Raw genomic sequence first — 56,877 nt, forward strand, 5'->3', positions numbered from 1 at the left:
CCGAGGCGGGCATCGGGCTCACCTCGCCCGAGCTGTGCACGCTGATGGCGCACGTCAAGCTCGGTCTCAAGGAGGACATGCTGGGCACCGAACTGCCCGAGCAGGACGTGTTCAGCTCCCGGTTGCCGCTCTACTTCCCGACGCCGCTGCGGGAACGGTTCACCCCGGAGATCCGTGCCCACCAGCTGCGCCGCGAGCTCGTCACCACCATGTTGATCAACGACCTGGTGGACACCGGGGGCATCAGCTACGCCTTCCGGATCGCCGAGGACGTCGGCGTCCAGCCCGTCGACGCGGTGCGCACCTACGTGGCCACCGACGCCATCTTCGGGGTGGGCGACCTCTGGCGGCAGATCCGCGCGTCGGACATACCGGTGGCCCTGTCGGACCGGCTCACGCTGGACACCAGGCGCCTGATCGACCGATCCGGGCGCTGGCTGCTCAACTACCGCCCGCAGCCGCTTGCCGTCGGCGCCGAGATCAACCGCTTCGCCGCGAAGGTCAAGGAGCTGACCCCGCGCATGTCGGAGTGGCTGCGCGGTGACGACAAGGCGATCGTGGAAAAGGAAGCCGCCGAATACTCCTCGCAGGGCACGCCCGAGGATCTGGCCTACCTGGTCGCCGCCGGCCTGTACCGGTTCAGCCTGCTCGACATCATCGACATCGCCGACATCAACGAAATCGACGCCGCCGAGGTCGCCGACACCTACTTCGCCCTGATGGACCGGCTCGGCACCGACGGGCTGCTCACGGCGGTATCCGAGCTGCCCCGCAACGATCGCTGGCATTCGTTGGCGCGCTTGGCCATTCGCGACGACATCTACGCATCGCTGCGCTCGCTGTGCTTCGATGTGCTCGCCGTCGGGGAGCCCGACGAGACCGGCGAGGAGAAGATCGCGGAGTGGGAGCACCTCAGCGCCTCGCGGGTGGAGCGGGCCCGCCGGACGCTGGCCGAGATCCAGGAGAGCGGGGCAAAGGATCTGGCGACGCTGTCGGTGGCCGCGCGGCAGATCCGGCGCATGACCCGCACCAGCGGCAGGGGCTCGTCGAGTTGAGCGTTGGTTACGTCGCACCCGTGCCGGTGCGCTGGTCGGACATCGACATGTACCAGCACATCAACCACGCCACCATGGTCACGATCCTGGAAGAAGCGCGGGTGCCGTTCCTCGCCGAGCCGTTCGCCCTCGACATCGCCACGGTCGGGTTGCTGATCGCCGACGTCCGGGTCACCTACAAGGCGCAGCTGCGCCTCGCCGATTCGCCTCTGCAGGTGACCATCTGGACCAAGCAGTTGCGGACGGTCGACTTCACGCTGGGCTACGAGGTGCGTTCGGTCGGGGCCGCCCCCGGGTCCAAGCCGGCTGTCATCGCCGAGTCGCAGCTGGCCGCGGTCCACATCGAGGAGCAGCGACTGGTGCGGCTCTCACCACACCAACGGGAGTACTTGCAACGGTGGCTGCGGTGACAGGAGGCGGAGCCGAGCGAGGACTGTGGCTGGGGCCGCAAGGCGGTACCGCCCAGCGAGCGGACCTCGCCACGTTCGTCGATCGCGCGTTGCGACTCGACGACACGGCGGTGATCCGGTTGCGTGCTCGGGCCGGTGGGCTGGTGACCGCATGGGTGGCAACGGGTTTCGACGTACTGGTCTGTCGCGTGGTGGGGGGCACCGTGCGGCCCGGCGACCTGTCGGTGGCCGCGGACGGATTGGCGCGCGGCCTGGCCGCGATGGACGCCTCGGGCTACGTGGATCCGGGCTTTTCGATGGACTCGGCCTGGCGGGGTGCACTGCCCCCGGAATCCGGCTTCATCCACGTCGACGACGTACCGGCCCGGGTGATGCTGGACCTAGCCGAGCGCGGCGCGCGACTTGCCAAGGAACACAGCAGTTCCCACGGCCCGCCCGTCTCACTGCTCGACCAGGAGGTCATCCGGGCCAGTTCGGCCGAGGTCGAGATAGGTGTGCCCATGCGTTGTGTGTTCGCTTTGACCGCAATGGGATTCCTGCCACAGCAGGCGGATGCCATTCCCGCCGAAGAGATCATCCGGGTCCGCGCCATGCCGAACTGGCTGCGCATCGACGCCAGGTTCGGCTCGGTGTACCGGCGTCGCGGCGACCCGGCGCTGGTGCTGCGCTGAGGATCAGGTTCCCTGGGCCGTCCACAAGGGCGGAACGCAGTCGCGGCGATTCCGGTTGGCTCACCGTCCACGCCTGAGGTCCGATGCACGCAGCGGGACTAGACGAGCCACGCCGCGGCGTCGGGCGGCAAGGCGCCGCCGGCCGGCGGCACGCTGGCCAGGATGACCTCCCCCTGCGGCAGCGGGATCGGCCGGCTGCCCGCGTTGAGGACGCAACGCAACCCGCCCGCGCGGCGGCGGAAAATCAGCGCGTCGGCCGGCGCCGTCAGCCAGTCGATCGCGGTGCCTTCGAATTCCGCACGGGCCCTGCGCAACTCGATCGCCTGCCGGAAGAACGACAACGTCGACCCGGCGTCGGCGCGCTGCTTCTCGACCGTCAGCGCCGCCCAGTCCTCCGGCATCGGCAGCCAGGTGTCGGCGGAGCCGGAGAAACCGAACGGGGGAGTGTCACCCGACCACGGCATCGGGACCCGGCAGCCGTCGCGGCCCCGCTCGGTGTGTCCGGAGCGTTCCCACGTGGGATCCTGCAGCACCTCGTCGGGCAGGTCGACGTCGGGCAGGCCCAGTTCCTCGCCGTTGTAGACGAACACCGCACCGGGCAGGGCCAGCGTCACCATGGCCATGGCGCGCGCCCGGCGCAGCCCGGCCTCCCCGCCGCCGTAGCGGGTGACCTCCCGGCCGACGTCGTGGTTGGACAGCGTCCAGGTCGGGGTGGCGTCGACGAGCGCCGCGGCCGCCAGCGAGTTCTGGATCGCGTCGTGGATCTCGGTAACGTCGAACTCGGTTCGGGTGAGCCGGAAGTTGAAGCCGAGGTGCAGCTCGTCGGGCCGCAGATATTCCGCCCAGCGGCGATTGTCGGTGACCCACACCTCGCCGACGGTCATCGCCCCGGGGTAGTCGTCGACCACCGTGCGGATGTCGCGGTGGATGGCGTGCACGTTCGGGTTGTTGAAGCGCGGGTCGTCGTCGGTGTGGCGCAACACCGTGCTGTTGTCCTTGGCGTCCGGCAGGCCCTCGGGCTTGGCCATGCCGTGCGCCACGTCGATGCGGAAGCCGTCCACGCCGCGCTCCAGCCAGAACCGCAGCGTCTTCTCGAAGTCGTCGAAGACCTCGGGATTGTCCCAGTTGAGGTCCGGCTGCTCGGCGTCGAAAAGGTGCAGGTACCACTGGCCGGGCTCGCCGTCGGGCTCGACCACCCGCGTCCAGGCCGGGCCGCCGAACACCGACTCCCAATTGTTCGGCGGCACCGCCCCGTCGGGGCCTTGCCCGTCGCGGAAGAAATACCGATCCCGCGCCTCGGTGCGCGGACCCGCGGCCAGCGCGGCCCGAAACCACGGGTGCTGGGAGCTGGTGTGGTTGGGGACGACGTCCATGGTGACCTTGATGCCCCGCTGGTGTGCGGCCGTGACCAGCCGCTCGAACGCCGCCAGCCCGCCGAACAACGGATCGATGTCGCGCGGGTCCGCCACGTCGTAGCCGTGATCGGCCATCGGGGACACGGTGACGGGGTTGAGCCAGATCGCGTCGACACCGAGCTCTTGCAGGTGGCCCAGCCGGGCCGTCAGCCCGTCCAGGTCGCCGACCCCGTCGTCATTGCTGTCGGCGAACGACCGCGGATAAACCTGGTAGAAGACCGCGTTCGACCACCACGGCGTGTCCGTCGCGCCCGCCATCAGATGGTCGAGTTCACGAGCGAGTGGGCGGCCATCTCGAGGTAGTCCAGCAACTCTTTGCGGTGCTCGTCGTCAAGCGTCTGCGAGTCGATGGACGCGACGGCGGTGTGCATGCAGCGCAACCACGCATCCCGCTCGATGGGCGTGATCCGGAATCGGGCGTGGCGCATCCGCAGCCGCGGGTGGCCGCGCTGGTCGGAGTACGTGCGCGGGCCGCCCCAGTACTGCTCGAGAAACATCCGCAACCTTTCCTCGGCGCCCGCCAGGTCGTCGGCGGGGTACAGCTCGCGCAGGACCTCGTCCTCGGGAACCTGCTCGTAGAACCGCGAGACGATCGCGTTGAAGGTTTCGGCACCGCCGACGGCGTCGTAAAAGCTGACCTGATCCATCTCCTCCATTGTGGTGCATGGGGCGGCGGGCGAGGCGCGCCGGGCGCAAACCTGCGCCAAGACTTGCCTGCTGTTCACCGGATGGACACGGCTCACCCCGGGAATAGGGGTGCGATCCGCGGCGAATCATGGTGGACTATCCGCGGAGGATCTATGGCGCAGGGCAAGAGACGCCGCAGCCACCGCAGTTCCGGTGCCGCGGCAGGGTCGACCGAGCCAGCGACCGCGTCATGCCTGCACAGTGTTGAGAGTTACCCTCCCCCTCGCCCGGACGGCTCGTCGATCTGGAGCCGGCGGCGGGTGCTGCTGCTCAACTCCACCTACGAGCCGCTCACGGCGCTGCCGATGCGGCGCGCCATCGTGATGGTCATCTGCGGCAAGGCCGACGTGGTGCACCACGACCCGGCCGGACCGGTCATCCACTCGGCGACCAGTTCGATCGTGGTGCCCTCGGTGATCCAGCTGCGGGCATTCGTGCGGGTGCCCTACCGCGCCCGCGTGCCGATGACCCGCGCCGCGCTGATGCACCGCGACCGCTTCTGCTGCGCCTACTGCGGCGCGAAAGCCGACACCGTGGACCACGTGGTGCCGCGCAGCCGCGGCGGCGACCACTCCTGGGAGAACTGCGTCGCGTGCTGCTCGACGTGCAACCACCGCAAGGGCGACAAGCTGCTCGCCGAACTCGGCTGGACGCTGCGCCGGGCGCCGATGCCGCCGACGGGCCAACACTGGCGGCTGCTGTCCACGGTCAAGGAGCTGGACCCGGCGTGGACCCGCTATCTCGGTGAAGGCGCGGCTTAGCCGGTCCGGGGTCGTCCGGGGCTCATGCCAGGCCCATCCGGGTGCCCCGCAAGGCGCCCCGGTGGGATACGGTTTGCGTCGTGAGCCTTATGCAGATCCACCTGTTCTTTATCGGAATCCCGCTGCTGCTGGTGATCCTGCTGGCGGTGCCGATCTTCTCGCGCAAGGGGCCGCACCCCGCGACCTACAAGCTCTCCGAGCCCTGGACACATCCGCCGATCCTGTGGGCGGCCACGGACGAAGCCGTCGGCCACGCGCACGGTGGGCACGACGCAGCGAAGTTCTCAGTGGGAGGTGGCGCCAGTGGCACATGGTGAGCTAGCGACGATCGATCAGGGCGACCTGCCCGAGGGCGCCGTCATCACCAGCAGCGGACGGATCTCGGCGGTCACCGAGCCCGGCGAACTGTCGGTGAAGTATCCGTTCCCGATCAAGGACCTCGTCGCCATCGACGACGCGCTCAAATACGGCTCGCGGGCGTCGAGGGCGCGGTTCGCCATCTACCTGGGCGACCTGGGCAGCGACACCGCCGCCCGGGCGCGCGAGATCCTGGCCAAGGTGCCGACGCCGGACAACGCGGTGCTGCTCGCCGTCTCGCCCGACCAGTGCGCCATCGAGGTCGTCTACGGCTCTCAGGTCCGGGGCCGCGGCGCGGAGTCGGCCGCACCCCTGGGGGTTGCCGCGGCCGCATCGGCGTTCGAGCAGGGCGACCTGGTCGACGGGCTGGTCAGCGCGATCCGCGTGCTCAGCGCCGGGATCTCCCCGGCCTGATCGCCCCCTCGGCGTCCGGGGGTGTCGCGAGCGTGCGCACTTGTGCGCGGCACGCCGGTCACCGGCGTACAAACATGCACGCTCGCGACTCGCCGCGCCCTCAGCCGGCCGCGTCGAGTTTGCGGGCCTTCAGGGCCCGCTTGACCCCGGCCTGGCCTTCCAGCACCAGCCTGCGCAGGGCTGGCGGCACCTCCGACTCCGGGGCGCGCAGGAACTCGTCGGCGGCGGCGATACCGGCGTCGCTGATGTCCCAGTGCGGGTACAGGCCGATCACCACGGTCTGGGCGACCTCGCTGGAGCGGCGCGCCCACACCCCGGGGATCGCCTCGAAGTAGCGCGCCGCGAACGGTTCGAGCAGCTCGCCCTGTCCGGGCGCCGCGATGCCGGCGATCATCGACCGGGCCGTGATGTTGGCCAGGGTGTCGTCCTCGACCACCTTGGTCCAGGCCTCCTCCTTGACCCGCGGCTGCGGCCGAGCCGCCGCGGCCTGGGCGGCGTTCCGCCGGCCGGCGGCCGTCGCGTCGCGCCGGGCCTCGGCATCGATGAACGGGGTCGCGGGCCCGTCGGCGTCGATCGCGCCGGCGGTGGCCAGCGCGGTGACGATGCGCCAGCGCAGGTCGGTGTCGATCTCCAGGCCGGCCAGACCCTGCTCGGCCGGATCCCCGTCGAGCAGGGCGGTCAGCGTCTCGACGTGGCGGGTCGACAGCACCGAGGAGCACAGCGTGTTGACGAACGCGAGCTGGTGGTCGGAGCCGGACGCTGCGCCGCGCGCCAGCTCCAGCAGCCGGTCGGCGAACGCCGGCCAGCCCCGTTCGCGCGCCCAGCCCGGCTCGGCATAGGAGGCCAGCGCCGTCTGCGCCTGCATCAGCAGCCGCTGCGCGACGCCGACCTCGGTCTCGGCCTGCACCCCGCCGGACACCAGCGCCACGAAGTCCCGCGCCCGCATCTCGGCCTCGCGCGTCATCTCCCACGCCGCCGACCACACCAGCGAGCGGGGCAGCGGTTCGGCGATGTCGGCGATCCGCTCCAGCGCGGTGCGAAGTGACTCGGCATCGAGGCGCAGCGAGCAGTACGTCAGGTCGTCGTCGTTGACCAGGACGAGCTTGCCGCGCGAAACACCCACCAGCGCGGGCACCTCCGTCTGCGGACCCTCGACGTCGAGTTCCTCCCGGTGCACCCGGACCAGCTTGCCGGACCGGTCTTCGTCGTAGATGCCGATCGCCAGCCGGTGCACCCGGGTCTCCCCGGCGCCCGGCGCGGCGCCGCTCTGCGTGACCGCGAACCGGGTGAACCTGCCCTCAGCGCCCGGGCCGTCGACGTCGAACTCCGGCCGCAGCGTGTTCAGGCCGGTGGTTTTCAGCCACTGCCGTCCCCAGTCCGACAAGTCCCGGCCGGAAGCCTGCTCCAGCGCGGAGATCAGGTCGCCGAACGTGGCGTTGCCGAACGCGTGGGCGCGGAAGTAGTCGCGCAGTCCGGCCAGGAAGTGCTCCAGCCCCACGTAGGCCACCAGCTGCTTGAGCACCGACGCGCCCTTGGCGTAGGTGATGCCGTCGAAGTTGACCTCCACGGCGGCCAGGTCGGGGATCTCGGCGGCGATCGGGTGCGTCGAGGGCAACTGGTCCTGGCGGTAGGCCCACGACTTCTCGACGGTGGCGAACGTCGTCCAGGCCTCGGTGAACTCGGTGGCCTCGGCCTGGCACAGCACCGAGGCGAACGTCGCGAACGACTCGTTGAGCCACAGGTCGTCCCACCACGTCATGGTCACCAGGTCGCCGAACCACATGTGCGCCATCTCGTGCAACACCGTCTCGGCGCGCCGCTCGTAGGAGGCGCGGGTGACCTTGCTGCGGAACACGTAGTCCTCGAGGAACGTCACCGCGCCGGCGTTTTCCATTGCGCCGGCATTGAATTCGGGCACGAACAGCTGGTCGTACTTGCCGAAGGCGTAGGGCATGCCGAAGTTCTTGTGGTAGAAGCCGAATCCCTGCTTGGTCTGGGTGAACAACCGCTCGGCGTCCATGTACTGCGCCAGCGAGGCGCGGCAGTAGATGCCCAGCGGGATCTCGCCGTGTTCGTCGGTGTAGCGGTCCGTCCATTCGGCGTAGGGGCCGGCGATCAGGGCCACCAGGTAGGTGCTCATCCGGGGGGTGGTGGCGAAGGTGTGCACGCCGGCCCCGTCCGTCTCGTCAACCGATACGGTCGCGCCGTTGGAGACGACCTTCCAGTGCTTGGGCGCGGTCACTTTAAGGTCGAACGTCGCCTTGAGGTCCGGCTGGTCGAAGCAGGCGAACATGCGTTTGGCGTCGGCGGTTTCGAATTGCGAATACAGGTAGGTCTCGTCGTCCACCGGGTCGACGAACCGGTGCAGTCCCTCGCCGGTGTTGGAGTAGCGGCAGTCGGCGTCGACGACGACCACGTTGCGGTCGGCCAGCCCGCGCAGCGGGATGCCGGTCGACTCGTCATAGCCGGACACGTCGAGGTCGCGACCGTTGAGGGTGGCGCTGCGGATCGTGTCGGCGGCGATGTCGAGGACGGTGTCGGCGCCGGTGAGCGCGTCGAACACCACGGTGGTGGTGGACCGGAAAGCGCGGTCGCCGGGCGCGCCGGAGCCGTCGGTGAGGTCGAGGCTGATCTGGTAGCTGTCGACGGTGATCAACGCGGCACGTTCGACCGCCTGGTCCCGGGTGAGATTGGGAAGGGCCACGCGTCCAACTTACGTGCAGGAGGGGACGGGAACACACCCGCGGCGACTACGGTTGTGCTGGACGGTGTTCGCCAGCGTCATCCGCTTTCGAGGAGAGGACTGCGCCATGCCCGCAGAGGCCCCCGTCAAATCCCAGGCCGACTTCTGGTTCGACCCGTTGTGCCCGTGGGCGTGGATCACCTCCCGCTGGATCCTCGAGGTCGAGAAGGTTCGCGACATCACCGTGAACTTCCGTGTGATGAGCCTGGCGATCCTCAACGAGAACCGCGAAGGGCTCTCCGACAACTACCGCGAGATGATGAAGCACGCGTGGGGCCCGGTGCGGGTGGCGATCGCCGCCGAGCAGGCCCATGGTACCGGCGTGCTGGGTCCGCTGTACACGGCGATGGGCACCCGGATCCACAACGAGGACAACAAGGACCTGCCCGAGGTCATCAAGGCGTCGCTCGCCGATGCCGGCCTGCCGGCCGAACTCGCCGAGGCCGCGGACAGCGACGCCTACGACGAAGCCCTGCGCAAGAGCCACCATGCCGGGATGGACGCGGTCGGTGACGACGTCGGCACGCCCACCATCCACGTCGACGGCGTGGCGTTCTTCGGGCCGGTGCTCTCGCGAATTCCGCGCGGCGCGGAAGCCGGCAAGCTGTGGGACGCCTCGGTCACCTTCAGCGCCTACCCCCACTTTTTCGAGCTCAAGCGGACCCGCACCGAGAAGCCCGAGTTCGACTAGCCCCCGGGGGGTGGCGCGACCGGGTCGGGCACAATGTCGGGCATGCGCGTCTACCTCGGTTCTGACCACGCCGGATTCGAGCTCAAGCAGAAAATCATCGAGCACCTCGAGCAATCCGGCCACGAGCCGATCGACTGCGGCGCGTACGGCTACGACGCCGAGGACGACTACCCGGCGTTCTGCATCGCCGCCGCAACGCGCACGGTCGCCGACCCCGAGAGTCTGGGCATCGTGTTGGGCGGATCGGGCAACGGCGAGCAGATCGCGGCGAACAAGGTCCCCGGGGCCCGCTGCGCGCTGGCGTGGAACGTCGAAATCGCCAAGCTGGCGCGCGAACACAACAACGCGCAGCTGATCGGCATCGGCGGCCGCATGCACACCGAGGCGGAGGCGCTGGCCATGGTGGACGCCTTCGTCAGCACGCCGTGGTCGAAAGCCGAACGCCACCAACGGCGTATCGACATCCTCAGCGAATACGAACGTACCCACCAGGCGCCGCCGGTGCCCGGCGCCGGGGCCTGAGCGCCGCGGGTGCCCGAAGGGCATACGCTGCACCGGCTGGCCCGGCTGCACCAGCGGCGTTTCGGCCGGGCGCCGGTCGCGGTGTCGAGCCCGCAAGGCCGCTTCGCCGACTCGGCGGCCCTGGTGCACGGCCGGGTGTTGCGACGCGCCGACGCCTGGGGCAAGCACCTGTTCCACCACTACGCCGGCGGCCCGATCGTGCACGTGCATCTCGGGCTGTACGGCACGTTCACCGAATGGCCGGTGCCCGCGGGTCCCGACGATGCACTCCCGGAAGCGGTCGGACAGGTGCGGATGCGCATGGTGGGCGCCGATTTCGGCACCGACCTGCGCGGCCCGACGGTGTGCGAGGTGATCGACGAGGGTCAGGTCGCCGACGTCGTAGCCAAGCTCGGGCCCGACCCGTTGCGCGGCGACGCTGACTTATCGTGGGCTTGGGTGCGAATTGCCAAGTCCCGCAGGCCGATCGGTGCGCTGTTGATGGACCAGACCGTCATCGCCGGCGTGGGCAACGTCTACCGCAGCGAGTTGCTGTTCCGCCACGGCATCGACCCGTTCCGGCCCGGCCGTGACGTCGGCGAGGCGGAGTTCGGGGAGGCGTGGACCGATCTGGTGGCGCTGATGAAGGTCGGGTTGTCGCGCGGCAAGATCGTCGTGGTGCGTCGCGAACACGACCGCGGCGCACCGTCGTACCGGCCCGGACGGCCCCGGACCTACGTGTACCGCCGCGCCGGGGAGCCGTGCCGGGTGTGCGGGGAACCGGTCCGCACCGCCGTACTCGAGGGCCGCAACGTGTTCTGGTGCCCGACCTGCCAGACGTGAACGACGCCGTACGTTTGCGTGGCCGGGTCGCGGGGTACTCAGGCTCTCGTGAACAAAATTTCACAATTCGCTGCAGCGGCCGTCGCGATCGGCGGCCTCGGGTTGGCGGGCCTGGGGATCACCGCGGAGGCGCACGCGCAGCCGGGACCTTTCCCGCAATGGTGCCCGGGGGACTACTGGGACCCGGGCTGGGGACCGAACTGGGACGGCGCCAACTGCCACGACAACTGGCGCGGACCCGGTCCCAACCCGTACCCCGGACCCGGTGGACCGGGCGGTCCCGGCGGCCCCGGTGGCCCCGGTGGTCCGGGTGGTCCGGCCGGACCCGGTGGTCCGGGTGGCCCGGCCGGTCCCGGTGGCCCGGGTGGTCCCGGTGGCCCGCACTGACGAACGCTGACGCCGGCCGCTAGGCCGGTAGCCCGACCCCCAGAGCCGCGTACACCTCGTTGCTGAGGGACACGCTGCGCGGATCGGCGTTGGCCTTGGTGGCGTCGAAACGGTTCATCACATAGGCGTAGCCGATGCGGTGCTCGAGGTCGACGAAACCGAATGACCCGCCCAGCCCGCCGTGGCCGAAGATCCCCGGGTTGGGCCCGTTGACGCGGCGCTGGTTGAGCATGTAGCCCAGGCCCCACCCGTGGTCGGCGACGCGCGGCCCGAGCACCAGATCGGTGTCGGCGCCGCCCTGGCAGACCCGGACCAGGTCCATGTGCTCGTGGCTGAGCAGTTTCTCCTGGGCCAGCGCGTTGTAGAAGGTCGCCAGTCCCAGCGCCGAGACCTGACCGTTGGTGCCGGGGAACTCGAGTTGTCGCCACAGCTGCAAATCGTGTGAGCCCAGTTCGTCGTCCGGGACGAAGCCCATCGAGACCGACAACCCGGCCTTGGGGTGCTCGACGAGACTGGTCGGGTAGCCCGGGGCGTGGGCGTCGGCCAGCAGGTTGCGCGCGTGCGGCTTGTTGACGCGCTCGGCGCACCGGCGCTGCTCGGCCGGGGACAGGCCGATGTGGACGTCGGCGCCGATCGGCTCGGCGATCTCGGTGCGCAGATACTGGCCGATGGTGCGGCCGGTGACCCGGCGGAACACCTCGCCGAGGATGAAACCGAAGGTGGTCATGTGGTAGCCCTGGGCGGTGCCCGGTTCCCACCAGGGTTCGGCGGCGGCCAGTTGCTCGCAGACGTGATCCCAGTCGGCGACTTCCTCCCAGAGCATCGGGTGACGCGGACCGATCACCCCGGAGCGGTGGCTCATCACCATCGCCAGCGTGATGTCCTGTTTGCCGGCTTGCCCGAACTCGGGCCAGTAGCGCGCCACCGGGGCCTGCAGGTCCAGCTCGCCGCGGTCGGCCAGTTGGTGGACGCAGGTCGCCGACAGACCCTTGGTGCCCGACAGCACGGTGGTCAGGGTGTCCTGCCGCCAGGGCCGGGTGCCGGCCGCGTCGGCCGAGCCGCCCCACAGGTTGACGACGAGGTCGCCGTCCACCCAGGCCGCGACGGCCGCGCCGACCTCGTTGCGCGACGCGAAGTTGCGTGCGAACGCCTCGCGCACCCGGACGAAGTCCGGCGCGCAGAAGCCGTGGATGGCAGTGTCTGTTCCGGCGTCGTTCATGGCGCCTTTCTATCGAGCAGATACTTAGCCCGAGCGGGCGACGGGAATCGAACCCGCGTAGCTAGTTTGGAAGACTAGGGCTCTACCATTGAGCTACGCCCGCATGTTTTAGTCGAGCGAGACTGTATCCGCCCGCCGAGATCAAATCTAATCGACGCGGTTTTGTGATCGTTCCGTGAGGCTGTGGGCGGCTGCGCAGCCGGCACGGTCGGGCCGTAGGATCGCCTGGTCAGTGCGGGGTGTAGCGCAGCTTGGTAGCGCATCCGCTTTGGGAGCGGAAGGCCGCAGGTTCAAATCCTGTCACCCCGACCAGCGCGACCGGCCCCGTGCCGCAGCTGCGCCGGCACGCCAAGCCACCATCAGCGAGCCACCGACAGCCAGAAACAAACACCGAGGAGCACACCCGTGAAGAGCAGCGTCGAGCAGTTGAGCCCCACCCGGGTGCGCATCAACGTGCAGGTGCCTTTCACAGAACTCGAGCCCGACTTCCAGCGGGCTTACAAGGAGCTGGCCAAGCAGATAAGGCTGCCCGGCTTCCGGCCCGGCAAGGCGCCGGCGAAGTTGCTCGAGGCCCGTTTCGGACGGGAGGCGATGCTCGATCAGGTGGTCAGCGAGGCGCTGCCCGCCCGGTACGGACAGGCCGTCATGGAGTCGGAGGTGCAGCCGCTCGGCCAGCCCGACATCGAGGTCACCCGGAAGGAATACGGCCAGGATCTGACCTTCACCGCCGAGGTCGACGTCCGGCCCGAGATCACCCTTCCGGACCTGAGTTCGCTGACGGTGTCCGTGGACCCGGTCGAGGTCGGCGACGACGACGTCGACGCCGAACTGCAGTCGTTGCGGGCCCGGTTCGGCACCCTCACCGGTGTGGACCGGCCGGTGGCCACGGGCGACTTCGTCTCGATCGACCTGTCGGCCACCGTCGACGGCGAAGAGGTTCCGAACGCCACCGCGGAGGGCCTCTCCCACGAGGTGGGCTCGGGCCGGCTCATCGCCGGACTCGACGACGCGCTGGTGGGCCTGTCCGTCGACGAGTCCCGGGAATTCACCGCCAAGCTGGCCGCCGGCGAGCACGCCGGGCAGGACGCCCAGGTCACCGTCACCGTGCGGTCGGTCAAGCAACGCGAACTGCCCGAGCCCGACGACGAGTTCGCGCAGCTGGCCAGCGAGTTCGACACCATCGAGGAGCTGCGTTCGAATCTGCGCGAGCAGGTCCAGCGGGCCAAGCGGGCCCAGCAGGCCGAGCAGATTCGCGACGCGACGATGGACGCGCTCCTCGAGCAGGTCGACGTGCCGCTGCCGGAGGCGGTCGTGCAGTCCCAGTACGAGAGCGCCGTGCACAACGCGCTGAGCAGCCTCGGCCACGACGACGCCAAGCTCGCCGAGGCCCTCGCCCAGCAGGGCAAGTCGCGCGACGAGTTCGAGGCCGAGGCTCGCGAGGCCGCGGAGAAGGACGTCAAACGGCAGCTGCTGCTGGATACGCTGGCCGACGACCTGGAGATTCAGGTTGGTCAGGACGACCTGACCGAACGGCTGGTCGCCACGTCCCGCCAGTACGGCATCGAGCCCCAGCAACTGCTCGCCTACATGCAGGAGAACAACCAGCTGCCGGCCATGTTCGCCGACGTGCGGCGCGGTCTGGCCGTCGCCGCGGTGGTCGAGGCCGCGACGGTCACCGACACCGACGGCAACACGATCGACACCAGCGACTTCTTCGGCAAGCGCCCGCGGGGCGACGAGGCCGGGGACGGCGAGCCGGCCGAGGCCGCCGGCGAAGCGGGCCCGGAGGCCGAGCCGGTGGTCGTCGCCGACGCGCAGGAATGACCCGGCGCATGACGCTCTGAGCGAACGTGCCCGGTTGAGGGGGCGCGCGGCCGCCACGCGGCGGGCTCCGTTGGTTAGGGTCGGATCATACGTAACTCGAGAAAGCAGGTAACCCAGTCGTGACTGACATGCGTTCGAACTCGCAGGGTCTCAACCTCACGGACTCGGTCTATGAGCGCTTGCTGTCCGAGCGCATCATTTTCCTGGGTTCGGAGGTGAACGACGAAATCGCCAACCGGCTGTGCGCGCAGATCCTGCTGCTCGCCGCCGAGGACGCCACGAAGGACATCTCGCTGTACATCAACTCCCCGGGCGGATCGATCAGCGCGGGGATGGCGATCTACGACACCATGGTCCTGGCGCCCTGTGACATCGCCACCTACGCGATGGGCATGGCCGCCTCGATGGGCGAGTTCCTGTTGGCGGCGGGCACCAAGGGCAAGCGCTACGCGCTGCCGCACGCCCGGATCCTGATGCACCAGCCGCTGGGCGGGGTGACCGGCAGCGCGGCCGACATCGCCATCCAGGCCGAGCAGTTCCACGTCATCAAGAAGGAGATGTTCCGGCTGAACGCCGAGTTCACCGGGCAGCCGATCGAGCGGATCGAGGCGGACTCCGACCGGGACCGCTGGTTCACCGCTCAGGAAGCCCTCGAATACGGTTTCGTCGACCACATCATCACCCGCGCCGCCCACGTCAACGGAGAAGCCCAGTGAACCCTCAGACCCAACCTCAGGCGCGGTACATCCTGCCGTCGTTCATCGAGCACTCCAGCTTCGGTGTCAAGGAGTCCAACCCCTACAACAAGTTGTTCGAGGAGCGCATCATCTTCCTCGGCGTGCAGGTGGACGACGCGTCGGCGAACGACATCATGGCGCAGCTGCTGGTGCTGGAATCGCTGGACCCCGACCGCGACATCACGATGTACATCAACTCACCCGGCGGCGGGTTCACCTCGCTGATGGCGATCTACGACACCATGCAGTACGTGCGCGCCGACATCCAGACGGTCTGCCTGGGCCAGGCCGCGTCGGCCGCGGCGGTGCTGCTGGCGGCGGGGACGCCCGGCAAGCGGATGGCGCTGCCCAACGCGCGGGTGCTGATCCACCAGCCGTCGCTTCAGGGTGTGATCCAGGGCCAGTTCTCCGACCTGGAGATCCAGGCCGCCGAGATCGAGCGGATGCGCACGCTGATGGAGACCACGCTGGCCCGCCACACCGGCAAGGACCCCGCGGTGATCCGCAAGGACACCGACCGGGACAAGATCCTGACCGCCGAAGACGCCAAGGACTACGGGATCATCGACACCGTCCTCGAGTACCGGAAGCTCTCCGCGCAGAACTCGTAGTTCCGGTCGGCGGTTACCCCCTGCGCCGAACCTGCACCGACGGCGGGGTTTTCGCGGCCCCAACACGCCCGCCTTGGCGGCGGCGCCGGGTTTTTACACCGCCGGCCGCCGCATGGTCGCTGTAGGGTGGTGGCTACCCGCACCCAGGGTTCGGTACGTGCCCGAGCCACGGTCGGGTAACGACCGCGACACGCCAAGGCATGCGCTGCGCGTCTCGGCAGTGGAGGGCCCCGTTTGCCTATATGTTCCTTTCAGGCGGACACGACTTGAATACCACTGACGCGATTCGGCGGTAATTGTCGCGGCAGGCCCGAGCAAGCGGGTAGCGTCGGGGATTACATGCGGGACAGCAAGACGAACGGCGAACAGGAAGTAGGCCTTTAGCCCATGGCGCGCATCGGAGACGGCGGTGACCTGCTGAAGTGCTCGTTCTGCGGGAAGAGCCAAAAGCAGGTCAAGAAACTCATTGCTGGTCCCGGCGTGTACATCTGTGATGAGTGCATCGACCTGTGCAACGAGATCATCGAAGAGGAGCTCGCCGACGCCGACGACGTCAAGCTCGACGAACTGCCCAAGCCGGCCGAGATCCGCGACTTCCTCGAGGGATACGTCGTCGGCCAGGACACCGCCAAGCGGACTTTGGCCGTTGCGGTCTATAACCACTACAAGCGGATCCAGGCCGGCGAGAAGAGCCGCGACTCGCGGGTGGAGCCGGTCGAGCTGACCAAGTCCAACATCTTGATGCTGGGACCCACCGGCTGCGGCAAGACCTACCTGGCCCAAACGCTGGCCAAGATGCTCAACGTCCCGTTCGCCATCGCCGACGCCACCGCGCTGACCGAGGCCGGCTACGTCGGTGAGGACGTCGAGAACATTCTGCTCAAGCTGATCCAGGCCGCCGACTACGACGTCAAGCGCGCCGAAACCGGCATCATCTATATCGATGAGGTCGACAAGATCGCCCGCAAGAGCGAGAACCCGTCGATCACCCGCGACGTCTCCGGTGAGGGCGTGCAACAGGCGCTGCTGAAGATCCTCGAGGGCACCCAGGCGTCGGTTCCCCCGCAGGGTGGCCGCAAGCACCCGCACCAGGAGTTCATCCAGATCGACACCACCAACGTGCTGTTCATCGTTGCGGGTGCGTTCGCCGGGCTGGAGAAGATCATCTACGAGCGGGTCGGCAAGCGCGGTCTGGGCTTCGGCGCCGAGGTCCGTTCCAAGGCCGAGATCGACACCACCGACCACTTCGCCGAAGTGATGCCCGAGGACTTGATCAAGTTCGGCCTGATCCCGGAGTTCATCGGGCGGCTGCCGGTGGTCGCCTCGGTGACCAACCTGGACCGCGAGTCGCTGGTCAAGATCCTGTCCGAGCCGAAGAACGCATTGGTCAAGCAGTACACCCGGCTCTTCGAGATGGACAACGTGGAACTGGAGCTCACCGACGACGCGCTGGAAGCGATCGCCGACCAGGCGATCCACCGCGGCACCGGTGCCCGGGGCCTGCGGGCCATCATGGAAGAGGTCCTGCTGCCGGTCATGTACGACATCCCGAGTCGTGACGACGTCGCCAAGGTCGTGGTGACCAAGGAGACCGTGCAGGACAACGTGCTGCCGACGATCGTGCCGCGCAAGCCGTCGCGCAGCGAGCGCCGCGACAAGAGCGCCTGATCTGATCCACCGGGCGGCGCACCCGTGAGGCTGTAAGCGCGCGTGCCCGACGATGGTGATTCGGTCGACCAGGTTCCGGGTCCGCTGGCGCAGGCGCTGGACCTACTGAACTTCCTGCTGGCCGATGTCCGCGACGGGCTGGGCCCGTACCTCTCGATCTACCTGTTGCTGACCCACCACTGGGACCAGGCGTCGATCGGGCTCGTCATGGCGGTCGGGGGTATCTCGGCGATCGTCGCGCAGGCGCCGGCCGGTGCGTGGGTGGACCGGACGACGGCCAAGCGGGCGCTGCTCGTCGGCGGCGCGCTGACCGTCACCGCCGGATCGTTGGCGATGCCGTTCTTCCCGGGTCTGTACCCGATCTCAGCGCTGCAGGTGCTCACCGGGCTCGCCGGCTCCCTCTTCGCGCCGGGGCTGGCCGCGATCACCCTGGGCATCACCGGTCCACGCTTGTTCTCCCGGCGCATCGGACGCAACGAATCCTTCAACCACGCCGGAAACGCTTCGGCCGCAGCCGTTACCGGCGGGCTGGCCTACTTCTTCGGACCGGCCGCAGCGTTCTGGGTGCTCGCGGCGGTCGCCGTCGGAAGTGTGGCGGCCACGCTGCGGATTCCGGGCGACGCGATCGATCACGACGTCGCCCGCGGCATGGACCACGCGCGCGGAGAGCCGCACCAGCGGCCGTCCGGGATGACTGTGCTGCTGCACAACCGCAGGCTGATGATCTTCGCCGCGACGGTGATCGCCTTCCATTTCGCCAACGCCGCCATGCTCCCGTTGGTCGGCCAGCTCCTGGCGCTGCACAACAAAGACGTCGGGACCGCACTGATGGCGGTCTGCATCGTGGCCGCGCAGGTCGTCATGGTTCCGGTGGCCTACGTGGCCGGGGCGAAGGCCGACTCGTGGGGGCGCAAGCCGATCTTCTTGGCAGGTTTCGCGGTCCTGGCCGTCCGGGGCTTTCTCTACACGGTGTCGGACAACTCCTATTGGCTGGTCGGCGTGCAAATGCTCGACGGTGTGGGAGCCGGCGTGTTCGGTGCGCTGTTTCCGCTCGTCGTCCAGGACGTGACGCACGGCACCGGCCGGTTCAACGTCAGTTTGGGCGCGGTGACGGCCGCGACGGGGATCGGGGCCGCGGTGTCGAATCTGGCCGCCGGGTCGATCGTGGTGGCGGCGGGCTATCCCGCGGCCTTCGCCTCCCTCGGTGCTCTCGCCGCCGCGGGCTTTGTGCTGTATCTGGTCGCGATGCCCGAAACGGCGCCCACCGAATCCGGCGTCCCGAATAAGGCTTTCGGCAGTGGTGCGCGTGGCTTTACCCGGCGTACGTGACCAATACCACAGTTTTGTCAAGCCGGCATTGCAATGCCCCGCGTACTAGGGCTTTTCGTGGGGAAACGGACCCGACGAAGTCGTCGAACACGGTCATGCGGGCTGAAATCCGGTGCCATAATTGGTACTACGAGTGACATAAAAGCGCGAGCACGCGGTAATCGCTCCGACTGCGCGTAACCTATGGCTGCGGCGGAGTGCCTGTCCGGTTAACAAATGGGAGGCGTGGACGTGGATCCGAACGGCAGCGGAGCCGGATCAGATTCTCATGGCGCGGCGTCTCAGCCTGGGAGTGACCGCCAGCGTCTGGAGCAGGTCGTCATCCGGTTCGCCGGCGACTCCGGCGACGGGATGCAGCTGACCGGCGACCGATTCACCTCGGAAGCCGCGCTATTCGGCAACGACCTGGCCACCCAGCCGAACTACCCGGCCGAGATCCGGGCCCCCGCAGGCACCCTGCCCGGAGTGTCCTCCTTCCAGATCCAGATCGCCGATCACGACATCCTGACCGCCGGTGACCGGCCCGACGTCCTGGTCGCGATGAACCCGGCGGCGCTCAAGGCCAACATCGGCGACCTGCCGCGCGGCGGCATGGTGATCGTCAATACCGACGAGTTCACCAAGCGCAACCTCACCAAGGTGGGCTACGTCAGCAACCCGCTCGAGTCCGGCGAGTTGTCCGAATACGTGGTGCATCCCGTTCCGATGACGACGCTGACCCTCGGTGCCGTCGAGACGATCGGGGCCTCCAAGAAGGACGGCCAGCGCGCCAAGAACATGTTCGCGCTGGGCCTGCTGTCGTGGATGTACGGGCGTCCGATCCAGGCCAGCGAAAACTTCATCCGGGAGAAGTTCGTCCGCAAGCCCGATGTGGCGGAGGCCAACGTGCTGGCCCTGAAGGCCGGCTGGAACTACGGCGAGACCACCGAGGCCTTCGGCACCACCTACGAGGTTTCCCGGGCGAGCCTGCCGGCCGGCGAATACCGCCAGATCTCGGGTAACACCGCGCTGGCCTACGGCATCGTCACCGCGGGACGGCTGGCCGACATCCCCGTCGTGCTCGGCAGCTACCCGATCACGCCGGCGTCGGACATCCTGCACGAGCTGTCCAAGCACAAGAACTTCGACGTCGTCACCTTCCAGGCCGAAGACGAGATCGGCGGCATCTGCGCGGCGATCGGCGCCGCCTACGGCGGTGCGCTCGGGGTCACCAGCACGTCCGGACCGGGCCTCTCGCTGAAGTCGGAGGCGCTCGGCCTCGCCGTGATGACCGAACTCCCGCTGATCGTCGTCGACGTGCAGCGGGGCGGTCCCTCCACCGGCCTGCCGACCAAGACCGAGCAGGCCGACCTGCTGCAGGCGTTGTACGGCCGCAACGGAGAGTCGCCGGTGGCGGTACTCGCCCCGCGGACTCCGTCCGACTGCTTTGCGACGGCGCTCGAGGCGGTGCGCATCGCGGTTTCCTACCACACGCCGGTGATCGTGCTGTCCGACGGCGCGATCGCCAACGGCTCGGAGCCCTGGCGGATTCCCGACGTCGACGAGCTGCAACCGATCACGCACACCTACGCCAAGGCCGGCGAGCCCTTCCAGCCCTACGCTCGCGACCCCGAGACGCTCGCTCGCCAGTTCGCCATTCCGGGCACCCCCGGCCTGGAGCACCGCATCGGCGGTCTGGAGGCGGCGAACGGTTCGGGCAACATCTCCTACGAGCCGGTCAACCACGACCTGATGGTCCGGTTGCGCCAGGCCAAGATCGACGGGATCTCCGTGCCCGACCTCGAGGTCGACGATCCGACCGGCGACGCGGAGTTGCTGCTGATCGGGTGGGGCAGTTCCTACGGCCCGATCGGGGAAGCCTGCCGGCGCGCGCGGCGCAGGGGCGTCAAGGTCGCCCACGCCCACCTGCGCTACCTCAGCCCGTTCCCGGCGAACCTGGGCGAGGTGCTGCGGCGCTACCCGAAGGTGGTGGCGCCGGAAATGAACTTGGGCCAGCTGGCGTTGGTACTGCGCGGCAAGTATCTGGTGGACGTGCAGTCGGTCACCAAGGTTCAGGGCGTCGCGTTCCTGGCCGACGAGGTGAGTCGGCTCATCAACGCCGCGCTGGGTGGAACGTTGGCCGAGATCGAGCAAGACAAGACGATGGTCGCCAGAATGGCGGCGGCGACGGTTGGGGCGGGAGCGAGCGCATGACCCGCGCCGGGCACGATGCAGAGCGAAGCGATGAGACGATGCAGAGCGAAGCGATGAGGAGGAGCGGCGCTCGTGACTGACGTGATCGACAATCTGGTAGGCGCGGACCTCGGGGTGACGCCGAGGCCGACCAAGAACACGGGCGTGCCCACCACTGATCAGCCGCAAAAGGCCAAGGACTACACCAGCGACCAGGAAGTCCGGTGGTGTCCGGGCTGTGGTGACTACGTCATCCTCAACACCATCCGCAACTTCCTACCGGACCTCGGGCTGCGTCGCGAGAACATCGTGTTCATCAGCGGCATCGGCTGCTCCAGCCGGTTCCCGTACTACCTGGAAACCTACGGCTTCCACTCGATTCACGGGCGCGCGCCGGCCATCGCCACGGGTCTGGCACTCGCCCGCGAGGATCTCTCGGTGTGGGTGGTCACCGGGGACGGCGACGCGTTGTCGATCGGCGGGAACCACCTGATCCATGCGCTGCGCCGCAACGTCAACATCACCATTCTGCTGTTCAACAACCGGATCTACGGGCTGACGAAGGGCCAGTATTCGCCCACCTCCGAGGTCGGCAAGATCACCAAGTCGACCCCGATGGGATCGCTGGACCAGCCGTTCAACCCGGTGTCCCTGGCGCTGGGTGCCGAGGCGACTTTCGTCGGTCGCGCGCTGGACTCCGACCGCACCGGGCTGACCGAGGTGCTGCGCGCCGCCGCCGAGCACCGCGGCGCCGCCGTGGTCGAAATCCTGCAGGACTGCCCGATCTTCAACGACGGTTCGTTCGACGCGCTGCGCAAGGAGGGCGCCGAGGAGCGGGTGATCAACGTCCACCACGGCGAGCCGATCGTGTTCGGCGCGAACGGCGAATACTGCGTGGTGCGGTCGGGATTCGGCCTCGACGTCGCCAAGACCGCCGACGTGGCGGCTGAGGAGATCGTCGTGCACGACGCGCACGCCGACGACTCCGCGTACGCCTTCGCCCTGTCGCGGCTGTCCGACCAGAACCTCGACCACACCGTGCTGGGCATCTTCCGCGACATCAGCCGGCCCACCTACGACGACGCGGCCCGGGCGCAGGTCCGCGCCGCCCGGGACGCGACCCCGTCCGACCGCGTCGCGCTGCAGTCGCTGCTGCGCGGGCGCGACACCTGGACCGTCGAGTAGAGGTGGCAGAGCGGATGCCGGACGCAGTGTCGCTTGCCGGGGTGGTACTCGCCGGCGGGGCATCGCAGCGCATGGGCCGCGACAAGGCCAACCTGCCCGTCCCGGCGGGCGCGGGGGCCTCCGGCGCGCCCACCATGATCGAGCACGTCGTCGGCGTCATCGGACAGCGCTGCGAGCCGGTGTTCGTCATGGCCGCGCAGGGCCAGCCGTTGCCCGCGCTGCGGGCTCACATCGTGCGCGACGAACTCCGCGGCCTGGGACCCTTGCCGGCGACTGCGCGCGGACTGCGCGCGGCGGCGGATGCGGGCGCCCGGCTGGCCTTCGTGTGCGCCGTCGACATGCCCCTGCTGGCCGTCGACCTCATCGACGATCTCGTCCGCCGTGCCACCGAGACCAACGCCGAGGTGGTGCTGCCGTGGGACGGACAGGACCACTACCTCGCGGCCGTGTACCGGACTAACCTGGCCGACCGGGCTGACGCGCTGGTGGCCGGCGGTGCCCGCAGGATGAGCGCCCTGGTCGATGCCTCGGACGCCCAGCGGGTGGTGATGGTGGATGCGCGGTCGCTGACCAACGTCAACACGGACGCCGACCTGCGGGCCTTGGCCTAGCAACCCCGACACCGGCCGCCGCCGCGCCCGTTTGATCCACGCCGCCACACCTTGTCCGGGTGGTCGTAAACAAGTTGGCATCACAGCACCGCGTCGGCCAGGCGGTCGATCTGGTCGATATCGGCCACGCACGGATGGAACACGAGCCCGTCGAAGCCCAGGTCGCGGTAGGCGACCACGGTCTGCGCCGCATCCCGCAGTGAGGTGAGCATGTCGGCGACGTTGAGCCTGGCGTAGTCCGGCTTGAAGCCGTAGTAGCGCTGCAGGTGGGCACGACCGGACGCGACGGTGCCGGCGTCACCGAAGGCGAAGTTGACGCTGGCCTGGAGCCGGGGGCGTCCCGGGCGATCCGCCTCCCTCCACGCCGCACGTACCCGGTCGGCGAGCACCGATTGGTTGGCGTAGTCACGCAGCGCTCCGGCGGTCCAGCCGTCACCGATCGTCACGGCGCGGCGGATCGTCGCGTCCGCGCGTCCACCGAACAGGATCGGAATCCGCACCGGCGCAGGGCCGAGCGCCTTGTCGCCCGTAACGGTTTTGGCGTCACAGGTGTCGCGCAGCACGGCGACGGTCTGGTCGAGGATGCGTCCCCGCCGCCGATAGTCCACGCCGGCCGCGGTGTAGTCGTCGGGGCGGCTACCGATGCCCAGGCCAAGGGTGAGCCGGCCGCCGGACGCGTCGGCCAGGCTGGTGACGTGCTTGGCGAGCAGTACCGCGGGGTACAGCGGCGCCAGCAGCACGTTGGTCATCAAGCCGATCTCGGTGGTCGCGCCAGCGGCCACCGACAGCGCGACGATCGAGTCGAGGCTTTCATAGACCAGCCGGTCGATCGCGGCCAAGTGGGCGAAGCCGCGCTGCTCGGCTCGGCGGGCCCACCGGGCGGTCAGCGGGCCGGGCACGTGCGCTACATGGCTGGGCAGTCCTATTCCGATGTGCATGGGGATCGTTCCTTTCAGGGGTTCACCGCATCGAAGACGTCGTCGTAGTGGCCGTCGCGGGCGGCGAATCGCACCCGTCTGGCGGCTTCCACCACGATCTCGCCGGCGTCGGGTTGGCTGCGCAGCAGCGACATCGCCTCGACGACAAAGGCATCCAGCGACATCGCGTGGGGACCGCTCGGGTGGCCGGCGAGCATGTCGGTTTCGACCTGCGGCGGGATGATCTCGATCACCTGGACCGGGGTGTGGCGCAGTTGGCGACGCAGCGACTGGGTGTAGGCGTGCAGGCCCGCCTTGGTCGCCGAGTAGGTCGGCGCGACCGCTTTGGGCACGAACGCCAGAGCGGAGGTGACGTTGACGATCGCGGCGTGCGGCTGCCCGAGCAGGGTCGGTAGTAGTGCCGCGGTGAGCCGCATCGGCCCCAGCAGGTTGACAGCCACAGTCATGTCGGCGATCTCGGCCAGGGCGGGATCGCCGGCCACCAGGTCCTCGGTCTGCATGATGCCTGCGTTGTTGACCAGGACATTCAGGCCGGGGTGGCGGCCGGGCAGTTCGGCGGCCAACCGGCCGATGCCATCCGGCTCCGCCAGGTCCAGCCGGAGGTATTCGATACCCGGGTTCGCCTCGGCGACGGCCCGCAGCGCCTCGCGACGGCGCCCGGCGATCACCACCCGGTTGCCCGCTCGATGCAACGCTTCGGCCAGGCCGCGGCCGATTCCGCTGCCGCCGCCGGTGATCAGGATGGTGTTGCCCGTCAGGTTCATGAAGTCCAGGCTGACAGCGGTAGCGCCGAAACCACGACCGCTGCGGTCGAATCATGCAGAAGTCCTCGTCTGAGCCAATCGGGATGGATACTTTTCCTCGTGATCGACGATCTGGACGCGCAGATCCTGCATGCTCTTCAGTTGGCCCCCCGGGTTTCGTTCCGCCGGATCGCCGCCGTGGTCGAGGCCACTGAGCAAACGGTCGCCCGGCGCTATCACCGGCTGCGCCGCGACGGCGTGGTGCGCGTTGTCGGATTGGAGAACCGGTGGGCGGACGGCGAAGCGAGCTGGGTGTGCCGCATGCGCGCCGCACCCGACCGTATATCGCAGCTGGCCGACGCGCTGGTGCGCCGCCGAGACGTGTCTCACGCCAACGTGCTGGCCGGATGGACCGACCTGGTCTGCGTCGTCCGGGCGCCGCTGGGCGATACGCGCGAGGACCTCCTGCCCCGGCTACTGCCACGAACAACTTCGGTCACCGACATCACCATCGATCTGCTGCTGCATTCGTTCGGCCACCCCGCAACCGCGCCGTGGACCGGCTATGGGCACACGCTGTCCGACCGGCAAGCCGAAGAGATCCTGGCCGAGCGGACCGGCCCGGTGTCCTGCGTTCAGCGGTTCTCGCCCACCGCAGACGACCGCCACATCCTCGAGGCGCTTGCCGAAGACGGCCGCACACCGCAGTCGCGGCTTGCCGCACGCACTGGTTGGTCGGTCTCGCGAGTGGGCAGGCGGATCGCGGCGCTGGAAGCCTGCGGCGCGCTGATCTACGACGTCGACGTGCTGCCCGAGCGGCTCGGCCACCAGCTCAGCGCCATGCTCTGGCTGACGGTGGCCCCCCGCGACCTACACCGCGTCGGCGAGCTGATCGCGGCACACGACCGCATCGCCTTCGCCGGCGCCGTCAGCGGGACCAAGAACCTGATGGCGATCGCCATCTGTCGAGACACCGACGATCTGTACCGATACCTCAGCGAGCAACTCGGGCAGATCGAGGCGATCCTCGGCTACGAGGTCAACATCCGCACTCAGCGCCTCAAGCAACACGGATCGCTGGTGGCCCACGGCAGGCTGCTCAACCCCCGCCCGGCCCGCACCTCGCGCTGAGCGACTCGTCTCGGCGGCGGCGCAATTGGTCGTTATGGACCGTCTTCTGCCACATCGGGGACCCCCTCGGCCGCGCGGTCGGCCGCGGGCCGGGGCCCATTCACCCGCGGCGCTTCGATCATCGCTCGCCGGCACTTCGCATCTTTCCCGGTTTATTGGCGTCCAGCGAATTCGCATTATCATTCCGGCAGCAATCCGTTCGGGCTGCGGTGGGTGCCATTATCTTCGGAAATCCATTGGAACGACAATAACCTGCCGGGCCGCGCCCATATCGTAGTCCGTTGGCGCGACGGCGATTGGGGGAGAGCTTGATTGGTCTGGCGGGGCCGTTACGTGCGGCTCCCGCAAGCGGTCCACGGATTTACGGCAAAACGGGGGCCACCGGCAGCGCGGCGCTGTTTTTCGCGACTCGCCCTCGTCGGGAACGCCGCGTGGTCGGGCGATCGCGCAGCGAGCCCGAAAAAATCTGCTCTGAAAGCGTTGCCCAGGAACATAATTCGGCTGCCCGATTCGGATGTGGTTTCAGCCTTTGGCAATACGTCGCAGCGAAAGATTCAGTTGTGGAGGCGATTTGCTGATGCTGCGTCGATCCGGTCGCGCGATGTGGTCCGGCTGGGGGTGACTGCAGTGCCGGATCGCGGTCCCGCCGCCGTAACGTGCGGTGCCAAACGTCCGACACCGTGGCCTGAGTCACAATTTACGCGTGATTAGGGTCACTCTCGCCCCGCAGTGTACGGCGGATGACGGGAGCGCGAAATCCAAGCTTGACCTGCGGAAATATTTCTCCGACCGCTCTGTGATCGGTTCGTTATAGGAATGAGATATCCATTTCCTGAAGATGAAAAACATGGGCGGTTCTCGTAGCGTCCCTGTTGGCCCGAGACGGGCAAACGAAAACTGAATCCACGGCCCCGCGTGTGAGCGGGGGGTGGGAGCGGCGCGAGCCGCCCCGGCCGGCGGCTGACAGTCCGCCTGGCAGTTGCGAACCCCCGCTGTCGGGCCGAAACGAGACGGCACGCCCCAGAGAGCCACTTCCGCACAGACATGGCACCCAAGCCCACACCGATGGGCTTGCTTTGGCGCGCGCAAATCGCGAAAGGAACACCTTTTGAAGAACGTCCGCAAGACGCTCATCGCTGCCGCGATCAGCGGGACGCTCGCGAGCATGCCGTCCGCCGCCACCGCCACCGCGGAACCGGCCGGCCTGGACTCGAACGGGTCTCCCCCCGCTCCCGTGGGCTTCGACCCGAACGTTCCCCCGCCGCCGGACGCGCCGCCGGCTCCGGACGCGCCGCCGGCTCCGGACGCGCCGCCGGCTCCGGACGCCCCGCCGCCCGCCGACTTCGACCCGAACCTGCCGCCGCCGCCGGACGCCCCTCCGGGCCCCGACGCCCCACCGCCGCCGGACGCCCCTCCGGGCCCCGACGCCCCGCCGCCGCCTCCGCAGCGGGCGTACAGCGTGGACTGGGACGCCATCGCGCAGTGTGAGTCCGGCGGAAACTGGGCGATCAACACCGGTAACGGCTACTCCGGCGGCTTGCAGTTCACCCCGGGTACCTGGCACGCCAACGGCGGCAGTGGCTCCGCGGCCAGCGCCAGCCGCGAGGAGCAGATCCGCGTCGCCGAGAACGTGCTGCACTCGCAGGGCATCAGAGCCTGGCCGGTCTGCGGGCGGCGCGGCTGACGAGGGCCGCGGCCGGCGGCGGCCCGAGTCTGGATAGCCGTCGCAACCGTGACAAGGAATGCCGGGCCGCACGGCCCGGCATTCCTTGTCGGCGGGGCCGCCGCAGCGGTCGCCGGTCGGGTAGCGTCGGGATCCGTGACCGCATCGCCGCGCGAATTCGACATCGTCTTATATGGGGCGACCGGCTTCGTCGGGAAGCTGACCGCCGAATACCTGGCGCGGGCGGGCGGGCAGGCCCGCATAGCGCTCGCCGGCAGGTCAACCGAGCGCCTGCGCGCGGTGCGCGACACCCTGGGTGAATCCGCGCAGTCCTGGGCGCTGCTGGCCGCCGATGCCTCCGCGCCGTCGACGCTCGACGAGATGGCCGCGCGCACTCAGGTGGTCGTCACCACGGTCGGGCCTTACACCCGCTACGGGTTGCCGCTCGTGGCCGCCTGCGCCGCGGCGGGCACCGACTACGCCGACCTCACCGGGGAGGCGATGTTCGTCCGCGACAGCATCGACCTCCACCACAAGCAGGCCGCCGACACCGGCGCCCGCATCGTGCACGCCTGCGGGTTCGATTCCGTACCCTCCGACCTGACCGTGTACGCGCTGTACCGGGCGGTTCGTGACGCGGGCGCGGGCGAGCTCACCGACACCGATCTGGTGGTGAAGTCGTTCTCCGGGGGATTCTCGGGTGGCACGATCGCCTCGATGATGGAGTTGCTCGACACCGCCTCCCGCGACCCCGAGGCACGCCGCCAGCTCGCCGACCCCTACACGCTGACCCCCGACCGCGGCGCCGAACCGGAGCTCGGTCCGCAGCCCGACCTGCCCTGGCGCCGTGGTCGCCAGATCGCGCCGGAACTGGCCGGTTTGTGGACCGCTGGCTTTGTCATGGCGCCCTACAACACGCGGATCGTCCGCCGTAGCAACGCGCTCCTGGACTGGGGATACGGCCACCGGTTCCGCTACACCGAAAGCATGAGCGTGGGATCGGCCCCGGTCGTCGCACCCCTGGCGTCCGGCGTCGTCACCGGGATCGCCGGCGCGACGTTCGGATTGGGCGGCCGCTACTTCCGGCTACTGCCTCGCCCGCTGCTGGAGCGCATCGCGCCCAAACCCGGCACCGGGCCCAGCCCCGCCGCGCGTGAGCGCGGCTACTACCGCATCGAGACGTACACCACCACCAGCACCGGAGCCAGATATGTGGCACGCATGGAGCAGCACGGCGATCCGGGTTACAAGGCGACCTCGGTGTTGCTGGGCGAGTGCGGTCTCGCCCTGGCGATGGACCGCGACAAGCTCTCCGAGCTGCGCGGCGTCCTGACGCCCGCGGCCGCGATGGGTGAGGCACTGCTGGCGCGCTTCCCGGCCGCCGGGGTGTCGCTGCAGACCGATCGACTCGGGTAGATCCACGGCCCGGCGGGCCGGACCCCCGATTCGGGCGCTTACAGGCCGGCGCGCGGCGCTTCCTAGAATTGACGGGTGACCGCCAGCCCCAGCTCCGACACCGACCTGCCCAAATCGTGGGATCCCGGTGCGGCGGAGAGCCTGATCTACCAGAAGTGGCTGGATGCCGGCTACTTCGTGGCGGACCCGACCAGCGGCCGGCCCGGGTACTCGATCGTGTTGCCCCCGCCGAACGTGACCGGCAGCCTGCACATGGGCCATGCCCTGGAACACACCATGATGGACGCCTTGACCCGCCGCAAGCGCATGCAGGGGTATGAGGTGCTGTGGCAGCCGGGCATGGACCACGCGGGCATCGCGACCCAGAGCGTGGTGGAAAGGCAGCTCGCGGTCGACGGCAAGACCAAGGAGGACCTCGGCCGCGAACTGTTCGTCGAGAAGGTCTGGGACTGGAAGCGCGAATCTGGCGGCGCCATCGGCACCCAGATGCGTCGCCTCGGCGACGGCGTGGACTGGAGCCGCGACCGGTTCACCATGGACGAGGTCCTTTCGCGCGCGGTGCGGACCATCTTCAAGCGGCTCTACGACGCGGGGCTGATCTACCGGGCCGAACGGCTGGTCAACTGGTCGCCGGTGCTGCAGACCGCGATCTCGGACCTCGAGGTCAACTATCTCGACGTCGAGGGCGAGCTGGTGTCGTTCCGGTACGGCTCGCTCGACGACTCGCAGCCCCACATCGTGGTCGCCACCACCCGGGTCGAGACGATGCTGGGTGACACCGCGATCGCGGTCCATCCCGACGACGAGCGCTACCGGCACCTGGTCGGCACCCACCTGCCGCACCCCTTCGTGGACCGCCGGCTCATCGTCGTCGCCGACGAACATGTCGACCCCGAATTCGGCACCGGCGCGGTCAAAGTCACGCCCGCACACGACCCAAACGACTTCGAGATCGGGCTGCGGCACGAGTTGCCGATGATCTCCATCCTGGACACCAGCGGCCGGATCACCGGCACCGGAACACAATTCGACGGCATGGACCGCTTCGAAGCGCGTGTCGCGGTGCGCGAAGCGCTGGCGGCCCAGGGCCGGGTCGTCGAGGAAAAGCGTCCCTACCTGCACAGCGTCGGGCATTCCGAGCGCAGCGGCGAGCCGATCGAACCGCGGCTGTCGCTGCAGTGGTGGGTCCGGGTCGAATCGCTGGCCAAGGCCGCCGGGGATGCGGTCCGAAACGGCGACACGGTGATTCATCCGGCCAGCCTCGAGCCGCGCTGGTTCGCCTGGGTCGACGACATGCACGACTGGTGCATCTCGCGGCAGCTGTGGTGGGGTCACCGCATCCCGATCTGGTACGGGCCCGACGGCGAGCAGGTGTGCGTCGGCCCGGACGAGACGCCCCCGGAGGGCTGGCAACAGGATCCCGACGTGCTGGATACCTGGTTCTCGTCGGCGCTGTGGCCGTTCTCCACGCTGGGCTGGCCGGAGAGGACCCCGGAGCTGGAAAAGTTCTATCCGACAAGCGTTCTGGTGACCGGCTACGACATCCTGTTCTTCTGGGTGGCCCGGATGATGATGTTCGGCACCTTCGTCGGCGGCGACGACGTCCTCACCCTCGGCGGCCGCCGCGGTCCGCAGGTGCCGTTCACCGACGTCTTCCTGCACGGCCTGATCCGCGACGAATCCGGGCGCAAGATGAGCAAGTCCAAGGGCAACGTGATCGACCCGCTGGACTGGGTGGAGGAGTTCGGGGCCGACGCGCTGCGGTTCACGCTGGCCCGCGGCGCCAGTCCCGGCAGCGACCTGGCCGTCGGGGAAGACGCCGTACGGGCGTCGCGCAGCTTCGTCACCAAACTGTTCAACGCCACCCGCTTCGCGCTGCTCAACGGCGCCAGTCCGGCCCCGCTGCCGGACCCGGCCGACCTCACCGACACCGACCGCTGGATCCTGGGACGGCTGGAGGAGGTTCGCGCCGAGGTGGATTCGGCGTTCGACGGCTACGAGTTCGGGCGGGCATGCGAGGCGCTCTACCACTTCACGTGGGACGAATTCTGCGACTGGTACGTCGAATGGGCCAAGGTGCAGCTTGCCAACGGCCTCACGCACACCACCGCCGTGCTGGCCGCGGTGCTCGATACGCTGCTGCGACTGCTGCATCCGGTGATCCCGTTCGTCACCGAGGCGCTGTGGCAGGCCCTGACCCACCGGGAGTCACTGGTGATCGCCGAGTGGCCGCAACCCTCGGGTATCGCCCTGGATCCGGTTGCGGCGCAACGTATCAGCGACAGGCAGAAGCTCGTCACCGAAATCCGGCGGTTCCGCAGCGATCAGGGTCTGGCGGATCGGCAGAAGGTGCCGGCCCGTTTGGCCGGTGGCGGAGAGCTGAGCGCGGAAGTGCGGGCCTTGACCTCGCTGACCGCACCCGGTCCCGGGTTCAGCCCCTCGGCGTCACTGGAGGTTTCTCTGGGTCCGGGCATGGGAGACGTCCACGTCGTCGAACTGGACACCTCCGGCACCATCGATGTGGCCGCCGAGCGCCGGCGCCTCGAAAAGGATTTGGCCGTAGCGCAAAAGGAGCTCGCCTCGACCGCCGCGAAACTCGACAACGCCGATTTTCTGGCCAAGGCCCCCCAGCATGTGGTCGACAAGATCCGGGACCGCCAGCGGGTGGCCCGCGAGGAAACCGAGCGGATCACCGCGAGGCTGGCCGGGCTGCGATGAGCGAGCAGCCCGAGTGGGGGTCGGGGGGCGACGCGGCACCCACCCCGGACGAAATAGCGTCCCTGTGGCAGGTCGAGCACCTGCTCGACCAGCGCTGGCCCGAGACGAAGATCGAGCCGAGCCTGACCCGGATCAACGCGCTGCTGGACCTGCTGGGCTCACCCCAGAAGAGCTACCCGTCGATCCATATCACGGGGACCAACGGCAAGACCTCGGTGGCGCGGATGGTCGACGCCCTGCTGACCGCGCTGCACGGTCGCACCGGCCGGACCACAAGTCCCCACCTGCAGTCGGCGGTCGAGCGCATCGCCATCGACGGCAAGCCGATCAGCCCGGCGCAATACGTGTCGACCTACCGGGAGATCGAGCCGTACGTCCAGATGGTCGACGCGCAGTCCCAGGCCGCCGGCGGGCCGGCCATGAGCAAGTTCGAGGTCCTCACCGCCATGGCGTTCGCCGCGTTCGCGGACGCGCCGGTCGAGGTCGCGGTCATCGAGGTCGGCATGGGGGGTCGATGGGACGCCACCAACGTGATCAACGCGCCGGTCGCCGTCATCACCCCGATCGGCATCGACCACGTCGAATACCTCGGCGACGACATCGCCGCGATCGCCGGGGAGAAGGCCGGCATCATCACGAAAGCCCCCGAGGGCGCGCCGGACACCGTCGCGATCATCGCCCGCCAGGCCCCCGAGGCGATGGAGGTGCTGCTGGCCGAGACCGTACGGGCCGACGCCGCCGTGGCCCGCGAGGACTCCGAGTTCGCGGTGCTGGGCCGCCAGGTCGCCATCGGGGGGCAGATGCTGCAGCTGCAGGGTCTGGGCGGGGTGTATTCCGACATCTACCTGCCCCTGCACGGTGAGCACCAGGCGCACAACGCCGCGGTGGCCCTCGCGGCGGTGGAGGCCTTCTTCGGGGCGGGCGCGCAGCGCCAACTCGACGTCGACGCCGTCCGCGCCGGTTTTGCCGCCGTCGCCAGCCCGGGCCGGCTGGAACGCCTGCGCAGCGCGCCGACGGTGTTCGTCGACGCCGCGCACAATCCGGCCGGTGCCGCCGCGCTGGCGCAGACGCTGTCCGGCGAGTTCGACTTCCGCTACCTGGTCGGTGTGCTCAGCGTGCTGGCCGACAAGGACGTCGACGGCATCCTGGCCGCGCTGGAGCCGGCGTTCGACTCCGTCGTCGTGACCCACAACGGGTCGCCGCGCGCGCTCGATGTCGAGTCGCTGGCGCTGGCGGCGCGCCAGCTGTTCGGGCCGGATCGGGTGACGACCGCCGAGAACCTGCGCGACGCCATCGACGTCGCGACCGCGCTGGTCGACGAGGCCTCATTGCGCGGAGAAGCGCAGGGCGAAAGCGAGGCGTTCTCCGGCACGGGGATCGTCGTCACCGGCTCGGTGGTGACGGCCGGGGCCGCGCGGACCCTGTTCGGGCGTGATCCCGAATGACCGGGCAGGCTCCCCAGAACGCACAGCCCGACCCGTGGAAGGGCTTCAGCGCGGTGATGGCCGCCACGCTGATCCTGGAGGCGATCGTGGTGCTGCTGGCGATACCGGTCGTCGGCATGGTCGGCGCCGGCTTCACCGCGGTGTCGCTGGGATACCTGGTCGGGCTGGCGACGCTGTTGATCCTGCTGGCCGGGCTACAGCGCCGGCCCTGGGCGATCTGGCTCAATCTCGGCGTGCAGGTGGTGCTGCTCGCGGGTGTCTTCGTCTATCCGGGGATCGGGTTCATCGGGGTGGTGTTCGCCGGAGTGTGGGCGCTGATCGCCTACTTTCGCGCCGAGGTGCGGCGGCGGCAGGCTCAGGATCTGCCGCGGCGACCGCCGCCGGAGTGAGCGGTGCCTCGTTCTGTACGCTCTGGAAAGTGACCGAACGGACTCTCGTACTGATCAAGCCCGACGGCGTCGAGCGCCGGTTGGTGGGCGAGATCGTCAACCGCATCGAGCGTAAGGGCCTCGCCATCGCGGCGCTCGAACTCCGCTCCGTCGACCAGGAACTGGCCGCCCGGCACTACGCCGAACACGAAGACAAGCCGTTCTTCGGGTCCCTGCTGGAATTCATCACCTCGGGCCCGGTGGTGGCCGCGATCGTGGAGGGACCGCGGGCCGTCGCCGCGTTTCGGCAGCTCGCCGGGGGCACGGACCCGGTGGACAAGGCCACGCCCGGCACGATCCGGGGCGATTTCGGGCTGGAGACGCAGTTCAATCTGGTGCACGGCTCGGATTCGGCCGATTCGGCCAAGCGCGAGATCGCGCTGTGGTTTCCCGACGCGTAGCGGTCCCAAAGCTCGGGGGTCGTCGGGTCCGCGGCGTGATGTGGGATACTGGCAGCGGGTGAACGTCGCCGGACCGGCGTCGGACACTCGGATGAAGACTTGGACAAGCGCGACAATCGCCGTCACGTGATATGGCGCAGCATGTCAGGCCGTCATTCAGCACGGCGCCGAGTGGGTTCGACACGAGCCGCTCGGGGCGAGGCCATTGACAAGTCCGGGAGAAGTGACCCGGGCACATAGCGCAGCCCTCGCGTGGCCGCGTCGCAACGACGCGCCCGGGGGCTTGAGGAGATTACGTGGTAGACGGTGCCCCAACTTCAGACACATCTCGCGAGCCGACGCCGCCGGAGGACCTGCCGAACCGCCTGAGGGTTCATCAGCTGGCGCGAGCGCTGGGCAGCACCAACAAAGAGGTGCTGGAGGCGCTCGTCACCCTCGACGGGCAGATGCGCAACGTCCAGTCCGGCGTGGACCGCGAGGACGCGCTGCGGGTGCGCGACCTGCTGTTCGCCAAGCCCGCGGTGGACGTCGTCGACGAACCGCCGTCGGGGGAGGCCGAGCCCGCACAAGGCACCGAGAGCGCCGAAACCGCCGCTGACCGTCCGCATTACATGCCGCTGTTCGTCGCGCCGCAACCGGTGGAGACCGGGCAGCGAGCCGTCGGCGAGGACGACGACTCCGACGACACCGACGACTCCGACTCCGACTCCGACGACAACGACGACGAGCAGGGCGATCGACCGGCCAACCGCCGCCGTCGTCGTGGCCGCCGCGGCCGGGGCCGCGGCCGCGGTGAGCAGGGCGGACCCGACGGCCAGGGCGACACCGGTGACGACGGCGACACCGACGGTTCCCCGGATTCCGACGACTCCGACGACTCGGACGACTCCGACGACGGCGACTCCGGAGACGACGAGAACGGTTCGTCGGAGGGTGGCAGCCGCCGGCGGCGCCGGCGGCGCCGCCGCAAATCGGGTTCCGGCGACGACAACGACGAGTCCGCCTCGCCCGACGACCCGCCGAACACGGTTGTGCACGAGCGTGCCTCGCGCGGCGGCAAGGGCTCCGACGGTTCCGGTAACAGCAGTGGCGGGGCCGAGATCAAGGGTATCGACGGCTCGACCCGGCTGGAGGCCAAACGGCAACGGCGCCGTGACGGACGCGACGCGGGGCGGCGCCGCCCACCGGTGCTGACCGAGGCCGAGTTCCTGGCGCGCCGTGAGGCCGTCGAGCGCGTCATGGTGGTGCGCGACCGGGTCCGCACCGAACCACCGCACCCCGGTGCGCGTTACACCCAGATCGCGGTGCTCGAAGACGGCATCGTCGTCGAGCATTTCGTGACGTCGGCCGCCTCGGCGTCGCTGGTGGGCAACATCTACCTCGGGATCGTGCAGAACGTGCTGCCGTCGATGGAGGCGGCCTTCGTCGACATCGGTCGCGGTCGCAACGGCGTGCTCTACGCCGGTGAGGTCAACTGGGAGGCGGCCGGACTCGGCGGGTCGGACCGCAGGATCGAACAGGCCCTCAAGCCCGGCGACTACGTCATGGTCCAGGTCAGCAAGGACCCGGTCGGGCACAAGGGCGCGCGGCTGACCACGCAGGTGTCGCTGGCGGGTCGCTTCCTGGTCTACGTGCCGGGCGCGTCGTCGACCGGGATCAGCCGCAAACTGCCCGACACCGAGCGTCAGCGACTCAAGGACATCCTGCGCGAGGTGGTGCCGTCGGACGCCGGGGTGATCATCCGCACCGCGTCCGAGGGCGTCAAAGAGGAGGAGATCCGCAAGGACGTCACGCGTCTTCAGGAGCGCTGGAAGCAGATCGAAGCCAAGGCGGCCGAGACCAAGCAGAAGGCCGCCGGCGCCGCGATCGCGCTCTACGAAGAGCCCGACGTGTTGGTCAAGGTCATCCGCGACCTGTTCAACGAGGACTTCTCCGGCCTCGTCGTCTCCGGCGACGAGGCGTGGAAGACGATTAACGATTACGTCGATTCCGTTGCGCCCGAGCTGGTTTCGAAGCTGACCAAATACGAGCCCGCCAGCGCCGAGGGTCCGGACTTGTTCGCGGTGCACCGCATCGACGAACAGCTGGCCAAGGCGATGGACCGGAAGGTGTGGCTGCCCTCGGGCGGCACCCTGGTGATCGACCGCACCGAGGCGATGACGGTCATCGATGTCAACACCGGGAAGTTCACCGGGTCCGGGGGCAACCTCGAGCAGACGGTCACCAAGAACAACCTGGAGGCGGCCGAGGAGATCGTTCGCCAGCTGCGGCTGCGCGACGTCGGCGGCATCGTGGTGATCGACTTCATCGACATGGTGCTGGAGTCCAACCGTGACCTGGTGCTGCGCCGGCTGACCGAGGCGCTGGCCCGCGACCGCACCCGCCACCAGGTGTCCGAGGTGACCTCTTTGGGGCTGGTGCAGTTGACCCGCAAGCGGTTGGGAACGGGCCTCGTCGAGGCGTTCTCCAGCTCGTGCCCGCACTGCGGTGGCCGCGGGATCGTGCTGCACGCCGACCCGGTGGACTCGGCGCCGGCCAACGGGCGCAAATCCGAATCCGGCGGTCGGCGAGGCAAGCGATCGAGGAAGAACCGGTCCGAGGAGCCCGCCGGCCAGCCCGCGGTGGCCAAGGTGCCCGTGCACGCTCCCGGTGAGCATCCGATGTTCAAGGCGATGGCGGCGGGGTCGTCGGCCGGCGCCGGGCGCGACGACGACGAATCCGACGAGTCGGGCGAGGAGCTCAACGGCGAGGGCGGCGGCCCGACGGAGGAGCGGCGCGCGGCCGGCGCGGACGACGTGGACCGCGAGGACTTCGACGAGGGCGACGACGAGGAGGACCTCGACGACGAGGAGGAAGACCTCGGCGACGACGAGGACCTCGACATGGAGGACGAAGACGAGGATCTGGACGACTCCGACGAGGACGACTCCGACGACTCCGACGACGACGAGGACGACTCCGACGACGAGGACGGCGACGACGACACCGCGTGGGCTGCCCGTCGTCCGCGGCGGCGACGCGCGGCCGGCCGGCCGGCCGGCCCGCCGATCCAGCTGGACTGATCGGGGAGTGCGTCCGGTTTGACCCTGTAGCCGCTGGTCACGTACCCTTGGTCAGTTGTCGCCGGGCGGGGCGAGCAGACCGGCCCGGCTAGAGCGGGATTTCCGGGCGATCGGCACGGACCCGCACCCAGACCCACCACGCACACCGCCGGTGGCATGCGCGCGAAGCGCGGCAAAACAGAGGCGAGAAAGAGGCAGGAGCAACGATGGCGACCTACGCAATCGTCAAGACGGGCGGCAAGCAGTACAAGGTCGCCGTCGGGGATGTGGTCAAAGTCGAGAAACTCGAGTCCGAGCCCGGCGCCCAGGTGTCGCTGCCGGTCGCGCTCGTGGTCGACGGCGCCACCGTCACCACCGAGGCCGCGGCGCTGGCCAAGGTCGCGGTGACCGGCGAGGTGCTCGAACACACCAAGGGCCCCAAGATCCGTATCCACAAGTTCAAGAACAAGACCGGCTACCACAAGCGCCAGGGCCACCGTCAGCAGCTGACGGTCCTCAAGGTCACCGGAATCAAGTAGCGAAGGCGGCAGACATGGCACACAAGAAGGGTGCTTCGAGCTCGCGCAACGGCCGCGACTCAAATGCTCAGCGGCTGGGCGTCAAGCGGTTCGGCGGCCAGGTCGTCCAGGCCGGCGAGATCCTGGTCCGTCAGCGCGGCACCAAGTTCCACCCCGGCGTCAACGTCGGGCGTGGCGGCGACGACACGCTGTTCGCCAAGGAGGCCGGCGCGGTCGAGTTCGGGATCAAGCGGGGCCGCAAGACGGTCAGCATCGTCGCGGAGGCCTGACGGGCGGACGCCTGGCTTTCCCGGGCAGCCTGCAGCCGCGAAACGTCGATCTCGGGTCAACTGGTTGCCGGGGTAGGTGAGAGGATTTTCGATGCCCCGGTTCGTCGATCGCGTCGTCGTCCACACGCGGGCCGGCTCCGGCGGTAACGGCTGCGCGTCGGTCCACCGCGAGAAATTCAAGCCGCTGGGCGGTCCCGACGGCGGTAACGGCGGCCGCGGCGGCAGCGTCGTGTTCGTCGTCGATCCCCAGGTGCACACGCTGCTGGACTTTCATTTCCGGCCGCACATCACCGCGCCGTCCGGCAAGCAGGGGATGGGCAACAACCGCGATGGCGCCGCGGGCCAGGATCTGGAGGTCAAGGTTCCCGACGGCACCGTCGTGCTGGACGAGAACGGCCGGCTGCTGGCCGATTTGGTCGGCGTCGGCACCCGCTTCGAGGCGGCCGCCGGCGGCCGCGGCGGTCTGGGCAATGCCGCGCTGGCATCGCGCGCCCGTAAGGCACCCGGCTTCGCGCTGCTCGGTGAGCCCGGCCAATCCCGCGACCTGACACTGGAGCTCAAGACCGTCGCCGACGCCGGGTTGGTCGGGTTCCCGTCGGCGGGGAAGTCCTCGCTGGTGTCGGTGATCTCGGCGGCCAAACCGAAGGTCGCCGACTATCCGTTCACCACCCTGGTCCCCAACCTCGGTGTGGTCTCGGCCGGTGAGCATGCGTTCACCGTCGCCGACGTGCCCGGCCTGATCCCCGGCGCGTCCCAGGGCCGCGGTCTGGGCCTGGACTTCCTGCGCCACATCGAGCGGTGCGCGGTGCTGGTGCACGTGGTGGACTGCGCCACCGCCGAACCGGGTCGCGACCCCATCTCCGACATCGACGCGCTGGAAGCCGAACTCGCCGCCTACACGCCGACGTTGCAGGGCGACGCTGCGCTGGGTGACCTCGCCGAACGACCCCGCGCGGTGGTGCTCAACAAGATCGACGTCCCGGAAGCCCGTGAGCTGGCCGAGTTCGTCCGCGACGAGATCGCCGAGCGGGGCTGGCCGGTGTTCCCGGTGTCCACGGTCACCCGCGAAGGCCTGCAGCCGTTGATCTTCGGTCTGTGGCAGATGATCTCGGCCTACCGCGCCGCCCAGCCGCCCGCCGTGACGCGCCGGCCGGTGATCCGGCCGGTCCCCGTCGACGACAGCGGCTTCACCGTCGAACCCGACGGACAGGGCGGTTTCGTCGTCACCGGCGCGCGGCCCGAGCGCTGGATCGGCCAGACCAACTTCGACAACGACGAGGCCGTGGGTTATCTCGCCGACCGCCTGGCGCGCTTGGGCGTCGAAGACGAACTGCTGCGGCTGGGCGCCCGGCCGGGGTGCGCGGTGACGATCGGCGAGATGACGTTCGACTGGGAGCCGCAAACGCCCGCCGGGCGCCAAGTTCCCATGTCCGGGAGAGGCACCGACGCGCGGCTGGAGCGCACCGAGCGCATCGGCGCCGACGAGCGCAAGGCCGCCCGGCGCCGCAGGCGCGAACGCGGTGACGACTCGTGAGCGAGCACCGCGAGGCCATCCGGTCCGCCCGCAGCCTGGTGGTCAAGATCGGGACCAACGCTTTGACCACGTCGTCCGGTGTGTTCGACGCCGGCCGGCTGGCCGGACTGGCCGATGCCATCGAGGCGCGCATGAAGGCCGGCACCGACGTCGTCATCGTGTCTTCGGGAGCCATCGCCGCGGGCATCGATCCGCTCGGCCTGTCTAGGCGCCCAAAGGATTTGGCGACGAAGCAGGCGGCGGCCAGCGTGGGGCAGGTCGCGTTGGTGAGTTCGTGGAGCGCGGCGTTCGCCCGGTACGGCCGCACGGTCGGGCAGGTGCTGCTGAGCGCGCACGACATCTCGATGCGGGCCCAGCACACCAACGCCCAGCGCACCCTGGACCGGCTGCGGGCCTTGCACGCGGTGGCCATCGTCAACGAGAACGACACGGTGGCCACCAACGAGATCCGGTTCGGCGACAACGACCGGCTGTCGGCCCTGGTGGCCCACCTGGTCGGCGCCGAGGCGCTGGTGCTGCTGTCCGACATCGACGGCCTCTACGACGCCGACCCCCGCACGACCGAGGGCGCACGGTTCATCCCGGAGGTATCCGGCGCGGCAGACCTGGACGGCGTGGTCGCCGGCCCGGGCAGCCACCTGGGCACCGGCGGAATGGTGTCGAAGATGTCGTCGGCGCTGCTGGCCGCCGATGCCGGGGTCCCGGTGCTGCTGGCCGCCGCGTCCGACGCCGCGACCGCGCTCACCGACGCCTCGGCCGGCACGGTGTTCGCCGCCCGGCCCAATCGCATGTCGGCCCGCCGGTTCTGGGTGCGCTACGCCGCCGAGGCCGCCGGCGCGCTGACCCTCGACGAGGGCGCGGTGCGGGCGGTGGTGGGCCAGCGCCGATCGCTGCTGGCCGCCGGTGTCATCGCGGTGTCGGGCCGGTTCTACGCCGGCGACGTGGTCGAACTGCGGGGCCCCGACGCGGTGATGGTGGCCCGCGGTGTCGTCGCCTACGACGCCTCCGAACTGGCCACGATGATGGGCCGCTCGACCTCGGCGCTGCCCGACGAACTGCGCCGCCCACCAGTGCACGCCGACGACCTCGTCGCGGTGAACGGCCCCGTGGGATTGGTCAGTTGAAGGGGTTGCTGTTGGCCTGCCAGGCCGCCGATTCGGGTCGCGGCCCGTAACGGCGCGCGTAGTCCTCGTGCATCTGCGCTTGTTTCTCGTGCTTGAGCGCATCGACCAGGTTCGGGTCGAGCCCGTGCTGCGCCAGCCGGTGCCGCCGCCAGACCTTGTTCAGGGCCAGCGACACCAGCAGCGCCCAGATGTAGACCGGCACGGTCATCTCGGTGTGCACGTACAGCGACGCGGGCAGCAGCCAGAACGGGGCGAGGACGAAAAGCGGTGGTATCGACCACCGGATCATGTGCCTGCGCACGGCGCCCGGGCCCGCCAGGTCGTCGGCGACCCAGGCGCGCATCGAATCCGGAAGGCACCGGCCGTACGAGTAGGCGATGTATTGGAACAGGTTGGGTTTGTCGCTGGCCATCGTGGCTCCTAGGGGCGGGGATTTGAGGACTGCAGAGCGCCGGCGGCCAGGGCCGCGGAGTTGATCCGGGTCAGCACCTGGTGCAGGTGCTGAAGTTCGGCCAGGTCGACGCCCAGGCGCGCGACGACGGCGGACGGGACGTCCTGCGCGCGTCGACGCAGGGCCACGCCGCGGTCGGTGAGGTGCACCGCGGTGGAACGCTCGTCGGCCGGGTTGCGGCTGCGGGTGATCAGGCCGAGCGCGTCCAGGCGTTTGAGCATCGGCGACAGCGTGGCCGAGTCCATCTGCAACATGGCGGCGATCTCCTTGACCGCCAACGGTTTCCGCTGGCCCGGCGATGCCTTGCGATGATCCCAGAGTGCGAGCATCACCAGGTACTGCGGGTGGGTGAGCCCCAACGGCTCCAGCAGGGGCCGGTAGACGGCCAGGACGGCCCGGTTGGTGATGCTCAGCGCGAAGCAGACCTGCTGTTCGAGGGCGAGCGGGTCGATTTCCGGCGCGGGCTGGGCCACATACACATCGTACGCTAATAGTTAGTGTGCTAACCAAGTTGCGCTGGTCACACGGGGCCGGTCATGGCGCCCCAGTCGGCTTGAGATACAAAGCTCCCCAGACTATTTCGGCGAGCGTGCTGGCCAGCTCCGCGTCGTAGTCCGGGGGCTGGTCGGGCAGGTTCTGCTGGCAGGCCCGCTCGACCATCCAGGTGAGCGCGTTGGCGGTGGTGGCCGCGGGAAGTTCCCGGCGGATCGAGCCGTCGGCCTGTCCTTCCTCGATGACACCGGTGAGTCGCTGTGAGACGGCCGTCAGCAATTCGCGGTAGGTCTGGGCCGTCAACGGGTCGTAGCCGGCCATCTCGTTGAGCGCGACCAGCACCGGCTGGTGGCGCCGATAGGCGTCGATGATGCCGGCCATTCCGGCGCGCACGTCCTCCGGATTGTGCCGCCAGGCCACGTCCCACCAGCGTTCGGCGCCGGTGGCCAGGTCGGCGAACACCTGGCCGGCGAGGCGGCGAAGCAGGTGGCCCTTGTCCTCGAAGTAGACGTAGAAACTCGCGCGCGAGATGCCGGCCTCGGTCGACAGCCGGTCGACGCTGAGTTCGGTGAAGCTGGCGCCGGCGCGCATCAGCCGGTCGGTGGCGTCGAGCAGGCGGCGCTCCATCCGCTCCCGCCGCTGCTCGCGGCCCTCCTCGCGCCGGCCCTGCGGCTTGCGGGTCACCGACGGCATTCGCCCAGCATAGCCACCCGATCGACACCTTGACTAGACATAGTGTCTAGGCATAGTGTCGGCGTTACGATGTGACTGGCGTCATGGGAAGGGTCTCGACGATGACGGTGATGGCAGGGAAGCCCGGCACGAACCGCGCCTACGACCCGATCGATCTGTCCTCGCGCGCGTTCTGGTCGAAGACCGCCGCCGAGCGGGAACGCTCGTTCGCCGTGCTGCGCGCCGAACGCCCGGTGAGCTGGCATCCCCCGGTGGAGGACGCGCTGATGCACGACCCCGACGACCGGGGCTATTGGGCGGTCACCCGGCGCGCCGACATCGTCACGGTCAGCCGCGGCAACGAGGTGTTCCTGTCCGGCAAGGGGGTGATGTTCGAGAACATCCCCGTGGACCTGCTCGAGGCCTCGCAGTCCTTCCTGGCGATGGACCCGCCGCGGCACACCAAGCTGCGCAAACTGGTCAGCGCCGCGTTCACCCCGCGGCAGGTTCGTCGTATCGAGGACTCGATCCGGACGAACGCCCACGCCATCGTCGGCGAGCTGCGCGCCGCCGGGGGTGGCGTCGATTTCGTCGAGCACTGCGCCAAGCAACTGCCCATCCGCACGCTGTCGGACATGGTGGGTATCCCGGAGTCGGAGCGCGAGCGGGTCGCGCAGGCCGCCGACGCGCTGGTGTCGTGGGCCGACCCCGTCTACCTCGACGGCCGTGACCCGATGCAGGTGCTGGTCGAGAACCAGGTGTACCTGCACCAGGTCGCCGGCGCACTGGCCGCCGAGCGCCGCGCCCGGCCCGGCGACGACCTGTTCAGCGCCCTGGTGAACGCCGAGGTCGACGGCGACCGGCTCACCGACGCGGACGTCTCGGCGTTTTTCGTACTGCTCTCGGTGGCCGCCAACGACACCACCCGCCAGACCACCAGCCACGCGATGAAGGCGCTCACCGACTTTCCCGCCCAGCGCGAATGGCTGCGCGTGGCGTTCGAGGACCGCATCGGCACCGCGGTCGAGGAGTTCATCCGCTGGGCGTCCCCGGTGATGAGCTTCCGCCGCACGGCCGCAACGGATTTCGAACTGGCCGGCCAGCAGATCGAGGCGGGGGAGAAGGTGGTGATGTTCTACCCGTCGGGCAACTGGGACACCGACGTGTTCGACCGTCCGGACCGTTTCGACCTCGGCCGCGACCCCAATCCGCACGTCGGTTTCGGTGGCGGCGGTGTGCATTTCTGCCTGGGCGCCCATGTGGCCCGGGCGCAGCTGCGCGCCATCTTCGGGGAACTGCTGCGTCAGCTGCCCGACATCCAGGCGGGGGAGCCCTCGTACGTGCCGGGCAATTTCATCCACGCCATCCGCAGCATGCCCTGCGACTTCTAGGGGCTCGGCAGTGGCGCCACCGCCCCGCCCAGTTCGCACGCCAGCAGGGTCAGCAACTCCGAGCATCCGCCCTCGACCTTGACGTCGGCCAGGTCGTCACCGCGGGTGCGGCCCCGGTTGACGATGGCGACCGGAATGCCGAGCGCGGCGGCGCGCCGCACGAACCGGTAGCCGGAGAACACGGTCAGCGACGAACCGGCGACGAGCAGGGCATCGGCCCGCTCAACCAGTGAAAAGGCTTGGGAAACGACGTGTTCGGGCACGCTCTCGCCGAAGTAGACGATGTCGGGTTTGAGCATGCCGGCGCAGCGCGGGCAGTCCAGGTACCGGAACGTCGTCGTGTCGGCGACGACGGCGTCGGCGTCGGGAGCCACCGCCAGGCCGCCGAGCGCCCCGGCGCGCGCCAGGAAGCCGGGGTTCAGTGCCTCGAGTGCGTCGGCCAGCGCGGCGCGGCTCATGGTGTGGCCGCAGCCCAGGCAGACCACCCGCGCGTAGGTGCCGTGCAGGTCGATCACGTTGACGCTGCCTGCCCTGGTGTGCAGCAGATCGACGTTCTGGGTGATCAGGCCGGTGACGACGTCCGCGCGCTCGAGGGCGGCCAGCGCCCGATGGCCCGCGTTGGGCAGCGTGTCGGCCATGTGGCGCCAGCCGACGTGGTTGCGCGCCCAGTAGCGCTGCCGGAAGGCCGGATCCGACGTGAACTGGCGGATGGTCATCGGGTTGCTCGGCGGTGAGTCGGGGCCCCGGTAGTCCGGAATGCCGGAGTCGGTGGAGATTCCCGCGCCCGTGAGCACGGCGACGCGGCGACCGGCCAGCAGCGCGACCAACTCGGGCGATTCTGCGCGGGCGATCACCTCTTCGAGGTTAGCGGCCCCGCGCGCTTCGCGAGTGCGTGCCCGCACGCTCGGCGGTCAGCTCAGGCATTCCGCCGCGGTCGTGAGCTCCGCGGACAGGTTGCGCTGCATCATCTTGAGAGCCGCCTCACCCAACTCCTCGTAGATGTGGGCGACCGCATCCGTGGGGACCACGACCGGGAAATGGCGCAGGTAGGCGTCGAGCGCGCTGTAGAAGATGCACTGCTCGGTGACCTGCCCGGTCAACACCAACCGCTTGGTGCCGCGGCGGTGCAGAAGATACTCCAGCGCCGTCCCGAAGAACACGCTGTGGCGGACCTTGGTCAACAGCCGGCAGCCCTCGGCCGGCACGATCGGCTTCACCAGGTCGGGCCGTTCGCCGCCGAGTGCGGATTCGACGATGTCGGAGAACTCCACGCTGAAGTCGCCGTAGTTGTCGTTGACGTAGATCAGGTCGACACCGCCGGATTCGCGCGCGCGGCGGACCAGATCCGACAGCGGCTCGATGATGTTGCCGACATTGGGTATCAGTTCTTCGGCGTCGGGGTGCCGATAGGTGTTCATCATGTCGACGACCAAGACGGCGGTGTCACTCATGGGGCAACGTGTACCCGGCAAACCGGTGCTGACACCACCTGGGCGAGAATGGGGAAGCGATGGACTTCTACAACAGCTACAGCCAGGGCTTCGTCCGCGTCGCCGCGTGCACCCACCACACCACGATGGCCGATCCGGCGGCAAACGCCGCGTCGGTGTTGCGGCTGGCGCGCGAGTGCCACGACGAGGCCGTCGGCCTGGCCGTCTTCCCCGAGCTGACGCTGTCTGGCTATTCGATCGAGGACATCCTGCTGCAGGACCAGCTGCTCGATGACGTCGAAGCGGCCCTCGCCGAGGTCGTGACGGCCTCGGCCGACCTGTTGCCCGTGCTGGTGGTCGGCGCCCCGCTTCGGCGCCGGCACCGTATCTACAACGCCGCGGTGGTGATCCACCGCGGCGTCGTGCTCGGCGTGGCGCCCAAGTCCTACCTGCCCACCTACCGGGAGTTCTACGAGCGTCGCCAGATCGCGCCCGGCGACGGCGAACGCGGCACCATCCGCATCGGCGGCCCCTCCGGCCCGATCGAGGCCCCGTTCGGTCCCGACCTGCTGTTCGCCGCGTCGGACCTGCCCGGCTTCGTGCTGCACGTCGAGATCTGCGAGGACATGTTCGTGCCGATTCCGCCCAGCGCGGAGGCGGCCCTGGCGGGGGCGACGGTGCTGGCCAACCTGTCCGGCAGCCCGATCACGATCGGGCGCGCCGAGGACCGTTGCCTGCTGGCGCGTTCGGCGTCGTCCCGGTGCCTGGCCGCCTACGTCTACGCCGCCGCGGGCGAGGGCGAATCGACCACCGATCTGGCCTGGGACGGCCAGACCATGGTGTGGGAGAACGGCGTGTTGCTCGCAACCTCCGAGCGGTTCCCGCGGGGGGAGCGGCACAGCGTCGCCGACGTCGACACCGAGCTGCTGCGCTCCGAGCGGCTGCGCATGGGGACGTTCGACGACAATCGGCGCCACCACCGCACGTTGGCGGAGTCGTTCCGGCGCATCGAGTTCCGGCTGGATCCGCCGGGCGGCGACATCGGCCTGCGCCGTGAAATCGAGCGCTTCCCCTTCGTTCCCGCGGACGCGCAACGGCTGCAACAGGATTGCTACGAGGCCTACAACATCCAGGTCGCCGGGCTCGAACAGCGGCTGCGCGCCCTGGACTACCCGAAGATCGTCATCGGGATCTCCGGCGGGCTGGACTCGACGCACGCGCTGATCGTCGCCGCGCGCGCGATGGACCGCGAGGAACGGCCGCGTGCCGACATCCTGGCGTTCACGCTGCCGGGCTTCGCGACGGGGGATCGCACCAAGCGCAACGCGATCGAGCTGTGCCGCGCGCTGGGCGTCACCTTCTCCGAGATCGACATCCGCGACACCGCTGCGCTGATGCTCAAGGAGATCGAGCACCCCTTCGCGCGCGGCGAGAAGGTCTACGACGTCACCTTCGAGAACGTGCAGGCCGGGTTGCGCACCGACTACCTGTTCCGGCTGGCCAATCAGCGCGGGGGGATCGTGCTGGGCACCGGCGACCTCTCCGAGCTGGCGCTGGGCTGGTCGACCTACGGTGTCGGCGACCAGATGTCGCACTACAACGTCAACGCCGGTGTCCCCAAGACGCTGATCCAGCACCTGATCCGCTGGGTGATCTCCACGGGGGAGTTCGAGTCCGAGGTCGGTGAGGTGCTGCAATCGGTGCTCGACACCGAGATCACTCCGGAGTTGGTGCCCAGCGGGGAGGAAGAAGAGCTGCAGAGCAGCGAGGCCAAGGTCGGGCCGTATGCGCTGCAAGACTTCTCATTGTTTCAGCTGTTGCGCTACGGATTCCGGCCGTCGAAGGTCGCGTTTCTGGCCTGGCACGCGTGGCACGATCCCGGCCAGGGCAACTGGCCGCCGGGATTCCCCGCGGAGAAGCGACCGACCTATTCGCTGAAGGAGATCCGGCACTGGCTGCAGGTGTTCGTGCAGCGCTTCTATTCGTTCAGCCAGTTCAAGCGGTCCGCCCTGCCGAACGGCCCGAAGGTGTCCCACGGCGGGGCGCTCTCGCCGCGGGGCGATTGGCGGGCCCCGTCGGACATGTCGGCGCGCATCTGGCTGGACGAGATCCAGCGCGAAATACCCGAGGAGTAGGCCGCGCAAGCTCAGCGCTCGTAGGTGCCGGTGAGCGTGCCCCGAGCCAGCAGGTGGCCGCGCATCGCAACCAACAGGGCCTTGGCCGAGTCGACAACGGCGGGTATCGGTTCGTCGATCGCGAACACCTGAAACCGGTAGCGGTGGGGTCCGTGGCCGGGGATCGGGCGCGGCCCGGTGTAGCCCCGATGCCCAAGATCCGCTCGCAGGAAACGCATTCCGGCGCTGCCCGGGCGCAGCGAACCCGCGGCGGCTTCGCGCACCGTCGGCTCGATCACCGCGACGGTGTGCAGCAGCGGCCGGTGCAGTGGGACGTCGACATCGTCGATGACGAGCACCACCTGCCGCGTCCCGGGCGGCAGCCCCTCCCAGCGTAGCGGCGGAGAGATGTTGTCTCCGACCCCCTTTCCTGCGCTGGACGGCGGCATGGCCGCGCCGTCGCCGAATGCCGAACTCGTCACGCGGATGGAGGCGGGAGCGTCGAACGCGCTGCCGGCCAGTGGGCTTCGGTGTTCGCCCGCGCGGGCGCCGCGCAGCAGCCGGCCCACCAGCGCCATCACGCGCCGCTTCCGGCGCCGCGGATCGCCACGCTGGAAGACCGCATCAGATCGCCCAGTTCGGCGGGCAGGTATCCCTGCTCGACCAGCCGGGGCAGCACCCCGCCGCCTTCGAGGATCTCGAGGATCAGCCCGGGCAGCGTCGGCACGGTGCCCGAGGCTCCCGTGGTGTCGTTGCGCCACGTTCCCGCGCTCAGGTCGAAGGTGCCCCGGTCGCCCTCGCGGAACAGCGAGGTCGCGTCGGGGATCGTCATCGCGGGCAGGCCGGCGTTGACGGCGTTGCGAAAGAACAGCGAGTTGAACTCCTCGGCGACCAGCCCGGCGACGCCCAGTTCGGCGAACAACACCGCGACCGGGCGCGACGACCCCAGCCCGAAGTTCTTGCCGGCCAGCACGACGTCGCCGGGGGGGACCTCGTCGGTCCAGCCGGGGCGGACCTGGTAGAACACGTGCCTGGCCGCCTCCGCGGGCTCCATTTTCAGCGCGTAGCCCGGATACATGTCGTCGGTGTTGAGGTTGTCGCCGAACACCCAGACCTTTCCGCTGAATGCCACCGTCATGCCGTCACGCTCCTGGGGTCGGTGATGTATCCGGCGATCGCCGAGGCCGCGACGGTCGCCGGGGAGGCCATGAAGATTTCTGCCTCGGCGCTGCCCATCCGGCCGGTGAAGTTGCGGGTGCTCGACGTGATGCACACCTCGCCGGGACCCACGACCCCCATGTGGTAGCCGAAGCAGGCGCCGCAGGTGGAGTTGGTGACGACGCCGCCCGCATCCGCGATGTCCTGCAGGTATCCCAGCCGCATGGCCTCGCGGTAGACCGCCTGCGAGGCGGGGGTGACCAGGAGCCGCACCCCGGGGGCGACGCTCTTGCCGCGCAGCACTTCCGCGGCGATCCGCAGGTCCTCGAGCTGTCCGTTGGCGCACGACCCGATGAACGCCTGGTCCACCTTCTGCCTGCCCAGCCGCGACACCGGCAGACCGTTGCGGCTGACGGTGCCCGGCCGCGCGACGTAGGGTTCCAGCGCGGACAGGTCGACGTGGCGGACCTCGCGGTATGCGGCGTCGGGATCCGGTGCGGCGGCGTCGTATCCGGTGATGCCGCGCTCGTCGAGGAATGCCGTCAGGACCTCGTCGGGCTCGAAGGTGCCGAAGTCGGCGGAAACCTCGGCGCACTGCGTCGCGATGGTGCGCCGGTCGTGCATCGGGATGCCGGCCAGCCCGGGCCCGCCGAACTCCAGGTTGAGGTTGGCGGCGTCGCCGTATTCGTCGGCGAGATAGAGGAAGACGTCCTTGCCGCTCACGCCGTCCGGCTTGGCGCCGCCGAATTCGTAACGGATGGTCGGCGCGACCTGAAACCACGTCGTTCCGGTGCACATGATCGAATACACCTCCGCGGGACCGAGTCCGCGGGCCGCCGTGTTGTACGCGCCGGCGGCGCAGGTGTGGGAATCGGCGCAGGCCAGTATCTCTCCGGGCCGCGCCAGGCCGTTCTCGGCGATCACCTGATGACAGATCCCGTGCCGGCCGACGTCGTAGAAGCGCTCGATGCCGAAGTCGGCGACGAACTTGCGGGCGTGCGTTCCGCCCGCGGCGTCCTTGACGGTCGGGGCCGGGACGGCGTGGTCCATGACGACCGCGAGCTTGGCGGGGTCGTGGATGCGGTTGGGCGCGAGCCACATGGTGGCGAACTGCAGGTCGATCAGGACGGTCATGTCAACCTCGACCACGACGGTGTCCCCCGGTGACACCGAGCCCAGACCGGCCTTGCGGGCGAGGATCTTCTCGATGACGGTCATGCCCATGAGGTGTCCCGGTGCGCGTAGCGGTCGTCGAGGGCCAGCCACTCGGCCATGCCGACCAGATCGAAGAAACCGGCGGGGCTGCTGGGCAGGTGGGCTGCGAGATCGCTGCCGTTGAGTTCGCAAAGGCTCTGCAGCATGCCGAACGTCGCCTGCATCAGCAGGTTGCCGGGATGGATGGCGATGGCGTAGCCCAACTCCCGCAGTCGCGACGCCGACTGCAGCGGCGTCATGCCGCCCAGCACGAGGTTGATCAGCAGCGGCGCGTCGACTTCGGCTGCGATGCGCTCGATTTCGCCGGCGTCCTGCGGCGCCTCGACGAAGATGACGTCCGCGCCCGCGCGCGCGTAGCGGTTGGCGCGCTCGATTGCCTCGTCGAGCCCGAGCGGGGCGCGGGCGTCGGTGCGGGCCACCACGAGCAGGTCGTCGTCGGACCGGGTGTCCAGGGCGGCGGCGAGGGTCTGCTCGAACAGCGCCGCGTCGACGACCCGTTTGTCCGGCAGATGGCCGCACCGTTTGGGGAAGACCTGGTCTTCCAGCTGGATCGCGGCCACCCCCGCCGCGTCGTAAGAACGCACCGTGCGCACCACATTCCGCGGTGCGCCGTAGCCGGTGTCGGCGTCGGCGATGAGCGGGATGTCGCCCAGCGCGTCGGCGATCATCGCGGCCCGCCCCGCCATCTCGGTTGCCGTGACCAGCCCGATGTCGGGCAGGCCGAAACCGGACGCCGCCACACCGGCCCCGGTCATGTATGCGGCGACATGGCCGGTCCGTTTGGTCAGCTGTGCGGAGATCCCGTCGAAAACGCCCGGCGCGACGATGAGTTCGCGCTTGTCGAGCAGCTCCCTGAGACGTCGGCGGGCCGGGGTGGTAGCCACAGCAGGTTCCTTTCAGTCCAAGGCGCCCGCCACCGGAGCGGCGAGCAGTTCGGCCAGATGATCGGTGTCGTCGAGTTCGTCCAGACCGAGCACCGCCCGTTCGATCGCATCGGCGCGGGCGCGGTCGGTGACCCGGTCGGCGAGCGCGTGGAACTTCGCGACGAGTTCGTCGTCGGTGACGGGGTCGGTGGGCGCGCCATGCGGTACGTCGACGCGGACCCGGTGCACGGCGCCGTCGACGGTCGTCACCGCCAGCTCGGTGCGGAACTTCTCGGTCATCGCGGCGCGGGCCGGCGATTCGTCGAGGTGGACCGTGGTTGCGGCGATCAGCGACCAGATGTCGTCGGCGTCGCGGCGCGCCGGGGCGAACTGTTCGGGCAGCACGTTGCCGTCGAGCAGCGCTGCGGCGGTGACGTAGCCGATGTTCATCTGCGCCCCGATCGGCGTGAGCGGTCGCTCCGGCGGCCACCAGCCGTGCTTGTAGACGGTCTCGCCGACGGTGATGTCGACCGTTGAGATGTTCTCGGGCGCAACGGATTCGCGCAGCCGTCTGGCGGCATCGATCGCTGCGTGCAGGCCACCCATCGCGGCGTAGGACTTGACCATGATGCTCGTCGTCTCCCAGCGCCGGCCCAGCTGGCCGGTGAGCAGCGCGGCGTCGGGTTCGTGGCCCTCGCCGAACACGCTGAGGAAGCCGCCGTATTCGCGCTCGAACACCCGCTTGATGCCGGTGTAGCCGGCCGCCGCCAGGCCCGCGGCGTAAAAACCGTTGCGCGCGGCCAGACCGTGGTGCATGCGTTTGCTCATGGCCTCGTACTGCGCGGCCATCAGCCCCGACGACTGGGTGGCCGCCAGCCCGAGGGCGTCTTCGAGTTGTGCGGGCGGCAGTCCGCGCAGCTTGCCCGAGGCCATGGCCGCCGAGTGGGTGCCGAAGACCGACCCGGAGTGCCAGCCGCGGTCGAGCATCTGGGTGCCGTGCAGGGTGTAGCCGACGCGCGGCCCCACCTCGAACCCGGCGATCGACGCGAGCAGCAGTTCGGCGCCGGTGATCGTTCCCGGCCGGGTCGCGGCCGTCGACAGCAGGGCGGGGATGACCAGCGAGCAACTGTGCAGCGGCGCGAGGGGATGGAAGTCGTCGAGCTCGAAGCCCTGGATGAACGTGCCGTTCAGGATCGCGGCGCCGGGTGCGCCGGTGGTGCGGCCGGTGCCGATGACGACCGTGTCGCCCCCGCCTTCCATGCCGAGTACCGCGTCGGTGGCGAGCCGAGACCAGGGCAGCCGCGCGCCGACCAGGGCGCAGCCCAGGCCGTCGAGCAACAGGTGCTTGGCGCGCCGCGCGACCGGGTGTGGCACGTCGTCGAGGGTGAGCCCGGCGACCCAGGTGGCCAGCCGTCCGGTGGGCCCCGCCGGGTCGGTGGCGGCCGGCTGCGTCACCGCCGTCATCGGCCACCCCTTTCCCGTTAGTTGTTATATACATATAACAACTAACGAAGCGGGCGCAAGGGGCCGGGTGTGGAAATATTCATGACCGTGGACAAGGCCGGCGACAGGGCGGCACCGGTGTCCGCCGCTGCGGGCGTCCCGCTGCACCGGCAGCTGTTCCTGGTGCTGCACGACGAGATCGACCGCGGCGTGCTGGCCCCCGGCGACGCGCTGCCCACCGAGCAGACCCTCTGCGGGCAGTTCGGGGTCTCCCGCATCACCGTGCGCCGGGCGCTGGCGGACCTCGCCGAGCGGGGCTACATCGAGCGCCGCCACGGGGTGGGGTCCTTTGTACGCCCGCACGGCGCGGCCGACGTGTCGTCGGCCGGCAGGTCCTACATGGCGGGCCTGCGCCAGACCCAGTTCGAAACCGACGTGGAGGTGGTCGAACTCGGGGCCCGCCGCCCCCCGCAACCCGTCGCCGAGGCGCTCGAGACGTCCGGCGACCTGCTGCACATCGTGCGGGTGCGGCGGCAACGCAGGACCGGCGAGCCGTTGATCGTCAGCGAGGCCTGGCTGCCCGGGGAACTCGCCGGCACGCTGACGGAGTCCGCGCTGCGGCGCGCGCCCCTCTACCAGTTGTTGTCCGACGCGGGGATCGTCGCGGACCGGGTGCGCCATGAGATCACCGCCGAGATCGCGGGCCCGCGCAACGCCCGCCTGCTGGACACGGCGATCGGCGCCGCGCTGCTGCGCGTCAATCGGCTGGTGTTCGTGGGCGGCGCGCCGCACCATCACCTTTCTGCCCTGCTGTCGCCCGGCCGCAGCCGCGTGCTGCTGAGTCAGACCGCCGACGAACTCGAGACGGCCGACGGCCTGACGATCGCCCACGACGTGCGCCGGGACTAGCCCGAACGCCGCTCGCGCAGGGCCGCGTCGATCGCCGCGGCGTCCGGGGCGCAGTCGCCGGCGCCGCGCACCAGCGTGGCGAGCGCGCCTGCCGTGCACGCGCGCCGCAACGCGCGCAGCCGCTCGGCCGCCGCGCCGGGGTGGGGCGGCCAGTTCGCCGCCAGCACCCCGGCGAACACGTCGCCGGCCCCGGTGGTGTCCACCGCGTCGACCGCTGGGGCGGGCACCGTGAACTCGCCGTCGGTGCCGGCGTACCGGGCGCCCCGCGCGCCCAGGGTGGTCACCAGATGGTCCGGCCGCCAGCGCCATTGGCGTTCCTCGTCTTCGTTGACGATCACCACGTCGGCCAGCTCCGCCAGTTCGGCCAGCGCGCCGTCGTCCCGGCCCGCCGGCGACGCGTTGACCAGGACGACCGACCCGGCCGAGCGGGCCGCGCGCGCCGCGCCCAGCGCCGTCGCGACCGGAATCTCCAACTGGGTCAACAGCACGTCGCAGTCGGAGATCACCGTGCGCACCGTCTCGTCGGACGGCGAGAGCCGCCCGTTGGCGCCCGGAGCGACGACGATGGTGTTCTCGGCGCCGGTGTCGACCACGATGATCGCCGTGCCGCTCGGACCGGGGACCGCGACGGTCCCGTCCAGCCCGACGCCGTTGGCCGTCAAATGCGCCCGCAGCTGTCCGGCCGCGGCGTCCTCGCCGAGCGCGCCGACGAACTGCACCTGTGCGCCGGCCCGCGCCGCGGCGACCGCCTGGTTGCCGCCCTTGCCGCCGGGGGCGTGGCTCGACGACGACGCCAGCACCGTCTCGCCCGGACGCGGGAGGGCTTCGACGCCGAACGTCAGATCCATGTTCACGCTGCCAACCACACACACCCGCGCCATTCCCGCGACGGTAGTCGCGCCGGGCGGGGAGCGTCGCTTTGCGGCAATCGCCAATATCTGCGGGTCGGCGCGTTACTCTGCTGCGTGAGCGAGGCCGAATCCTGTCGAAGAAAGGCGGAGAGGCGATTGACATCGAGCGGGGTTAAAGACGCCGATCCGGCCCCTCGGACCAGCCGGGAAACCGGCGGGGAAATTGCCAGCGAAACCACTTCGGAAAGCGGCCGGGAATCCGCCGGAGAGACCGATGGGAAATCCGCCCCGGTCGAATTGGCGGGCAGAAGAAAGCACCGGTTTCTGTCGCGGCCCCGCTTCCGGTTCGGCATCCAGTCCAAGATCCTGGTGGCGCTGCTGCTGTCGAGCATCCTGGGCGTGGCGGTCATCGGCTTCATCGGGGCCGTGTCCGGCCGCGACGCGTTGGTGCAGGTCGAGTCCGAGCGGTTGATCGAATTGCGCGGATCCCAGAAGCGCGCGGTGGAAGCGCTGTTTCGGCAAGTGACGAATTCGCTGATCGTCTACAGCGGCGGATTCAGCATCGTCGAGGCAACCGACGCGCTCACTGCGGGTTTCGACCAACTTGCCGACGCGACGATCACCCCCGCCCAGCAGCAGGCGCTCGTCGGCTACTACCAAAACCAGATGATCCTGCCGATCAAGCAGCTGACCGGCGACACGATCGACCTCAACGCCGTCCTGCCGAGTTCCAACGCGCAGAGGTACGTTCAGGCGAACTACACCGCGGTGCCCACGCCGCCGAACGAACAGGCGGGCATGCGGGAAGCCGGCGACGGCAGCGCGTGGTCGGCGGCCAACGCCCGCTTCAACTTCTACTTGAGCGGCATCGTGACGCGCTTCAAATATCGAGACGCGCTGCTGCTGGACACGCAGGGCAATGTCGTCTACAGCGTGCGGAAAGGGCCGGACCTGGGGACCAACATCCTCACCGGCCCGTACCGGGAATCCAATCTCCGTAGCGCCTACCAAAAGGCGTTGCGCTCCAACGATCTCGACTTCGTCTGGATCACCGACTTCCAGCCCTATCAGCCACAGCTCGACACGCCCACGGCGTGGGTGGTGTCGCCGGTCGGCATGAACGGCAAGATGAGCGGCGTCATGGCCCTGCCGGTGCCGATCGCGATGATCAACACGATCATGACCGCAGGAAAACAGTGGAAAGCCGCTGGGATGGGTGCCGCGACCGAGACCTATCTGGCGGGCCCCGACGACCTGATGCGCTCGGATTCGCGCATTTTCCTGGAAGACCCGCAGGAGTACCGGCGCGAGGCCATCGCCGCCGGCACACCGCCCGATGTCGTCGCCCGGGCGATCCGGCTGCACACCACCGTGCTGGTGCAGCCGGTTGCCAGCTCGGGCCTGGGCCGCCCAGCGCGGCGAGAGCGGGACCGTCAGCGGCACCGATTACACCGGCAACCGGGAGCTGGAAGCGTATGCCCCGGTGAACATACCCGACTCAGACTTGCACTGGTCGATCCTGGCCACCAGGGACAACTCCGATGCCTTCGCGCGACTGGGCAGGTTCAGCCAAACGCTGGTGATCGCGGTGACGGCGATGATCTTCGTCATCTGCGTGGCCTCGATGCTGGTCGCCCAGGCGGCGGTGCGGCCGATCCGGCGACTCGAGGCGGGCACGCGCAAGATCAGCTCCGGCGATTACGAAGTGAACATCCCGGTGAAGTCGCGCGACGAGTTCGGCGATCTCACCGCGGCGTTCAACGAGATGAGCCGGAACCTGGCGATCAAGGACGAACTCCTCAACGAGCAGCGCCGGGAGAACGAACGGCTCCTGCTGGCGCTGATGCCCGAATCGGTGGTGCAGCGGTACCGCGGCGGCGAGGAGACCATCGCCCAGACGCATCAGGACGTCGCCATCATCTATGCCGACATCGTCGGGCTCGACGAGATCTCCAACAGCCTGCCCGGCGACGTGCTGGTCGGCATCGTCGACGAACTGTTCCGCCAGTTCGATTCGGCGGCCGAAGCCCTTGGCGTGGAACGGATCCGCACGTTCCACAATGGCTATCTGGCCAGCTGCGGTGTGATCACCCCGCGACTGGACAGCATCCACCGCAGCGTCGATTTCGCCCTGGAGATGCGCCACAGCATCGACCGCTTCAACGCCCAGACCGGTCACCAGCTGAGCCTGCGGATCGGCGTCAACACCGGCAACGTGGTCAGCGGGCTGGTGGGCCGGTCCGGCCTCATCTACGACATGTGGGGCGGGGCGGTGAGCCTGGCCTACCAGATGCACAGTGGCGCACCGCAGCCGGGCATCTACGTGAGTGCTCAGGTCTATGAGGCGCTGCGGGACGTGCGGCAGTTCACGCCGGCGGGCACCATCTCGGTCGGCGGATCCGAGCAGGCGATTTACCGGCTCGCGGAGCGGTGATGAACGCCTGGCACGCCCCGTGGTTCTACTGGGCGATCGGCATCGCGGTCGGGTTTCCGCTCGCGTTGATCGTGCTCACCGAGCTGGGTCACAACCTGGCCCGCCGCAACAGCCGTATGACCAGACAAGTCAGCCTGCTGCGCAATTACCTGCTGCCCCTCGGTGCGCTGTTGCTGCTGCTGGTCAAGGCGTCGCAGATCCCGGCCGGCGACGTGCCGGTGCGGATGCTCACCACGCTGTTCGGCTTCCTGGTGCTGCTGGTGGTGGTGTCGGGTCTCAACGCCACCGTGTTCGAGGGCGCCCCCGCAGACAGCTGGCGCAAAAGGCTTCCCGGAATCTTCCTCGACGTGGCCCGCTTCGCCGTGATCGGCACCGGTGTGGCCCTGATGTTGTCCTGGGTCTGGGGTGTACGGGTCGGCGGCCTGTTCACCGCGCTGGGCGTCACGTCGGTCGTGATCGGCCTGATGTTGCAGAACTCCGTCGGCCAGATCGTGTCGGGGTTGTTCATGCTCTTCGAGCAGCCTTTCCGGATCAACGATTGGCTCGACACGGGAACCGCGAAGGGGCGCGTCGTCGAGGTGAACTGGCGGGCCGTGCACATCGACACCGGCAGCGGCATGCGCATCATGCCGAACTCGATGCTGGCCACGACGTCGTTCACGAACCTCAGCCGCCCGCCGGGCACACACAAACTGTCGCTGACCACCACCTTCTCGGCCGCGGACCCGCCCGACCGGGTCTGCGCGCTGCTGACCCGGACCGCATCCGGCCTGCCGCAACTGGCGACCGGCGTCGTGCCCCGCTCGGTGCCCGTCGGCGGCGCCGAGTACCGCACGTCCTTCGCGCTGAACTCGCCCGCCGACGACGGTGGCGCCCGGTCCACGTTTTTGCGATGGATCTGGTACGCCGCGCGCCGGGAAGGGCTTCACCTGGACGGCGCCGACGACGACTACTCGACCGCCGAACGGGTCGAGAGCGCGTTGCGCACCGTGGTGGCGCCGGCACTGCGTCTCAGCATGGACGAACAGCGCTTGCTGCACTCGCGCGCCCGGCTCGTCCGGTACGGGGCCGACGAGATCGTCGAGTACGCGGGTCAGGTGCCCGCCGGGATGACGTTCCTGGTCGCCGGCAGCGTGCAACTGACCGCCACGGCCGACGACGGGTCCGTCACGGTGATCGGCACGCTGGCAGAGGGCTCGTTCCTGGGGCTGACGGCGCTGACCCGGCAACCGAACCTCGCCGGCGCCCACGCGCTCGGGGAGGTCACCGCGCTCGAGATCGACCGCGAACACCTCGAGCCGCTGGTGATGCGCGAACCGGTGCTGCTGCAGAACTTCGGCCGCATCATCGAGGAGCGTCGCAACAAAGTGCGCCAGGCGAGGTGCGGCGAGCGGGCGGGAGAGACGCCGGTGAAAGCCGCCCTGTCGGTGGTGCACACGGAACGCGGCCCGGCACGTCACGGCGCACCGATGCAGCGGTCGCAATGACGCGGATGGGGCAGCCTTAGTCGGCCGCTCGGCGACCGATACCCTGGTTCGATGAGTCTGCGAGCACCGTCGCGCCCCGACTTGCGCCGCGAAGTCCACGACGCCGCGCGCCGCGCCCGTGTCGCGGCCCGCGCGCTCGCGGTGTTGCCGACGGTCGCCAAGGACGCCGCGTTGCAGTCCGCGGCCGCTGCGTTGGTGGCGCACACCGCGACGATCCTGGAAGCCAACGCCGAAGACCTCGACGCCGCGCGGGCCGCCGGCACGGCGCCCGCAATGCTCGACCGGC

52 protein-coding genes, 2 tRNA genes and 2 pseudogenes (2 of these 56 only partly in view) are annotated in these 56,877 nt (G+C 69.3%); 38 read left to right on the plus strand and 18 right to left on the minus strand.

Annotated features, from left to right (window positions below):
- The 3 genes in view from AB8998_RS10410 to AB8998_RS10420 are tightly spaced (each overlapping or abutting the next) and all read left to right on the plus strand, a layout consistent with a single transcriptional unit that may run on beyond the window.
- Positions 1-1,055: the final stretch of an NAD-glutamate dehydrogenase gene (locus AB8998_RS10410; RefSeq protein ID WP_369737864.1), read on the plus strand. It extends 3,787 nt beyond the left edge of the window; the window shows 1,055 of its 4,842 coding nt (coding positions 3,788-4,842); its start codon lies beyond the left edge, outside the window; its stop codon occupies positions 1,053-1,055.
- The gene (locus tag AB8998_RS10415; RefSeq protein ID WP_369737865.1) at positions 1,052-1,465 is read left to right on the plus strand and encodes an acyl-CoA thioesterase; all 414 of its coding nucleotides are present in this window, start codon (positions 1,052-1,054) and stop codon (positions 1,463-1,465) included. Before AB8998_RS10410 ends, AB8998_RS10415 begins: the two co-directional genes overlap by 4 nt.
- On the plus strand, positions 1,462-2,136 hold the full coding sequence (locus AB8998_RS10420) for a DUF8010 domain-containing protein (RefSeq protein WP_369737866.1): 675 nt from the start codon (positions 1,462-1,464) through the stop codon (positions 2,134-2,136). Before AB8998_RS10415 ends, AB8998_RS10420 begins: the two co-directional genes overlap by 4 nt.
- A gap of 98 nt (positions 2,137-2,234) precedes the next feature.
- Here the strand turns inward: AB8998_RS10420 and AB8998_RS10425 are convergent, their stop codons facing one another.
- Positions 2,235-3,809, minus strand: a complete 1,575-nt coding sequence (locus AB8998_RS10425) for a glycoside hydrolase family 13 protein (protein WP_369737867.1) — start codon at positions 3,807-3,809, stop codon at positions 2,235-2,237.
- Positions 3,809-4,198, minus strand: a complete 390-nt coding sequence (locus AB8998_RS10430; protein ID WP_369737868.1) for a globin — start codon at positions 4,196-4,198, stop codon at positions 3,809-3,811. The genes AB8998_RS10425 and AB8998_RS10430 overlap by 1 nt, the downstream gene beginning before the upstream one ends.
- 153 nt (positions 4,199-4,351) lie before the next feature.
- Between AB8998_RS10430 and AB8998_RS10435 the strand changes: the two genes are divergently transcribed.
- The 3 genes from AB8998_RS10435 (at position 4,352) to AB8998_RS10445 (ending at position 5,770) form a co-directional block, all read left to right on the plus strand.
- A complete protein-coding gene (locus AB8998_RS10435; protein ID WP_369737869.1) occupies positions 4,352-4,999 on the plus strand; it encodes an HNH endonuclease in 648 nt (215 codons plus the stop codon).
- Positions 5,000-5,088: 89 nt separating this feature from the next.
- Positions 5,089-5,316: an aa3-type cytochrome oxidase subunit CtaJ gene (ctaJ, locus tag AB8998_RS10440; RefSeq protein ID WP_369741510.1), complete on the plus strand. Its 228-nt coding sequence runs from the start codon at positions 5,089-5,091 to the stop codon at positions 5,314-5,316.
- Positions 5,303-5,770 carry a DUF5130 domain-containing protein gene (locus tag AB8998_RS10445; RefSeq protein WP_369737871.1) on the plus strand — a complete coding sequence of 156 codons (468 nt, stop codon included), beginning with the start codon at positions 5,303-5,305 and terminating at the stop codon, positions 5,768-5,770. The genes ctaJ and AB8998_RS10445 overlap by 14 nt, the downstream gene beginning before the upstream one ends.
- Before the next feature lie 100 nt (positions 5,771-5,870).
- On the opposite strand, the gene pepN is transcribed toward AB8998_RS10445, so the two are convergent.
- Positions 5,871-8,474, minus strand: coding sequence for an aminopeptidase N (pepN, locus tag AB8998_RS10450; RefSeq protein WP_369737873.1), 2,604 nt, complete (start codon positions 8,472-8,474; stop codon positions 5,871-5,873).
- 106 nt (positions 8,475-8,580) lie between these two features.
- On the opposite strand from pepN, the gene AB8998_RS10455 reads away from it, so the two are divergent.
- From AB8998_RS10455 to AB8998_RS10470, 5 genes and pseudogenes are all read left to right on the plus strand, one after another.
- Complete coding sequence (locus tag AB8998_RS10455; protein WP_369737874.1) at positions 8,581-9,204, plus strand: mycothiol-dependent nitroreductase Rv2466c family protein; 624 nt, start codon at positions 8,581-8,583, stop codon at positions 9,202-9,204.
- A gap of 42 nt (positions 9,205-9,246) precedes the next feature.
- The gene (locus AB8998_RS10460; RefSeq protein ID WP_369737875.1) at positions 9,247-9,726 is read left to right on the plus strand and encodes a ribose-5-phosphate isomerase; all 480 of its coding nucleotides are present in this window, start codon (positions 9,247-9,249) and stop codon (positions 9,724-9,726) included.
- A 9-nt stretch (positions 9,727-9,735) separates the two neighbouring features.
- Positions 9,736-10,548 carry an Fpg/Nei family DNA glycosylase gene (locus AB8998_RS10465; RefSeq protein ID WP_369737876.1) on the plus strand — a complete coding sequence of 271 codons (813 nt, stop codon included), beginning with the start codon at positions 9,736-9,738 and terminating at the stop codon, positions 10,546-10,548.
- Positions 10,549-10,596: 48 nt separating this feature from the next.
- Positions 10,597-10,761 (plus strand): annotated as a pseudogene (locus tag AB8998_RS31680) (Mtp family mycobacterial-type pilin); the annotation flags it as partial.
- 52 nt (positions 10,762-10,813) lie between these two features.
- The gene (locus AB8998_RS10470; RefSeq protein WP_369737877.1) at positions 10,814-10,945 is read left to right on the plus strand and encodes a hypothetical protein; all 132 of its coding nucleotides are present in this window, start codon (positions 10,814-10,816) and stop codon (positions 10,943-10,945) included.
- A 9-nt stretch (positions 10,946-10,954) separates the two neighbouring features.
- Here AB8998_RS10470 and AB8998_RS10475 read toward each other — a convergent pair whose 3' ends face one another.
- Together AB8998_RS10475 and AB8998_RS10480 are read right to left on the minus strand one after the other, a co-directional pair.
- Positions 10,955-12,154, minus strand: a complete 1,200-nt coding sequence (locus tag AB8998_RS10475) for a serine hydrolase domain-containing protein (protein WP_369737878.1) — start codon at positions 12,152-12,154, stop codon at positions 10,955-10,957.
- Positions 12,155-12,186: 32 nt separating this feature from the next.
- A tRNA-Gly gene (locus AB8998_RS10480) sits at positions 12,187-12,257 on the minus strand.
- A 132-nt stretch (positions 12,258-12,389) separates the two neighbouring features.
- Here AB8998_RS10480 and AB8998_RS10485 point away from each other — a divergent pair.
- The 9 genes from AB8998_RS10485 (at position 12,390) to mobA (ending at position 22,291) form a co-directional block, all read left to right on the plus strand.
- A tRNA-Pro gene (locus AB8998_RS10485) sits at positions 12,390-12,466 on the plus strand.
- 93 nt (positions 12,467-12,559) lie between these two features.
- The gene (gene tig / locus AB8998_RS10490; RefSeq protein ID WP_369737879.1) at positions 12,560-13,978 is read left to right on the plus strand and encodes a trigger factor; all 1,419 of its coding nucleotides are present in this window, start codon (positions 12,560-12,562) and stop codon (positions 13,976-13,978) included.
- Between the two features lie 128 nt (positions 13,979-14,106).
- Positions 14,107-14,694, plus strand: a complete 588-nt coding sequence (gene clpP1, locus AB8998_RS10495; protein WP_369741511.1) for an ATP-dependent CLP protease proteolytic subunit ClpP1 — start codon at positions 14,107-14,109, stop codon at positions 14,692-14,694.
- Positions 14,691-15,326 carry an ATP-dependent CLP protease proteolytic subunit ClpP2 gene (clpP2, locus tag AB8998_RS10500; RefSeq protein WP_369737880.1) on the plus strand — a complete coding sequence of 212 codons (636 nt, stop codon included), beginning with the start codon at positions 14,691-14,693 and terminating at the stop codon, positions 15,324-15,326. Before clpP1 ends, clpP2 begins: the two co-directional genes overlap by 4 nt.
- Before the next feature lie 387 nt (positions 15,327-15,713).
- Entirely contained in the window at positions 15,714-16,994 is a 1,281-nt protein-coding gene (gene clpX, locus AB8998_RS10505; protein ID WP_369737881.1) for an ATP-dependent Clp protease ATP-binding subunit ClpX, read from the plus strand.
- Positions 16,995-17,036: 42 nt separating this feature from the next.
- Positions 17,037-18,323: an MFS transporter gene (locus AB8998_RS10510; RefSeq protein WP_369737882.1), complete on the plus strand. Its 1,287-nt coding sequence runs from the start codon at positions 17,037-17,039 to the stop codon at positions 18,321-18,323.
- Positions 18,324-18,554: 231 nt separating this feature from the next.
- Positions 18,555-20,516: a 2-oxoacid:acceptor oxidoreductase subunit alpha gene (locus tag AB8998_RS10515; protein ID WP_369741512.1), complete on the plus strand. Its 1,962-nt coding sequence runs from the start codon at positions 18,555-18,557 to the stop codon at positions 20,514-20,516.
- Positions 20,517-20,588: 72 nt separating this feature from the next.
- Positions 20,589-21,680: a 2-oxoacid:ferredoxin oxidoreductase subunit beta gene (locus tag AB8998_RS10520; RefSeq protein WP_369737883.1), complete on the plus strand. Its 1,092-nt coding sequence runs from the start codon at positions 20,589-20,591 to the stop codon at positions 21,678-21,680.
- Positions 21,681-21,682: 2 nt separating this feature from the next.
- Positions 21,683-22,291, plus strand: a complete 609-nt coding sequence (gene mobA / locus AB8998_RS10525) for a molybdenum cofactor guanylyltransferase (protein ID WP_369737885.1) — start codon at positions 21,683-21,685, stop codon at positions 22,289-22,291.
- An 80-nt stretch (positions 22,292-22,371) separates the two neighbouring features.
- Here the strand turns inward: mobA and AB8998_RS10530 are convergent, their stop codons facing one another.
- Together AB8998_RS10530 and AB8998_RS10535 are read right to left on the minus strand one after the other, a co-directional pair.
- Positions 22,372-23,229, minus strand: coding sequence for an LLM class flavin-dependent oxidoreductase (locus tag AB8998_RS10530; protein WP_369737886.1), 858 nt, complete (start codon positions 23,227-23,229; stop codon positions 22,372-22,374).
- Between the two features lie 14 nt (positions 23,230-23,243).
- Positions 23,244-23,993 carry an SDR family oxidoreductase gene (locus AB8998_RS10535; protein ID WP_369737888.1) on the minus strand — a complete coding sequence of 250 codons (750 nt, stop codon included), beginning with the start codon at positions 23,991-23,993 and terminating at the stop codon, positions 23,244-23,246.
- Between the two features lie 99 nt (positions 23,994-24,092).
- Between AB8998_RS10535 and AB8998_RS10540 the strand changes: the two genes are divergently transcribed.
- The 12 genes from AB8998_RS10540 (at position 24,093) to proB (ending at position 39,681) form a co-directional block, all read left to right on the plus strand.
- Positions 24,093-25,103: an Lrp/AsnC family transcriptional regulator gene (locus AB8998_RS10540; protein ID WP_369737889.1), complete on the plus strand. Its 1,011-nt coding sequence runs from the start codon at positions 24,093-24,095 to the stop codon at positions 25,101-25,103.
- A gap of 1,108 nt (positions 25,104-26,211) precedes the next feature.
- Positions 26,212-26,787, plus strand: a complete 576-nt coding sequence (locus AB8998_RS10545; RefSeq protein ID WP_369737890.1) for a transglycosylase family protein — start codon at positions 26,212-26,214, stop codon at positions 26,785-26,787.
- 135 nt (positions 26,788-26,922) lie between these two features.
- Entirely contained in the window at positions 26,923-28,182 is a 1,260-nt protein-coding gene (locus tag AB8998_RS10550; RefSeq protein ID WP_369737891.1) for a saccharopine dehydrogenase family protein, read from the plus strand.
- A gap of 75 nt (positions 28,183-28,257) precedes the next feature.
- Positions 28,258-30,900: a valine--tRNA ligase gene (locus tag AB8998_RS10555; protein WP_369737892.1), complete on the plus strand. Its 2,643-nt coding sequence runs from the start codon at positions 28,258-28,260 to the stop codon at positions 30,898-30,900.
- On the plus strand, positions 30,897-32,345 hold the full coding sequence (gene folC / locus AB8998_RS10560; RefSeq protein ID WP_369737893.1) for a bifunctional tetrahydrofolate synthase/dihydrofolate synthase: 1,449 nt from the start codon (positions 30,897-30,899) through the stop codon (positions 32,343-32,345). The genes AB8998_RS10555 and folC overlap by 4 nt, the downstream gene beginning before the upstream one ends.
- Positions 32,342-32,734, plus strand: coding sequence for a DUF4233 domain-containing protein (locus AB8998_RS10565; protein ID WP_369737895.1), 393 nt, complete (start codon positions 32,342-32,344; stop codon positions 32,732-32,734). The genes folC and AB8998_RS10565 overlap by 4 nt, the downstream gene beginning before the upstream one ends.
- Before the next feature lie 29 nt (positions 32,735-32,763).
- On the plus strand, positions 32,764-33,174 hold the full coding sequence (gene ndk / locus AB8998_RS10570) for a nucleoside-diphosphate kinase (RefSeq protein ID WP_369737897.1): 411 nt from the start codon (positions 32,764-32,766) through the stop codon (positions 33,172-33,174).
- A 296-nt stretch (positions 33,175-33,470) separates the two neighbouring features.
- Positions 33,471-36,236: a ribonuclease E gene (rne, locus tag AB8998_RS10575; RefSeq protein ID WP_369737898.1), complete on the plus strand. Its 2,766-nt coding sequence runs from the start codon at positions 33,471-33,473 to the stop codon at positions 36,234-36,236.
- Between the two features lie 206 nt (positions 36,237-36,442).
- A complete protein-coding gene (rplU, locus tag AB8998_RS10580) occupies positions 36,443-36,754 on the plus strand; it encodes a 50S ribosomal protein L21 (RefSeq protein WP_369737900.1) in 312 nt (103 codons plus the stop codon).
- Positions 36,755-36,768: 14 nt separating this feature from the next.
- Positions 36,769-37,023, plus strand: a complete 255-nt coding sequence (rpmA, locus tag AB8998_RS10585) for a 50S ribosomal protein L27 (RefSeq protein WP_369737901.1) — start codon at positions 36,769-36,771, stop codon at positions 37,021-37,023.
- 91 nt (positions 37,024-37,114) lie between these two features.
- The gene (gene obgE, locus AB8998_RS10590) at positions 37,115-38,557 is read left to right on the plus strand and encodes a GTPase ObgE (protein WP_369737903.1); all 1,443 of its coding nucleotides are present in this window, start codon (positions 37,115-37,117) and stop codon (positions 38,555-38,557) included.
- The gene (proB, locus tag AB8998_RS10595) at positions 38,554-39,681 is read left to right on the plus strand and encodes a glutamate 5-kinase (RefSeq protein WP_369737904.1); all 1,128 of its coding nucleotides are present in this window, start codon (positions 38,554-38,556) and stop codon (positions 39,679-39,681) included. The genes obgE and proB overlap by 4 nt, the downstream gene beginning before the upstream one ends.
- On the opposite strand, the gene AB8998_RS10600 is transcribed toward proB, so the two are convergent.
- From AB8998_RS10600 to AB8998_RS10610, 3 genes are all read right to left on the minus strand, one after another.
- Positions 39,674-40,093, minus strand: coding sequence for a DUF5313 domain-containing protein (locus AB8998_RS10600; protein ID WP_369737906.1), 420 nt, complete (start codon positions 40,091-40,093; stop codon positions 39,674-39,676). The genes proB and AB8998_RS10600 overlap by 8 nt on opposite strands.
- A gap of 8 nt (positions 40,094-40,101) precedes the next feature.
- Positions 40,102-40,605 carry a MarR family winged helix-turn-helix transcriptional regulator gene (locus AB8998_RS10605; protein ID WP_369737908.1) on the minus strand — a complete coding sequence of 168 codons (504 nt, stop codon included), beginning with the start codon at positions 40,603-40,605 and terminating at the stop codon, positions 40,102-40,104.
- Positions 40,606-40,666: 61 nt separating this feature from the next.
- A complete protein-coding gene (locus AB8998_RS10610; protein ID WP_369737910.1) occupies positions 40,667-41,317 on the minus strand; it encodes a TetR/AcrR family transcriptional regulator in 651 nt (216 codons plus the stop codon).
- Positions 41,318-41,418: 101 nt separating this feature from the next.
- On the opposite strand from AB8998_RS10610, the gene AB8998_RS10615 reads away from it, so the two are divergent.
- Positions 41,419-42,687 (plus strand): cytochrome P450, encoded by a 1,269-nt coding sequence (locus tag AB8998_RS10615; protein WP_369737911.1) that lies wholly within the window; start codon positions 41,419-41,421, stop codon positions 42,685-42,687.
- Here the strand turns inward: AB8998_RS10615 and AB8998_RS10620 are convergent.
- On the minus strand, positions 42,684-43,541 hold the full coding sequence (locus AB8998_RS10620) for a Sir2 family NAD-dependent protein deacetylase (protein ID WP_369737913.1): 858 nt from the start codon (positions 43,539-43,541) through the stop codon (positions 42,684-42,686). The genes AB8998_RS10615 and AB8998_RS10620 overlap by 4 nt on opposite strands.
- Before the next feature lie 57 nt (positions 43,542-43,598).
- Positions 43,599-44,138, minus strand: a complete 540-nt coding sequence (locus AB8998_RS10625; RefSeq protein WP_369737915.1) for a cysteine hydrolase family protein — start codon at positions 44,136-44,138, stop codon at positions 43,599-43,601.
- Positions 44,139-44,197: 59 nt separating this feature from the next.
- Here AB8998_RS10625 and AB8998_RS10630 point away from each other — a divergent pair, with 59 nt between their 5' ends.
- Complete coding sequence (locus tag AB8998_RS10630) at positions 44,198-46,252, plus strand: NAD(+) synthase (RefSeq protein ID WP_369737916.1); 2,055 nt, start codon at positions 44,198-44,200, stop codon at positions 46,250-46,252.
- An 11-nt stretch (positions 46,253-46,263) separates the two neighbouring features.
- On the opposite strand, the gene AB8998_RS10635 is transcribed toward AB8998_RS10630, so the two are convergent.
- The 5 genes from AB8998_RS10635 to AB8998_RS10655 are packed head-to-tail and all read right to left on the minus strand — an operon-like array spanning position 46,264 to position 50,931.
- Complete coding sequence (locus AB8998_RS10635; RefSeq protein WP_369737917.1) at positions 46,264-46,809, minus strand: YbhB/YbcL family Raf kinase inhibitor-like protein; 546 nt, start codon at positions 46,807-46,809, stop codon at positions 46,264-46,266.
- Positions 46,809-47,369, minus strand: a complete 561-nt coding sequence (locus AB8998_RS10640; protein WP_369737919.1) for a LeuD/DmdB family oxidoreductase small subunit — start codon at positions 47,367-47,369, stop codon at positions 46,809-46,811. Before AB8998_RS10640 ends, AB8998_RS10635 begins: the two co-directional genes overlap by 1 nt.
- Positions 47,366-48,613 (minus strand): 3-isopropylmalate dehydratase large subunit, encoded by a 1,248-nt coding sequence (locus AB8998_RS10645; protein ID WP_369737921.1) that lies wholly within the window; start codon positions 48,611-48,613, stop codon positions 47,366-47,368. Before AB8998_RS10645 ends, AB8998_RS10640 begins: the two co-directional genes overlap by 4 nt.
- Positions 48,604-49,488, minus strand: a complete 885-nt coding sequence (locus tag AB8998_RS10650; RefSeq protein ID WP_369737922.1) for an isocitrate lyase/PEP mutase family protein — start codon at positions 49,486-49,488, stop codon at positions 48,604-48,606. Before AB8998_RS10650 ends, AB8998_RS10645 begins: the two co-directional genes overlap by 10 nt.
- 12 nt (positions 49,489-49,500) lie before the next feature.
- Positions 49,501-50,931 carry an MmgE/PrpD family protein gene (locus tag AB8998_RS10655; protein WP_369737923.1) on the minus strand — a complete coding sequence of 477 codons (1,431 nt, stop codon included), beginning with the start codon at positions 50,929-50,931 and terminating at the stop codon, positions 49,501-49,503.
- 81 nt (positions 50,932-51,012) lie between these two features.
- Here AB8998_RS10655 and AB8998_RS10660 point away from each other — a divergent pair, with 81 nt between their 5' ends.
- A complete protein-coding gene (locus tag AB8998_RS10660; RefSeq protein ID WP_369737925.1) occupies positions 51,013-51,819 on the plus strand; it encodes a GntR family transcriptional regulator in 807 nt (268 codons plus the stop codon).
- Here AB8998_RS10660 and AB8998_RS10665 read toward each other — a convergent pair.
- Positions 51,816-52,700, minus strand: coding sequence for a ribokinase (locus AB8998_RS10665; RefSeq protein ID WP_369737926.1), 885 nt, complete (start codon positions 52,698-52,700; stop codon positions 51,816-51,818). The two genes, AB8998_RS10660 and AB8998_RS10665, sit on opposite strands and share 4 nt — an antisense overlap.
- Before the next feature lie 192 nt (positions 52,701-52,892).
- On the opposite strand from AB8998_RS10665, the pseudogene AB8998_RS10670 reads away from it, so the two are divergent.
- From AB8998_RS10670 to AB8998_RS10680, 3 genes and pseudogenes are all read left to right on the plus strand, one after another.
- Positions 52,893-55,104 (plus strand): annotated as a pseudogene (locus tag AB8998_RS10670) (adenylate/guanylate cyclase domain-containing protein).
- Positions 55,104-56,591 (plus strand): mechanosensitive ion channel family protein, encoded by a 1,488-nt coding sequence (locus AB8998_RS10675; RefSeq protein WP_369737927.1) that lies wholly within the window; start codon positions 55,104-55,106, stop codon positions 56,589-56,591. The pseudogene AB8998_RS10670 and the gene AB8998_RS10675 overlap by 1 nt, the downstream one beginning before the upstream one ends.
- A gap of 51 nt (positions 56,592-56,642) precedes the next feature.
- Positions 56,643-56,877: the 5' portion of a glutamate-5-semialdehyde dehydrogenase gene (locus AB8998_RS10680; RefSeq protein ID WP_369737928.1), read on the plus strand. The gene runs 1,025 nt beyond the window's last position; only the first 235 of its 1,260 coding nucleotides appear in the window; the start codon lies at positions 56,643-56,645; its stop codon lies off the right edge, out of view.

It is taken from the genome of Mycobacterium sp. HUMS_12744610 (assembly GCF_041206865.1).
GTDB classification, from domain to species: domain Bacteria; phylum Actinomycetota; class Actinomycetes; order Mycobacteriales; family Mycobacteriaceae; genus Mycobacterium; species Mycobacterium servetii.

What these genes read in the sequence shown, in the direction of transcription:
- AB8998_RS10425 (WP_369737867.1), bottom strand. Translation starts at nt 3,809, where the DNA reads ATGGCGGGCGCGACGGACACGCCGTGGTGGTCGAACGCGGTCTTCTAC.
- AB8998_RS10430 (WP_369737868.1), bottom strand. Translation starts at nt 4,198, where the DNA reads ATGGATCAGGTCAGCTTTTACGACGCCGTCGGCGGTGCCGAAACCTTC.
- AB8998_RS10435 (WP_369737869.1), top strand. Translation starts at nt 4,352, where the DNA reads ATGGCGCAGGGCAAGAGACGCCGCAGCCACCGCAGTTCCGGTGCCGCG.
- ctaJ (WP_369741510.1), top strand. Translation starts at nt 5,089, where the DNA reads ATGCAGATCCACCTGTTCTTTATCGGAATCCCGCTGCTGCTGGTGATC.
- AB8998_RS10455 (WP_369737874.1), top strand. Translation starts at nt 8,581, where the DNA reads ATGCCCGCAGAGGCCCCCGTCAAATCCCAGGCCGACTTCTGGTTCGAC.
- AB8998_RS10460 (WP_369737875.1), top strand. Translation starts at nt 9,247, where the DNA reads ATGCGCGTCTACCTCGGTTCTGACCACGCCGGATTCGAGCTCAAGCAG.
- AB8998_RS10475 (WP_369737878.1), bottom strand. Translation starts at nt 12,154, where the DNA reads ATGAACGACGCCGGAACAGACACTGCCATCCACGGCTTCTGCGCGCCG.
- clpP1 (WP_369741511.1), top strand. Translation starts at nt 14,107, where the DNA reads ATGCGTTCGAACTCGCAGGGTCTCAACCTCACGGACTCGGTCTATGAG.
- clpX (WP_369737881.1), top strand. Translation starts at nt 15,714, where the DNA reads ATGGCGCGCATCGGAGACGGCGGTGACCTGCTGAAGTGCTCGTTCTGC.
- AB8998_RS10530 (WP_369737886.1), bottom strand. Translation starts at nt 23,229, where the DNA reads ATGCACATCGGAATAGGACTGCCCAGCCATGTAGCGCACGTGCCCGGC.
- AB8998_RS10535 (WP_369737888.1), bottom strand. Translation starts at nt 23,993, where the DNA reads ATGAACCTGACGGGCAACACCATCCTGATCACCGGCGGCGGCAGCGGA.
- folC (WP_369737893.1), top strand. Translation starts at nt 30,897, where the DNA reads ATGAGCGAGCAGCCCGAGTGGGGGTCGGGGGGCGACGCGGCACCCACC.
- AB8998_RS10565 (WP_369737895.1), top strand. Translation starts at nt 32,342, where the DNA reads ATGACCGGGCAGGCTCCCCAGAACGCACAGCCCGACCCGTGGAAGGGC.
- rplU (WP_369737900.1), top strand. Translation starts at nt 36,443, where the DNA reads ATGGCGACCTACGCAATCGTCAAGACGGGCGGCAAGCAGTACAAGGTC.
- rpmA (WP_369737901.1), top strand. Translation starts at nt 36,769, where the DNA reads ATGGCACACAAGAAGGGTGCTTCGAGCTCGCGCAACGGCCGCGACTCA.
- obgE (WP_369737903.1), top strand. Translation starts at nt 37,115, where the DNA reads ATGCCCCGGTTCGTCGATCGCGTCGTCGTCCACACGCGGGCCGGCTCC.
- AB8998_RS10600 (WP_369737906.1), bottom strand. Translation starts at nt 40,093, where the DNA reads ATGGCCAGCGACAAACCCAACCTGTTCCAATACATCGCCTACTCGTAC.
- AB8998_RS10610 (WP_369737910.1), bottom strand. Translation starts at nt 41,317, where the DNA reads ATGCCGTCGGTGACCCGCAAGCCGCAGGGCCGGCGCGAGGAGGGCCGC.
- AB8998_RS10615 (WP_369737911.1), top strand. Translation starts at nt 41,419, where the DNA reads ATGACGGTGATGGCAGGGAAGCCCGGCACGAACCGCGCCTACGACCCG.
- AB8998_RS10625 (WP_369737915.1), bottom strand. Translation starts at nt 44,138, where the DNA reads ATGAGTGACACCGCCGTCTTGGTCGTCGACATGATGAACACCTATCGG.
- AB8998_RS10630 (WP_369737916.1), top strand. Translation starts at nt 44,198, where the DNA reads ATGGACTTCTACAACAGCTACAGCCAGGGCTTCGTCCGCGTCGCCGCG.
- AB8998_RS10635 (WP_369737917.1), bottom strand. Translation starts at nt 46,809, where the DNA reads ATGGCGCTGGTGGGCCGGCTGCTGCGCGGCGCCCGCGCGGGCGAACAC.
- AB8998_RS10640 (WP_369737919.1), bottom strand. Translation starts at nt 47,369, where the DNA reads ATGACGGTGGCATTCAGCGGAAAGGTCTGGGTGTTCGGCGACAACCTC.
- AB8998_RS10645 (WP_369737921.1), bottom strand. Translation starts at nt 48,613, where the DNA reads ATGGGCATGACCGTCATCGAGAAGATCCTCGCCCGCAAGGCCGGTCTG.
- AB8998_RS10655 (WP_369737923.1), bottom strand. Translation starts at nt 50,931, where the DNA reads ATGACGGCGGTGACGCAGCCGGCCGCCACCGACCCGGCGGGGCCCACC.
- AB8998_RS10660 (WP_369737925.1), top strand. Translation starts at nt 51,013, where the DNA reads ATGACCGTGGACAAGGCCGGCGACAGGGCGGCACCGGTGTCCGCCGCT.
- AB8998_RS10665 (WP_369737926.1), bottom strand. Translation starts at nt 52,700, where the DNA reads ATGGCGCGGGTGTGTGTGGTTGGCAGCGTGAACATGGATCTGACGTTC.
- AB8998_RS10675 (WP_369737927.1), top strand. Translation starts at nt 55,104, where the DNA reads ATGAACGCCTGGCACGCCCCGTGGTTCTACTGGGCGATCGGCATCGCG.